We start from the raw sequence: 54,553 nt of genomic DNA on the forward strand, positions 1-54,553 counted from the left end.
CACCGGTGGCCGGCGAAGGCGATGTTGTAGTCGAACCCGATGAGGTTGACCGTAGGTGAGATCGCCGCGCCGGAGTCTCGTGACAGGCCGAGGTCGCGGTACAAGTCCTCCCCGCGGTAACGCTGGCGCTCAACCGCTTCGCGCATCCGGTCGTCGACCTGGGCCAGCAGGTCCTTCAGCGGCATGTCGGGCCGGATCGTCAGGCGTACGGGAACACTGTTGGCCAGCATCCCGGGCGTCGTGCGGGAGGCCGAGTCCACCCGGCCGGATACGGTCAGCCCGACCACCACGTCCCGCGCGCCCGTCAGGTGATGCGTGTACAGCGCCATGGCGGCGAACACGAAACGAAAACGGGAGACGCCGGCGCGCGAAGCCGCTGCCTTCAGCGCCTGCGGACGCAGGAGCGGGCGCAACTCCGTTCTCGGGATGGCCACAAGGGCCGGGCTTTCTGAGGACCGCCCCTGCCTCGTCGGGCCGGGAACGGCTGCCGTGCCCCTGGAGCCGGGCGAAGGCGCGGCGGTCCTCGTCCATCCGGACAGTTGCCGCATCCAGTACGCGCGGTCGGCTGCATGGTCCTCGGACGCGCGGTAGTCCTGGTCGGCCCGGACCAGCGCCGACAACGGGCCGAAGGGACTGGGGCCGGCCTGGCGCCCGTCCGCCAGGGCCGTATAGACGTCGGCGACCCGCCGTGCCACGAGGGCGTAGCCGAAAGCGTCCACGGCCGCATGGTGGTAGGTGTGGTACCACCAGAACCGGTCCGGCGCCAGTTGCAGCAGGGCGTAGCTGAACAACGGACCGGAGGCCAGGTCCATGGACCTGGCCATGTCGGCCGAGACCCACGCGCGTGCGGCGGCCTCCGGGTCGGCTTCGTCGCTGACGTCGACTAACGAAAGGGTCCAGGGCAGCTCACGCTCCAGGACCTGAACAGGACCGTCCTCACCGGACACCAGGCGCACCCGCAACGCATCGGTTTCGGCCACCACTTGGCGCAGCGCTGCTTCGAAAACGGCCGGATCGACCGGTCCGCAGATCTCCAGGTACTCGCCCAGACGCAGTGCCTGACGTGTGTCCGGGGAGCGCTGCTCGGCGAGCCAGATCTCGCGCTGTGCCGCGGTGGCCGGCAGGACCTCGACCGGCGAATCCGCCGCACCGTCGGGGTTCAGCGCATGGCCACCACCATGCTGAGCGGATGACTGACGATGAGACAACGAGGAACCTCCTGCAAGAGGGCCGGAAACCCCCTGATCGCGGCCGCTGAGTACCAACCTCTTGTTACTCACGGCGGAGAGAAAACATCCGCGGACCGCTTGGTGGCGGAGTAGTAGCGTGTGCAATCGGGCAGGGCGGCGTACCTGCATGATCAGATCCTTTGCCGTCACTCATCGTGCCAGCTACCAGGGCATACCCCGGCGCCCCCGAGGATTACGCCACCCGAAGGAATGACAGACCGTGCTTTGCAGGCAGGTCGTCCGCAACCGTGTAGTGCCCTCCTGTCCCGTCCACCAGGACTGAAGCAGTTGCCTTGGCCATCCGGTCTCCTGGGTCCTCTCACAGTCCCCGGCGTTCACCGCGACCGGCTGTCGTCCTCCGCCGGCGCGGGGGTGTTCCGAAAGCCCGGCCGTATGAGCTGGTGCGGCCGGTGCCCTCCCGGGCGCATGCCAGGGTGCTCCGACCAGGCGGCTGCGGCGCCCCGTCAGCGGGGGTGGGTGTCGGCAGTCCGGGAACCGACCGGCGGCTCGTCGGAGTCGAGCATGTCCTCGCCGTAGAGGGCCTGCAGCCAGTTGGTCTGGTAGATGGTGTCGAGGTATCGCTCCCCGAGGTCCGGGGCGATGGCCACCGCGGTGAGGTCACGGGTGTCGTGCTGGTCCAGCCATCCCATCGCGCCGCTGACCACCGTGCCGGTGGAGCCGCCGAACAGGAACCCGCGTCTGGCCAGACGGCGGCAGGCGCGGATGGTGTTCGCCTCTTCGACGTGGATGACCTCGTCCACGTAGGCCTCGTCGAGCAGCGGCGGACGCATACTCATGCCGAGTCCGGGGATCATCCGGCGGCCGGGGGGACCGCCGAAGGACACCGAGCCGGCACTGTCGAGTGCGACGATCCGCACCGGACGGTGCCACTCCCGGAAGTAACGAGCGCAGCCCATCAGGGTGCCCGTGGTGCCGGCCCCGACGAACAACACGTCCAGACGCGGGAACTCGCGAGCGATCTCCGGCGCCGTCCTGCGGTAGTGCGCCTTCCAGTTGCTCGGATTGGTGTACTGGCTGAGCCACACGTACCGGTGGTCGGAGTCGCACAGCGCGCGGACGTAGTCGATCCGCGCGCCGAGGAAGCCGCCGTGGGGGTTCTGAGTGCCGATGACGTGCACCTGGCTGCCCAGCGCTTCCATCATCAGCCTCGTCGTCAGGTTGCAGCGGGAGTCCGTCACGCACAGAAACCGGTAGCCCTTGCTCGCGGCGATCACGCTCAGCGCCACGCCCAGGTTCCCGGACGAAGATTCGACGATGATGGAATTGGGCGTCAGGACGCCGTCCCGTTCGGCGTTCTCGACCATCTCGATCGCGGTCTTCAGTTTGATCGAGCCGGCGAAGTTGAAGCCCTCACACTTCAGGAAGAGCGAGGACCCGAAGATCGGCTGGAGGTCGACGTAGAGGTCCTCTTCATTGAAGGCCTGGGGAACGGATATGACTGGCACGATTGTCTCCTGATCTGCGGCGGAGCAGTCTCGGACGTCTGTTGGTGGCAGTCCTGCGGGCGCTCGGCTGCTCATCCATAACGCCGCAGTTCGTGGAAGAAACCGTCGACGACGTGCAGCCCTCCGGAGCGGGCCACCTCGTCGTAGACGTACTTGCCCACGGCCAGATCGAGAATCCCGAGGCCGAAAGGCGAGAACACGACCGGCTGGTCCCTCGGGACCATCACCCGTCCGGCCATCACGTCGTCCAGCGTGCCGTGCAGGAAGTCCCGGTTGCCCGTGAGCTGCTCGGCCAGGTGGGGTGAGGTGTTGGCCTTGAGACAGTGCTCGACGTCGTCGACGATGTTGACCGAGTCGAGGATGATCTCCGGTGCCAGGTCGCGCAGCGACACGTGCAGCACCAGCGGGTTGTGCTCGAACCACGACAGGTCGTTGACGTGGGGCTGCCCGGCGACGGTGGCGAAGACCACCAGGTCGCTGTAGCGGATCAGCTCTTCGGCACTGTCGTGCACGGTGATCCGGCCGGTGGTCCGCGACTGCTCCAGGTAACAGCGGAGCCCGGCCGCGCTGTCGGCGGACACGTCGTGCACGCCGACCTCGTCGAACGACCAGCCGGTGGCTGCGAGGAAGTCGTAGATGTAGCGGGCGATCAGGCCCGCACCGACGAACCCGACGCGGGTCGGGCGCGGTCGGCCGCTGCTGAGCCACTGGGCCGCCAGGGCGGCCGAGGAGGCCGTTCTGGTGGCACTGATGATGGAGCCTTCCAGGCAGGCGAACGGGTAGCCGGTGCCGTGGTCGTTGAGGATCAGCACCGCCGAGGCCCTCGGGATGCCGGCCACCACGTTCTCCGGGAAGCTGGAGATCCACTTCAGGCCGTCCACCCGCATCGGCTCCCCGATCGAGGCGGGCAGCGCGATGATCCGGGAGGACGGGCGGTCGGGGAACCGCAGAAAGTAGGACGGCGGGTTCACGCAGCCACCGGCGCTGTGCAGCCGGTACGTGGCCTCCACCAGCTCCACGATCTGTTTCTCGCGCCCCTGCAGCACGCCCTCGACCTGGGAGCCGGAGATGACGGCGAACGTCGGCGCGCCGACCGGCTCGCGCGGGGTCAGTTCCATCGCGGGGGAACGCCTGGTAGTCATCGCGTGGTCACCTCCACGGTCGGCGAGCAGTCGGCCAGGCGCACCGGGTCGGCCATCCCGACGAGCACTTCGCGGGGTCCCTCGTAGGGCTCCCTGCTGTGCGCGGTGCGGACGTTGTCGACGATCATCAGGTCGCCGGCCTGCCACGGCTCGCGTACGGTGTTGTCCTCGTAGATCTTGTTGAGCAGTTGCACGACGTCCTCGCCGATGGGATCGCCGCCTCCGAACCGGGTGTTGAACGGCAGGCCGTCTGCGCCGTAGACGTCCACGAGGTACTCGCGCACCTCGGGGGCCATCGTCCATTCGTTGAGGAACGCGATCTGGTTGAACCAGCAGCGTGCGCCGGTGGCCGGGTGACGCACCACAGCGCTGCGGCGCTGCCTGGTGCGCAGTGTGCCGTCGGGCTGCCAGGCGTACTCGATGGCGTTGGCGCGGCAGTAGCTCTCGACGGCGCCGCGGTCCTCGGTGCCGAACGCCTCGGCCACGGATGCCCCGATCTCGTCGTTGTAGCTGCGGGTGAGCAGCCAGCCCTCCCGCTCGAACCGCTCGGCCTGCTCGGCGGGCAGCGCCTCCAGTACGGCCGACGAGTCGGCCACCGCGGTCGCCCCGCCCTCGGCGGGCGCGCCGAGGCACGCGAACAGCATCAGGCCGGGGAACTCGAGGGCGTAGCTCAGTTCGTGGTGCATGCACATCGGCTGGTTCGGCGGCCACTCGGCCGAGGAGTAGACGCCGGGCGCGTAGGCCCGCCGGGGCGCGAAGGCCTCCTTCTCGGGCATCAGGGCCTTGGCCAGCCGTCGGAAGACTGTGCCGGTCCCGTCCGCGTCTCGCAGCCCGAGGCCGCGTACCAGGACCGCACCGTGATCGGCGACGAGGGCGTGCAGGGCGTCGCGGTGTTCGGCCGCCCAGTGGGCCGGGTCGCCCGCGGTCCCGGTCCTCAGCACCGGGGGTCTGCCGGGTCCCAGGTCGAGGTCGAGCGGTGACGCCGTGAATGAGATCGGCATCTCGTTCTCCTTTCGACTCGCGTCGGTCGCGTCACTTCAGTTGCGTCGGTTGCGTCAGTTGCGTAAGGGAAGCCGGCCATTCGGCGGCGCGCAGCACGGCCTTCGCCGCTTCCGCCGGGCGGGTGCGCGGGAAGAGGTGACCGCCGTCGGCGAGTTCGTGCAATTCGACGTGGTCGGCCAGCAGTCGCCAGTCGCCGTACCGCTCCCGGAACCCCGCGGTGATCGGGTCGTCGGCGGCCACGACCACCGTGACCGGTGCGGACAGCTTCACCGTCGGCGGGCTGTCCAGGGCATCCGCGAAATAGCGGTGGGCGCAACCCACGTCGTGCCGGTAGGCGGCGGCGACGCGCTCGGCCTGCCCGGCATCGAGCCCACCGAGCCCACCGAGCCCACCGAGCCCGGGGTAGCCGCTGTCCGCGCCCAGTTCGGCGGCGATCCGGTCGTCGCTCCGCCCGGTCAGCTCGGTTACGGCCGCACGCCGGCCGGCGGCGTCACCGAGCAGCTGCGCCGCAACGAAGACCCGCTGGACGCCGGTCCCGCGCTCGGCGAGCCTCCTCGCCGTCTCCAACGCCGGCGCGGCACCCGAAGAGTGGCCCCACAGCAGGATCCCGGTCAGGCCGAGGCGAGTGATTTCGTCACTGACCTCCTCCACCAGTTGTGCCTGCGACGCGAAGGGGGTCCCGCCGTCGGCGGTCACGTCGTGGCCCGGCGGCTCGACGGCGTACACCGCCGGTCCACTGCCCTGCAGGGCCCTGGCCATTGGCTCGAAGCTCACCGCGCCGCCGCCAGCGTGGGGGAAGCAGACGAGGGCGCCGGTCCCGGCACCGTCCGGTGCCGACAAGGGCTGCAGGAGACCGGAGGGCCGCTCGCATCCGTCGTCGAGCAGCCGGGCCAGGTCGGCGAGCACCGGGCGACGTGCGACGTCCTTGAGGGACACCGCACGCTCCAGGGCGACTGCCAGCTTCACCGCCGACAGCGATGTGCCACCCAGGTCGAAGAAGTGGTCCAGCCGTCCGATCCGGTGCTGCGGGATGCCGAGCACCTTCGCCCAGGCGGCCGCCAGCCGCTTTTCGGCCGGCGTCATCGGATCGGCCGTGGTCATCGGCGCGCCACGGTCGTCACCGGCCGTGTCGAGTTCGGCGGCCAGCGCCGTCAGGGTCTTCCGGTCGGTCTTGCCGTTGGCGGTCACCGGCAGGCTTTCCCGCCGGTGGACGGCCGACGGGACCATGTACGCGGGCAGCGACTCGCCCAGCCGGTCCAGCAGAACGCCGGCATCGATCGGCCGCGGGCCGGTGCAGAAGGCCACCAGGTGCTTGCTGCGGTCGGGCCGCTCGGCGACGACCACCGCACCGTCGCGGACACCGGGCACCCGCAGCAGGGTGTTCTCGATCTCGCCGATCTCTATCCGGAAGCCACGGATCTTGACCTGGCTGTCACGGCGGCCGAGGAAGTCCAGTTTGCCGCCGGGCAGCCATCGGCCGTAGTCGCCACCTCGGTAGAGGCGCCGGCCGGCGTCGTGCGGATCGGTCGTGAAGGCCTGCCGGGTGCGCTCGGGGTCGTTGACGTACCCGCGGCCGACGCAGACGCCGGAGAAGACGATCGCGCCGGGGGCCCCGAGCGGCACCGGTGACAGGTACTCATCGACGATGTAGACACGCACGTTGTTTACGCACCGGCCGAGCGGCACCCGCTCGGTGTCCGGAACCCGGTCCATCACCTCGTGGTTGGTGTCGTCCGAGGTTTCGGTCAGCCCGTAGGCGTTGACCAGCCGGATCCCCGGCACGGCAGCGAACCAGCGCTGCGCGAGCTCCTTCTTGAGCGCCTCGCCGGTGGCCGATACGTACCGCAGGTCCGGCAGCTCTCGGGGGCGCTGCTCCAGGCAGGACAGTACGACGTCGAGGTAGGACGGCACGACCTGAAGGACCGTGACCCGGCCGTCGGCGATCTTGTCCACAAACCGCTGGACGTCCAGGATCACCTCCTGCTCCACCAGCAGTGTCCGCCCTCCCACCACAAGGGCGGAGAGAAGCTGCCACAGCGATATGTCGAAGCACTGGGGTGCGGTCTGGGCGACCACTTGGCCCTCGCTGATCTCCAGGTCGTCGATCTTGGCGTAGAGGTGGTTGAGCATGCCGGCGTGTTCGCACATCGCACCCTTGGGCTCGCCGGTGGAGCCGGAGGTGAAGTAGATGTACGCCGCCTGGTCGGCTGCCACGCGGACGCCGAGGTCGGCGCCGGCATGGTTCTCGGCGTAGGCCTCGTGGAGGTGGAGCTTGCGCACTGCGGACGGCGAGCCGGGGGACGGCGGGCCGGAGGACAGCGAGCCGAGGGCCTGGTCGAGCGTGGCGGTGCTGCCGCGTTCGGTCAGCACGAGCGCGCATCCGGCGCGGGACAGCGTTGCCGCGATGCGCTCGGCCGGGAAGTGCGGCTCGACGGGCAGATACACCCCGCCGGCCTTGAAGACGGCGAGGACGGCGGCCAGCCAGTCCAGGTTGCGCTCGGTCACCACGGCGACGACACCTTCGCGCCGCAACCCCCGGGCCAGCAGGGCCCGTCCGAGCCGGTTGGCTCGTTCGTTGAGCTCCCGGTACGTCCACTGGCGGTCACCGTGCACGGCCGCGACGGCTTCCGGGTGGGCCCGTACCCGCTCTTCGAACAGCTCGTGAACCCTGCGGTCCGGCAGGTTCCGGTGCGGCCCGGCCAGCCCTTCGATCTGGAACCGGAGCTCCTCGGCGGAGAGCAGGCTCCGCCGCCGGTGCCCTGCGTCCGGATCGGCGGCGATCAGCGCGAGCGCGCAGAGGTGGTAGTCGGCGATCCGGACGGCGGCGTCAGCGTCCAGCGCGTCAGTCCGGTACCGCAACCGCAGTGCGAGCCTCTCGCTGTCTCGCGACAAGCCCAGCCCCAGTACGACGTGTCCGGGGAGGTCGCCGTCGCCGTCGACCGGGTCGAACACCGCCTCGGTCGACGGTCCGGCCAGGCTCAGCTCGTGGCTGAGCTGGTCGACCGGGAAGTCCTTGTGCGCCAGCATTTCCAACTCGGCCCGGCGGGTCCGTACCAGCAGTTCCCGCCACGAGTCCGGTGCGGTCGTCAGCCGGCAGGGCAGCGGCGAGCCGCCCTCTACGGCGATGTAGCCCGTACTGACCTCGGGGTCGCCGGACAGCGCCGCGAGCACCTTGGTGTGCGCGGCGAGCACCACCGAGGTGACCGGCATCGCCAGGTCGTCGGCGAGCCGGTGCAACGCCGCCGTGACGTCGTCCGGGACCGTCGCCCCGTGCGTGGCGATCCCCGGCACCGGATCCGGCGCCCAACGCGGGAGCGCGGTGGATCCACCGGCGGTGAGCACGCCGCTCCAGAACTTCCGGCCGGCCTCGGTCCGCATGCCCGTTCTCCCTCCGCTCACCGTCGCCGCGTCGCGGGATCGTCGTCGCCAATGCGCGACTCCACGGCGGGATTTCCGCCCCACCGAGCGTGCTGCGGCATGTCCTCGCCCTTCATCAGGAAGGAGTCGGCGGCGAGCACCGCGCCGTCGCCCATCGTCACGCCGTAGTGGACGAGGGCACCGACACCGACGGTGCAGCCGGCGCCGACCGCGCTGTGGTCGGACTTGAAGGTGCCGTCCTCCTGCGAATGGCACTGGATTTTGCTCCCGGCATTGAGCGTGCAGTCGCTTCCGATGGTGGTGAGCGTCCGCTCCGTCACATAACAGCCGTCGTCGAACACCCTGTTGCCGATCCGTACTCCGAGCGACCGCCAGATCACGTTCTTGAAGGGGGTGCCGTTGAATACGTTCAGGTAGTGGTCGGGAACCTTCCACAGGCGTTCGTGCCACCAGAAGTACGGGTCGTAAATCGAGCACAACCGGGGCTGCAGCGGGCGGAATCTGGTGACGGCGCGCTCCAGCAGGATGAAGTAGGCCGCGGTGGACAGGAGGCCGAGGACCAGCGACACGGCTATCACCAGCTGCCCGAATACGCCGTGCAGGTCGACGGCAGCGAGACCGATCAACGTGAGGAAGAAGAAGTGAAGCCACCGTATGAAGAGGCCCAAGCCCATGGTGCGGATGTTGTAGCGGTTCTTCGCGGCGAGGTTCCGGCGCAGGTTTTCTCCGGTCCGCAGATGGTCGAACCGGGAATCGCGTTCCACCGAGCGGGGAATTTCGAAGGACGGTGAGCCGAGCAGCCCGACGCCTTCCCTGATTTCACCGTCGAGAGGAACCATCACCTTCGTCCCGAGAAGACAGTTGTCGCCGGTCCTCGCGCCCGAGGGATACGCGATGTGGTTTCCCAGGAAGTTGTGCGGCCCGATCGACGCCCGGGACACTCGGAACGACGTGCTGGAAAATTCCGCGTTCATGATGGAAAGCCCGTCGGCGACCATTGTTCCGCTGCCTACGGAGGCCAGATAGGGGGTCTCGTGCTGCACGTCCGAGCCGAAGTTCGACCCGGTCTGCTCCACCCGCGACAGGTCGTATCCGACACCGCGCAGATAGTCGACGACGTAGGAGCTGTCCCCGAAGAGCCAGAGGAAGAACCGCACGTTCGTCAGGCGCGTGATCGCCCTGTGAACCGAGTAGTGAAAGCCGTACAGCGGATAGATCCTGTCGGGCCTCATCACCAGGTTCAGCAGGCGCGGAACGGTGAGCAGCGTGGCGAGGCCGACGACGACGAATCCGAAGAACAGCACGAGGGAGACGATCAGCGCGTCGAGGTAGAGCGCCGGCGACGTGAAGCCCACGGCGCCGGGTGCGAGCACGTCGTCCAGCGCCGGGACCACGGTCAGCAGCATGTACATGCCCCCAACCGTCAGTGGCACGTACAGCAGGAACAACTGGCCCACGGTGAGCAGGCCGAACCAGGCACGGCGCAGCGTGCCGCAGTGCGTGGGAGCGACTCTCACGTAGTCGACTTCGGTGCGCTGGGCGGGCGATCCGTGCCACCGCTCGCCGTCCGGGACCCGCTGGCCGACGTACAGCGCCGACGTATGGCCAAGCTGCGCGCCGTCCCCCATCGACGTGTCGATGTCGAGGACGGTCTTCTCGCCGACGAACGCGTCCCGGCCCAGGGTGACCCGGCCGGTCTCGATACGTCCGGCGTGCGCGCGGTAGCAGAGGAAGTGCGAGTCCTTGCGGATCACCGTACCGGCGCCGATGCTGAGCAGGTCGGTACAGACCGGAACGGTGCGGGAGAAGATCGTGACGCTCTTGCCGATCCGGGCGCCGAGTGACCGCAGGTACAGCACGTACAGGGGATTGCCGACGAAGAAGATCATCGGGTTGGCGTGGAGCAGAACCTTGACGGTCCAAAAGCGCAGATACGTCAGCCCCCAGACCGGGAATTCACGGGCTCGCCACCGGCCGATCAGGATCCATTTGGCGACGACCGGAAAGGCGCACAGGCCCAGGAAGACTGCGCCACCGAAGAGAAGCGAACGCAGGTAGATGTCGACCGGCCCCGAGCCGTCGGAGACCCACTCGTAACCCCGGGCGGTGACGATTCCCGCCAGGAACGAATAGCCGAGGAACAGCAGCAACTGAACCGTTCCGCACAGGACGTACCGCAAAGTGCCAGCCGGTTCCACCACCTGGATCTGCGCCGGAATCTTCGATTCCGCAGCGGTGGGGGCGGTTTTTTCGAGCGCCACCGCGAGACTTCGGATTGTCGGGCTCCGGTAAATGTCCTTCATCGAGACCGACGGAAGGTCCGCGCGCTTCCTGACCTTTGCGCAGAAATGAGCCATGACGAGGGAATTCGCACCCAGGTCGTCGAAGAAGTGGCTGTCTACCGACACCCGTTCGACGCACACAACCTCGGCCAGCACTTCGGCAAAGTTCTTCTCGGTGTCGGTCACCGGGCCGGCGTATCCGCGCTCAGCGAATGCGGATTCATCCGGCGCGGGCGTCAGAACCTCGACAGATTCTTCTTCCATGCGAACCCCTGAAGAGAATTCCTCCGGTCGCGAATCATCATCTCCGAGTCTCCGTCATCCACTGCCGGGCTGCCACTCGAAGCCGATTGCCCGTCAAACTCCTTTGCATACGGAGAGTTGATGAGTGATCAGAGGAGAGTCACGCCGTCAGGGGCCGGTCTGCCGGGGAGACCGGGGCCGGGAGCACCGTGGAGCCGGTCAGGTAGTGGTCGGTGGCCGCCGCCGCGGCCCGTCCCTCCGCGATGGCCCACACCACCAGCGACTGGCCGCGTCCCGCGTCGCCCGCGATGAACACACCCTCCGCCTCGGTGCGCCCGGTCCGCTTGTGCTGCTCCGCCGACGCGGCGGCGAAGGCGGTGTCCCGGGCGAAGTTCCCCCGGCCGTCCAGCGCGAGCCCGAACTGCTCCATCAGGCCGCTGTTCCGCTCCGGGCCGCAGAAGCCGAGGGCGAGCAGCACCAGCTCGGCCGGTATCGCCCGCTCGGTGCCCGGCAGCGGTCTTCTGGACGCCGGCTCCACCTCCGTCAGGTGCACCGCGCGCACGTGGCCCGCCGATTCCCCTTCGAAGCTCAAGGTGGCACAGGAGAAGACCCTCGGATCCGTGCCGTGGCGCTCCCGGGCCTCGTGATGGGCGTGGGAGATCCGGTAGACCTTCGGGTACACGGGCCACGGCTCGGTCTCGGGCCGTGTGTCGCCCGGCACGGGGTTGATGTCCAGCTGCGTCACGGAGGCCGCACCCTGGCGCAGCGCGGTGCCCAGGCAATCCGATCCGGTGTCCCCGCCGCCGACGATCACCACGTGCCTCCCCTCGGCGGTGAGGGGAGGCGAGGTGCAGTCGCTCTGCCTGGTCCGGTTGGACAGGGTGAGGTAGTCCATCGCCTGATGAATGCCGCGCAGTTCGCGGCCGGGAACAGGCAGTTCTCGCCGCTCCGTTGCGCCGACGGCGACGATCACCGCGTCATGGCGCGTCCACAGCTCGGTGGCGTCCAGGTCGCTGCCGACCCGAACGCCGGTGTGGAACTTCGTACCCTCGGCCCTCATCTGCTCGATACGGCGGTCCAGCTGCCACTTCTCCATCTTGAAATCGGGAATGCCGTAGCGCAACAGCCCGCCGATGCGGTCGGCGCGCTCGTACACGGCAATGGTGTGGCCGGCCCGGGTGAGCTGCTGAGCTGCCGCCAGTCCGGCCGGTCCCGACCCGATGACGGCCACGGCTTTCCCGCTCAGCCGCTGCGGCGGCCGTGGTGGTACGTACCCCCGCTCCCAGGCGTGGTCGGCGATGGCTTGTTCGACGTTCTTGATCGTGACTGGATCGGCGTTGACGGCCAGTACACAGGCGTCCTCGCACGGTGCCGGGCACAGCCGCCCGGTGAACTCGGGGAAGTTGTTGGTCGCGTGCAGCCGCTCGGCCGCGGCGCGCCAGTCGCCCCGCGCCGCGTACGCGTTCCACTCCGGGATGAGATTCCCCAGCGGGCAGCCGCTGTGGCAGAAGGGTATGCCGCAGTCCATACAGCGCCCTGCCTGCTGGGACACGAGAGGAAGCAGCGGCTGCCCTGCGTGGACCTCGTTCCAGTCGTTCAGTCGTTCCTCGACGGGACGCGCCCCGCTGGGCCTGCGCGGGGTCCTGAGGAAGCCGTAAGGATCAGTCATGTGCGCCGCCTCCAGCGCCGGTCCGCGATGCATTACGGCACTTTCGCCACTTTACGCGCCCTTCATGGCGTTTTCACTCGGAGAGGGCTGTGAGTTGCATGCAGGGGGCACGTTCCTATGGCCATACGAGGACGGCTACGACCGAAGCGGAAATGTGGGGCGTGGACGGCACACGGCAGGAGGAGCCCGAGGCTTGCGGCTCGTCGACACCGACGGGGCGGGCGGCACTCCACCGCACCGAGGACCGGCGCTGCTACATCGTGACCCAGCCGACTGTCGGCCGAAGCCCGCCTGCTACCCCACGTGTGAGCTGTCCCCGCCGACGCGGGTCCGATGCCGCTTCATCGCCGACGGAACCCACTCCCTGTCGGTGGGGCCACGGACGCGCACGAAGGCGTCTGGCTGGGCTGGTTCCGGTCAGGCGTCCTCCACCGCGAACACGCGACCGTCCACGTCGGGTCTGCGGAGTTCGGAAACGTCCTCATCAATTCTGACCAGCCCGGTAACGCTTGAGCCGTGGCGTCGTTGCCCCGGGCGTGGTGAAGACCGCCCCTCAGAAGGGGCAAACGACAATCCGGCAGCTCCCTGAACAGAAGGTCCCGGCACAGCGTGCGAGTCGCCGTGCCGCTCGGGTGCTCGTCCTCGCCTGCCTGGCCGCCTGCTGCGCGGTCTGGGTCCTCCTCGGAGTCGACAGCCGTCCCTCCCCCGAGAGCTGGACGCCGCCCACCGCCGAGTCCCTGCGTGCCGACGAGTTCCTGGCCTCCCGGTTCAAGACCGGCGAACCGCATCTGGCGCTGGTGGCCACCTCTTCCGGGCCGGTCGACGGCCCGCGTGCCACGCGGGCCGGCCAGAAACTGCTCGACAGTCTCGCCGCCGATCCCCGCACCGAATGGGTCCGAGGGTACTGGCCGCTCCGGCTCCCCGAGTTCCGTACGGACGATGGCCGTCGCGCGCTGGTACTGGTGCGCTTCCGCGGAGACGAGCAAGCCGTGCGTGCCGCCGCGAATGACGCGATGGCCCGCTACACCGGGAAGACCGGGCCCGATGAGGCACTGCGAGTCTCCGCGGGGGGCGAGGACGCGGTCCTCTCGGAAAGCGAACATCTCAGCGAACGCGGTCTGCTCCTGGCCGAGCTCGTCGCGGCCCCCGTGATCCTGCTGATCCTGCTGTGGGTGTTCTCCAGTGCCGTGGCCGCGCTGCTTCCGGTCGTGGTGGGCGCGTTCGCCGTGGTGATCGCCGGGGCATGCCTGCGGTTGCTGGACGGTGTGGTGCCGGTGTCGGCCTTCAGCGTCAGTGTTACCACCGCCTTGGGTTTCGGGCTGGCCGTGGACTACAGCCTGCTGCTCGTCTCCCGCTACCGGGAGGAGGTCGCGGCAGGCAACGCCCCGGACGCGGCGGTGCAGGTCACGCTGCGAACTGCCGGACGCGCCGTGGCGTTCTCCGCCGCCACCGTGGTGGCGGCTCTGTGCACTCTGCTCGTCGTCCCGCTGCCGCTGCTGCGATCTCTCGCCTTCGGCGGCACCGCGATCGTCATCACCTCCGCCGTAGGGGCGTTGGCCGTCGTGCCTGCGCTGCTCGTGGTGCTCGGACCACGTATCGACAGCGGAGACGTCTTCGCCCGACTGCGCCGACCGCGCGGCGGGCGCCGGGAGGGCGACTCCTGGGCCCGGCTGGCGCACTGGGTGGTGAGAAGGCCGACGGCCGTCGCCCTCGCAGGCTTCACCTTCCTGATCCTCCTTGCCGTACCGGCGCTTCAGGTGCGGTTCGGTGTGTACGCCGACGCGACGCTCCCGGATTCCTCGCCGGTCGCCTCGACAGCACGGACCCTGCGCACAGAATTCGGCGCCGCCTCGTCGGGCGCCCCCTCCGTCGTACTGCCCGGCCTCAACGCCACGGCGGACCCACGCGCCCGGGCGGCGCTCGACGGATACGCCCGCAGACTGTCCCACGTCCCGGGAGTGGCCCGGGTGGACACCGTCACCGGGACCTACCGTGCCGGGAAAGTGTCACCACTCCCGGCAGTCCGGGCGGCGTCATTCACCGCCACATCGGCCAGTCGACTGGCCGTGACCCCTCAGACGTACGCCCGCGCGCCGCTCACTCCTGAGGGGAGCCGGCTGGTGGAACGGCTCCGCCTGATTCCCGCACCGGTTCCGGCTCTCGTCGGTGGTCCGGGAGCCCGGCTGGCGGACACCGAGAAGGTGATGACGGACCGGCTGCCGCTCGTGGCGGTACTCGCCTGCGGTGGGACCTTCCTCCTGCTGCTGGTCTACACGCGCAGTCTGCTCGTGCCGGTGAAGGCCGTGCTCCTGAACATGCTGAGTCTGGCCGCCACCTTCGGAATCCTGGTCGCCGTATTCCAGGAGGGCTGGTTTCCCGGTGTGTCTCCTGCGGGCATCACCGATGTGCTCATCCCCCTGATGTTCGCGGTCGCTTTCGGCCTTTCCATGGACTACGAGGTCTTCCTGCTCTCGCGGATCCTTGAGGAACACCGGCGCGGCAGCCCCACCCCGCTCGCCGTGGCGACCGGTCTCCAGCAGACAGGCCGGCTCTTCACCTCCGCCGCGCTGGTCTTCGCCGTGTCGATGTCCTCTTTGGCACTGTCCGGGCTGTTGCATCTGCGCGTGGTGGGCATCGGCCTCGCGTTGGCCGTTCTGGTGGACTGCACGGTTGTACGCGCACTGCTCGTACCCGCCGTGATGCAACTCGCGGGCCGGGTGAACTGGTGGCTGCCCGCCTGGCGGGGAGGCCGTCAACGCGAGGCAGTACCGAAGACGTGGTCCCAGTAGGGGCAGCTCACGCCGAAACCACGCCGTTCGTCCTGGAAGTGATGGCGCAGATGGCGGTTGCGCAGGCGCCGCCCCAGGGCCGTGGAAGGGCGATGGTGGTGCATGTGGAAGTGCAGGACGTCGTACACGACGTAGCCCGCGATGAATCCGCCGGTCAGGGCGGCGCCCGGCCCCGCTCCCGCCAGCAGGTGAAACAGCTCGTAGGCACCGTATGCGCCGGGGACGCTGACCGAGGGGGGCATGACCAGCCGCCGGGGATCGTTGGGGTGATCGTGGTGGACCCCGTGCACCATCCAGTGCGCCCGGCGCCCCCATGCGCTGCGCGGGGTGAAGTGGAACAGAGCGCGGTGCACCCAGTACTCGGTCAGCGTCCATACTCCGTAGCCGAGCAGACAGTACGCCAGGAGCAGGAGCACCCCGGTGTGCCGGACCGCCCAGGCGAGCAGCAGAAGTACGACCGGACCGTGCAGCAACGGGGGTACGGCGGGATGCACACGAGTGAAGCGGTCGAGGAACCGTGACCGGAACATCGGCGGAGACGCTCGCAGCCGGTCTGCCCGCCCGGCGCTCTCGTCACACCGCAGTGACTCATTCGCTGTCATCGCGTCTCGCCTCCGTCACCACTGCGCGCTCATTGCGCATCCTTGCCCGTCCTCCTCACCCTTCTGATCACAGGGGCCGCTGATAGATCCGATAGGTCTTGGACCGCTGTGCTCCCATCCGCGCGATGGCCTGGTTCATGGCGTAGTTGTCCTCGAGAACCCAGGACAACTCGCCGCCTTTGTAGCCGAGTTGGCGCCCGGCCTGTGCGAGGCGCGTGTACAGCAGTGCGTCGAGGCCCCGGTGCCGGTATTCCGCCTTCACTCCCAGGGCGATCAGTCGGCACCGGTCGATCCTCCGGGCGGCTCTGGTGGCCCGGATCAGGCCGATGGGCAGCCCGTATCGGGTCAGTCGACCACCGGCCACCTTCAGCGCCTGGTTGGCGTCGGGGACGGCGAGACAGAATGCCGCCGGGTCTCCGTCCACCTCCGCGACCAGAACCAGTTCGGGCCGGACGATACGCCGAAGCTGCGCCGTGAGGTGGCGGAACTCCCCCTCCGTGGGGGGTACGAAGCCCCAGTTCCGTTCCCAGGCGTTGGTGTAGATGTCCCGCAGCCGCCGCTCCTCGGCGTCGAAGTCGCTCAGATCGAGCTGCCGTACGCGAACGCCACCGCGCCCTTCCGCCCATCGCGCCAGCTGGGTGAGGGCGCCATCCACCGGCGTTTGCGTGGTCCACTCCCAGGCCCACAGATCCTTGGCCTTGGTGAACCCGCAGGACAGCAGCAACTTTTCGTGATGGGGCGGGTTGTACGGCATCAGGATGGTCGGTGATGAGGAGAAACCCTCCACGAGCGTGCCGCATTCGCCGTTGGTCGAGAAGCTCACCGGCCCCACCGACGAAGTGAGCCCGCGGACGCGCAGCCAGTCCCCGACGGCCTCGAACAGCGCCTGGGCCGCCCCGGTATCGTCCGCGCACTCGAAGAACCCGAAGAATCCGTCACTGCCACCATGGTGGGTGTTGTGCCGGGGGTTGTGGATGGCGGCGACACGTCCGACGGGCCGGTCTCCCCGATGAGCGAGGAACAGCTCGGCGTCACCGAACTCGAAGAACGGGTTCTTCCGGGGATTGAGGAACGCCTTGCGCTCGCTCTCGAGAGGCGGCACCCAGCAGGGGTCGCCCCGGTACAGCCGGTACGGCAGTCGGATGAACTCCCGGCGCCGCGCGGCGCCGCGCACCGCCGTGACCCGGGGCGGATCGGCCAGGGCACGCGACACGGCCGTCACGCCGTCCCCTTCACCGGCTCCGCCTCGCGGGCCTCCTCGTCCTCGGCCAGGGCGGCGGCGATCAGGCCGACTGCGTAGTCGATGTCCTCCTCGGTGTGCTCCGAGCACACGCCGAGCCGTAGCCGGGCTCCGCCGATCGGCACGGCCGGAGGGAACAACGGGCAGACCAGCAGGCCGCGTTCGGCCAGCCTCCGGGTGACGCGCGCGGTGCGGTCCATGGTGCCCACCGGCACCACTACCACGTGGGCGGCGGAGTCGGCCGTGCCGACGCCGACGGCGTGCAGCCGGGCGCGCAGCGTACGCGCGTTGTCCCCGAGCCTGCGCCGCCGCTCGGCGCCTTCTTCCGCCAGCACCGAGAACGCCGCCAGTGCTGCCCCGACGGTGCCGGGCGGCAGGCCCAGGGACAGCAGATAGGCGTCCGCCGAGTGCCTGAGCAGCGTCACCACGTCGGTGTCGGCGCAGACGAATCCCCCAGTGGAGGCGAACGCCTTGCTGAACGTACCCGTCACGACGTCGACCCGGTCCAGCACACCGCACAACTCGGCCACGCCCCGCCCCTGAGGACCGAGCGTGCCCGCACTGTGCGCCTCGTCCACCATGAGCAGGGCGTCGTACCGTTCGGCCAGATCGGCGATCTCCGCCAGAGGGGCGAGGTCACCGTCGGCGCTGAACAGGCCGTCCACGACGATCAGCCGCCGCCCCGACCGTTCCGGCCGACTCGCCGCACGGAGCAACTCCGCCAGATGCTCGGGGTCGTTGTGCCGGAAGACGTGTGTGGTGGCTCCGGACAGCCGGGTCCCCATGGTGATCGACTGATGGTTGAAGCGGTCGGCGAAGACGTGGTCGCGCGGTCCGGCCAGGGTGCCGAGTACGCCCAGGTTGGCCTGCATCCCGGTCGGGAAGAGGAGCGCGGCGGGGTGCCCCGACCAGGCGGCCACGGCGGCTTCCAACTCCTGGTGCAGCTGGGTGTATCCGCCGACCGCCTGGGTACCGTACGTGCCCGTGCCGAACCGGCGGGTGGCGGCGAGCGCGCCTTCCAGCACCTCCGGATGCCGGGCAAGCCCGAGATAGTCGGCTGATCCGAAGACGGTGACCGACTGGCCGGAGGTGTTCCCCGAGCCGGGGCGGGCGTGGGGCACCCCGATCCGGGCCCGGGTCGTCGCGGCCTCCGTGATCAGTGGAAACAGCGGATAGGTGCCCTCCTGCTGCCAGCGGTCCACCAGGTCGAGCGTGCTGCTGTGCGCGGGCCCGAATTCCATCGGTGGTCTCACCTCTCTTTCTCGCTCCTGTGCGTGGTGCGGGCCTTACGTGGTGGTGCGTGCGCCGCGAAGAATCTCTCCGGCGGCCGTGTCCCGGACGGTCTCGCAGCTGCCGCCGTACACGCTGAAGACACGGACATCGCGCAGCGCGGTCAGCATGCCGGGGACGGACTCGTCGTCCCGGAAGGCGCCGGGCCCGGACAGCCGGGCGCATTCCTGTACGACCCGCTGGGCCAGCCGGGCACTGGCCGTCTTGGCCAACGCGGCGTCCAGCTGATCGTCGGCGCCGCCGATCCGTTCGGCAGTGGCGTCGACGTACATCTCGGCCGCCTCTAGTTCGGCGTCCCACCAGGTGAGTTCGGGCATCGCCGGGTCCGTCGGACCCACCAGATGTAGCGTTCGCTCCAGTGCCCAGCGAGCACAGGCCAGGGCTCCCGCCGCGATCGCCAGACGCTCCTCCGGGAGGATTCTCGCCAGGAGGGCCATGGCCAGTCCGGGGCGTCCGAGCACGGCTTCGCGGGGCAGTCGGCAGTCCTCAAAACTCACCCGTCCGGTCGGGGAGGCGTGCAGCCCTGCCGTCGTGAGCGGCGTGACAACGACCCCGGGCAGATCCGCGGGGACGAGGAACAGGGTCAGGCCCAGGGCCGAGGTGCCGGGGGTGGTGCGAGCGAGTACGACCAGGACATCGGCCAGGGGCGCGTTGGTGATGAATGTCTTCTCGCCCCGCAGGACCCACCCGTCCGGTTCGGACCGTGCCGTGGCGGCAACGGAGCGGACCAGATCGGATCCGCCGGCGGGCTCGGTCAACGCGACCGAGGCGACGGTCTCGCCGGCAAGGACCGGGCGCAGCCACCTGTCCCGTTGTCCGGGGGTGCCGTGGCGGGCCAGCAGAGGGGCGACCAAGTGCGTCAGCACCGACAGACTGGTGCACACTCCGGCGGCCGGCTCACGCATCACGGCGCGGCCGAACGCGATGCCGTGAGTGAGGTTCAGCCCCAGTCCCCCCTGGTCCACGGGTACGCCGATGCCGAACACCCCGGCTCGGCCCATGGTTTCGAACAGGGAACGCGTCACGCTCCCCTGCCGCTCCCAGCGCTCCAGATGGGGTGTGATCTCGGCGTCGACCAGGACGCGCGCCGACTCGCGAAACGCTGCGGGAGAGCTTGGATCGAGCATCGTCGCAGCGCGGAGCGGCGTGGCCCGCTTCACCGCAGGCTCGCCAACGCCGGTTGCCTGGCCCGCCCGACCGTCTGCGGGGAGGACGCCTCGCCCACCAGCCGTTCGCGCATGCTGTCCACCAGCCGCTGCTGTCCGCCGAGCAGTACGGGGGCGAAGACCGCTTCGCGATAGGCCGCGGCGATCGGATGCCCGTCCATGAACCCCTGGCCTCCGAAGAGCCGACAGGCGGTGCCTACCGACTTGGGTACCGCCCGGGAGACGAACACCCCAGCCCGCACGGCACGGTCCCACCGGGCGGGTCCGCCCGCGGTGGCTGCCCGCCGCGTCACCGCGTGGCACATCCGGACCTCCGCGATGGCTTCGGTCAAGGCGTGCAGAAACGCCTGGCGGTCCGCCAGGGCGCCGTCCTGAAACGGCCTGCGGGTCGCATACCCGAGAACATCCGCGACGGACTGCTGGGCCAGGTCGGTCAGCAGCCGGGCGAGGCTCAGCCGGGTGGCCGCCACGGCGTCGCCAAGGAGCGGAGCATGCTGCTTCACGGTGCCCAGCAGCGCGTGGTCGGGCACGGGAAGCGCGGTCACCTCCAGCCTGGCGAACCGGGCACCGGCCAAAGCGCCGAATCGCTGTTCCCGTACGTGCGTGTGCGCCGTGCCGAGGGGCAGCAGAAGCAGTACCGGACGACCGTCATGTCGGCGAACGCCTTCGGCGAGCACCGCCCGGGCGTCGGACAGACCGAGAACATGATCTGCGTGTCCCCGTGCCTCCAGGCGACCCGGTGGCCCGTGCAGTGCGATGTCGCAGTGAGTGCCCAACAGACCGTGGGTGCTCGCGTGGCTCAGTGCGGTACTCACCCGGTCCGGCCGTGCCGAGGAACCCGGTGCCAAACGGTCGAGCAGCGGCAGGGTCAGCTGCTCGGCAACTGTCCCGAGCACGGCCCCGCCCAGCCCCGCGTCGTCACCCCGGTCAGGCGTCGGCATGAGAGGAACCCCGGCTCGTCCCCTCGCCCAGCAGGTCGAGGAACGCGCCGAGAGGGAGGGTGGGGACGAGGCTCTCGGCGAACACCGCCATGTCGAACTCCACGTGGTAGCGGGTCTCGACATCGGCCACCATCTCCGCCAGCAGCAGTGAATCGAGCCCGAGTTGATCAAGCGTGGCTCTATCGGAAAGCGCCTCCGTGCCGACACGCAGCCGGGCGGCCAGACGTCGTTTGAGGTCCTCCCGGTCCGGCACCTGACGGGCTGCCTCGGTCGACGTCGGCGCTGTTTCCACGGGTGTCCTCTTCCTCTGCCTTGTTTCGGTCTTCGCGTTGCCACTCGGGAATCCGTGCGTGTCAGGCGGCGTGGCCAGGACGCCGAGTGTTCAGGACTCCGCCGACGCGGCCGGTCTCACTCCGGGAGGGAGCTCTCCCGCCATGGCGGCAGCACCCAGGCTGAGCCGGCGCACCTTGCCGCTGGCCGTCCGCGGCAGCGCGCCTCGCCGTGCGATGTAGACATCGCTCACCGGCACCCGGAACTCACGAAGTACGGTGAGCCGGGCGGTGTTCACCAGCGCGGCCTCGTCCACTGCCCCGGTGGCTGCCCTCCGGGCGTCCGCCAGTTCCAGGAACAGCACGAGGTCCTCGGTCGCCGCTGTTTCCCGGGCCACGGCGACCGCGGCAACCGCTCCGAGGGTCTCCGGCGAGGCATCGAGAACCGTCTGCTCGATGTCTGTGGGGGCCAGCAGCCGTCCCGCGTACTTCACGGCTTCCTTCGAGCGCCCGATCACATAGAGCTCGCCGTCGGCCAGCGCACCGAGGTCCCCGGTCGGCACGAGGCCGTCGTCCCCGGCCGCCGGACGTCGTACACCGTCGGGGCCGATCGTCCAACGGGCCGCCGACGCTCCACCGATCCGGATCTCGCCGACTCGCCCTTCGGGCAGTTCTCGCCCGTCCGGGGCGACGATCCGCACCTCGGTGCCCGGCAGCGGGGCGCCGTGTCCGATGAGTTCCCGCACGCCGCCGCTGTCGTCGGCCGACTCCGGCGAGGATCGGGGCCGAGGCAGCGGAACCAGTCGTCCGCGCTCCAGCGCGGCCGTGTCGAAGCGGCGCACCACCGAGCCGACCAACGGGCCCCGGCAGGCGACCGCGACACAGCTCTCCGCCAGCCCGTAAGCCGGCAGAAGCACATGGCGGCGCATCCCCTGCCCGGCGAACGTCTCCTCGAACCGCTCGCAAAGCCGCGGCGCGACACGCTCCGCGCCGATGACGGCGACGCTCAGCGCGGACAGGTCGACGCCGGCCAGCCGGGCGGGCGCACGCCCGGCGGCGCGGGCGGCCATCTCGTAGGCGAAGGGAGGTCCGGTGGTGTGCGTGGCGCGAAAGTCGCCCAACTGCTCGATCCAGCGCAGCGGATCACGTACGAACGAACCCGGCGGCAGCGCCCGGAAGGCGAATCCCGCGTACAGACTGGCCCAGAAGCTGCCGATCAGGCCCATGTCGTGGGAGAGCGGGAGCCACGACACCGAGCGCCCGGCTGCCATGAGCCCGATGCGTTCGGTGATGGCGCGCAGATTCACGGCCAGGTTGCGGTGGGTGAGAACGATTCCTCTGGGGGCGGCGAGACTGCCCGAACTGAACTGGACCATGGCGACGTCGTCCGGATCGGGCGTGGCTGCGGGCGCTTGTGCCCCATGGGCGGCGACCCGCTCCGGCACCTCTGCCAGCGACAGATGCGCCACCGTCAGTCCGGCGGCGCGAGTCTCTTCCGGGCCGATCATCGGTGCGCCGTCCGACACATACCAGCGCGCTCCTCCGACCCGCAGCGCGGCCAGGGCCCGGAACCGTTCCTGGGTATTGGCTCCGAGTCCTCTCGGCACACCGGTCGGCACCAGGACAGCCCCGCAGAGCGGGATCGCCAAGGACGCCACCATCGCCACCGTGGTGCTGTCCATCTCAAGTGCGACGGCGTCGCCCCGCTTCACCCCGTGCCCGGTGAACCATGCGGCGCGTTCCACGACGCGCGCCCAGAACTCGGGATAGGTCAATTCCGCGTCGCCGGCCGCCCCCACCGTGGCCGGCACCCCCGAGCGAGCGTGCGTGCGAAGAACCTCGGTCAACGTCGCGCACGGCCGCGCAAGGTCCCCGTCGTGCGCCACCAACTGTTCCTCCTCAACCCGCTGTCAGGACTGCTTCTCCTCAACGAGCAACGACACTAAGGGTAACTGGCTGAATACGGACCGTATTCAACGTGGTACGGTGCCGTTCCCGGCGACGCCTCACAATGTGCCCTTGGGCGCCCTCGAGCCGGTCGCCACCGGCACGAGCAAGGAGTCGTACGGTGACCCGCTACAGCTTCGACGATCTCGCCGGGCAGAGGTTTCTGGTCACCGGTGCCACGGGCTTCGTCGGACGACGCCTGTGTGCCCGACTCACCGCACGGGGCGCCCGGGTCACAGCCCTGGTGCGAGAAACCTCCGTCCGGTCCGGCCTCCCCTCCGACGCACGGCTGATCGTGGGCGATCTCACCAGCACGGAGGGTGCTGAGGCGGCGCGCAAGGCGGCCGACGTTGCGGACTGCGTCTTCCATCTCGCCGCAGTGGTCAAGTCCCGGTCCGCCGAGGGCTATTGGCGCTGTAACGCGGCGGGCTCCGGACGACTCGCCGAGGTGCTGGCCTCGCTGCCGTCCCCGCCGCGCCTGGTCGTATGCTCCTCGCTGGCCGCCGCCGGTCCTGCCCGACCGCGGCAGCCGCGAACCGAGGACGAGCCACCCGCCCCTGTCTCCCACTACGGGCGCAGCAAGCTCGCCGGAGAGCTTGCCGTCCGGGAACTGGCCGACCTCCTGAGAGTCGTCGCGATCCGCCCGCCCATCGTGTACGGGCCGGGCGACCCGGCGTTCCTGCCGTCCCTGCTGCCGATGATCCGCAGCGGGCTCGTCCTCAAAAGCGGTTTCGGGCCGAGGCATTACTCCGTCATCCACGTCGACGACTTGTGCACGGCGTTGCTCGCGGCTGCAACACGGGGCAGGACGATGTGTCCCGACGTCCCGGACTCGGGTGTCTACACGGTCTCGGACGGCACGGAACACACCTGGCAAGGGATCTGCCGGACAGTGGCCGACGCGCTGGGCCGCCGGCCCCCGCTGGTGCTCCCCGTTCCGCACACCGTGACGCGGGGGGTCGCCGAGTGCGCCGAAGCGCTGGGGCGGCTGCGTGGGTTCGTACCACCCCTCAACCGGGACAAGACCCGGGAACTGCGCTGCGCGGCATGGACGTGCTCAACCGAACGGGCCCGCACGGACCTCGGGTTCGTTCCGTCGATCTCACTGGCCGAGGGAATTGCCGCCACGCTCAAGGGCTGAGCGGCCGACGGCGCGGGGGCGTCCGGAGGGCCCTACGCGTCACAATGCCGCGCGAGCGGAAACGGCCGAAAGGTCCTTCATACAGGTCAGTAGCCACGACCGCCCGTCGCCCCAGGTCACAGAGTTCGCCGGCCCCTTCCGGGACTGGCGCCCTGCGCTCCGTCACTCTCCTCGGCCGCACACCGGCATCGCGGTACTCACTACCCACCTGACACCCCATCAAAGCGAGCGTCACGCCCACACCGCACATAATGCGCACCGGAAAACCGCAGGTCAGGGTCGATCCGGCGTCTACGGCCAGGAGCGGCGCTCATCCCACGTGCGGGCGGCTCGGCGGGGCGCAACGTCCTCACCGACGGGCAGGGCATGCCGCTCGCCGTGTTGCTGACGGGCGGAAACCGCGACGATGTCACCCAGTTGCTGCCCTCTGCTCGACAAGGTACCCGCTGGCCCGCGTCGTCGGGCGGTCGTTTTGCTCGCCGACGTGGCTACGACCACGACACGTACCGGCGCCTGCGTAGTCGTGCCGAAAGGGTGCCCCGCATGTGTGCGTTCGCACGAGCACGGGGCACCCCTGTCGATCCGGGTGGAGAGTTAGTTCCCCTCGGTTTCGAAGGTGCGCAGCAAATCGGCAGCGACGCTCACGGCGATGGTCGCGGGTTCCTTGCCAGTGATGTCGGCCAGCCCGATCGGGGTCTTGATCCGATCGATGGTGGCCTCATCGTGACCGCCCTCGGTAGCGAGGCGTTTGCGGAACCGCACCCACTTGGCCGCCGACCCGATCAGCCCGATGGAGCCGAGATGGGTTGTGCGCAAGGCGGCGTCGCACAGAGCGGCGTCCTCGGCGTGATCGTGGGTCATGATCAGGATGTGGGTGCCGCGCGGCAACACCTCCAGCACCTCCTCGGGCAGCAGCGGCGTGTGATGCACGTGCACCTGCGCCACCGCATCTGCCAGTACGTCGAGCCGCTGCTTCGTGAGGAGGTCGGAGCGGCTGTCGATCAGATGGAGGTCGATATCCTGACGGGCCAGGATGCGCGCCAGTTCCAGCCCGACGTGCCCGACTCCGAAGATCGCCACCGCCCGTACCACCCGCAGCGGTTCGAGCAGCACCGAGACCGTACCGCCGCAGCACTGCACACCATGCTGGTTGGTCACTTTGTCGTTCAGGGCGAAATCGATCAGCTCCGGCTCCGGCTTGGAGGCGGCGATCATCTCCCGGGCCCGATCTATCGAGACGGCCTCGACATTGCCGCCACCGATCGAGCCCCATGTCTCGGTCTGCCCCACAACGAGTTTCGCACCGGCGTCGCGCGGGGCATGGCCGCGCACGGTCGCGACGGTCACCAGCACGCCGGACTCCCGGCGTGCTCGCAACCGTGCGACCGCGGCGATCCACGTCATGTCAGGCACCGCTCAACGCATTGGCGTTGGCGGCGTGTCCGTTTACGGCGTAACCGTTCGGGGAGGCATCGCCCTGGCGAACCGCCTGGATCGCCCAGTACACCGCCTCCGGCGTCGCCGGCGAGGCCAACTCGACGCTGACCCCGCTCGGCCCGAACGCGGCGGCGGCCTGCCGCAACGCTTCTCGCACCGAGAACGCCAGCATCAGCGGAGGCTCACCCACCGCCTTGGACCCGTATACCGCGCCCTCTTCGGTGGCGTTCTCCAGAAGCGTGACGTTGAACTCCTCGGGCATCTCCGAAAAGCTCGGCAGCTTGTAGGTGCTCGCGGCCTGGGTCAGCAGCCGGCCGCGGTTCGGCCCGTCACTGGCGTCCCAGCGCATGTCCTCGAGCGTCAGCCAGCCCGCCCCCTGCACGAAACCACCCTCGACCTGACCGATGTCGATCATCGGGGACAGGCTGTCGCCGACATCGTGCACGATGTCCACCCGCCGGATGCGGTACGCGCCGGTGAAGCCGTCCACCTCCACCTCGGCTGCGGCGGCGCCATGGGAGAAGTACTTGAACGGCGAGCCCCTGAACGTCTTCGCGTCCCAGTGCAGACCCTCGGTCCGATAGAAACCGGCCGCCGACAATTGAACTCGCTGGAAGTACGCGGTGCGCACCAGGTCGTCCCAGCCCAGCTCCTTGTCGCCGCCCAGCGTGCGCGCGACGCCCTCGACGATGCGCACATCCGAGGCGTTCGAACCCAGCTGGCCGGCGGCCACCTGCAGCAGCCGCTCGCGCAACTGCTCGCAGGCGTTCTTCACCGCCCCACCGTTGAGGTCTGTCCCGGCACTGGCGGCGGTGGCAGAGGTGTTGGGCACCTTGTCGGTTCGCGTCGGGGCCAGCCGCACCTTGTGCAGCGGGATGCCCAGCGTGGTCGCGGCCACCTGCAGCATCTTGGTGTGCAGGCCCTGGCCCATCTCGGTGCCGCCGTGGTTGATCAGGACCGAGCCGTCCTTGTAGATCAGCACCAGCGCGCCGCCCTGGTTGAAGGCGGTGAGGTTGAACGAGATCCCGAACTTGAGGCCGGTGACCGCGAGTGCCCGCTTGGTGTGCGGGTGCGCGGCGTTGAAGGCGGCGATCTCGCGCTTGCGATCGGCGATGCCGGCGTTGTCCTTGACCTGCTCCCAGACGGCGGAGATCCGTTCGGGACGGACGACCGGCTGTCCGTACGGCGTCGACTGGCCCCGCCCGTAGAAGTTGCGCTCCCGCAGCTCCATCGGATCCAGGCCGAGCAGCGGCGCGCACCGGCCCATGATGTCCTCGATCACCAGCATGCCTTGCGGACCGCCGAAGCCGCGGAAGGCGGTGTTGGAGACCTTGTTGGTCTTGGCGATGCGTCCGGCGATGCGCGCGTTGGGGATCCAGTAGGTGTTGTCGATGTGGCACAGCGCTCGGGCCACCACCGGCTCGGAGAGGTCCAGGCTCCAGCCTCCGTCCGCGGTCAAGGTGGCGTCCAGGGCCCGGATGCGGCCGTCGGCGTCGAAGCCGATCTTCCACTGGGCGTGGAACCCGTGCCGCTTACCGGACATGGTCAGGTCCTGCGTCCGGTTGAGCCGCAGCCGAACCGGCCGGCCGGTCAGCTTGGCACCGAGCGCGGCAATGGCCGCGAACCCGTGCGGCTGCATCTCCTTGCCGCCGAAGCCGCCGCCCATCCGCAGACACTGCACAGTCACCTCGTGACTGTGCAGACCGAGCACATGCGCGACGATCTCCTGGGTCTCCGAAGGATGCTGGGTGCTGCTCTGGACGAACACCTGCTCGGCCTCGTCGATGTGGGCCAGCGCCGCGTGCGTCTCGAGGTAGAAGTGCTCCTGGTCGGAGAACTGGAACTCGCCGGTGAACACGTGCGCGGAGTCGGCGAAGCCGGCGTCCGCGTCGCCGGTCAGCATCACGGGCCGGGCGCCGTGAAAACTGTCGGCTGCGATGGCGTCCTGCAGCGTGACCACGGAGGGCAGTTCGTCGAGTTCCACCTCGACGGCCGCCGCACCGAGCCGGGCCGCTTCCAGGGTCTCGCCGAGCACCCAGGCGACCGCGTGGCCGTAGAACATGACCTCGTCGGGGAACAGCGGCTCGTCGTGCTTCATCCCGGCATCGTTGACGCCGGGCACGTCGGCACCGGTCAGCACGCGGACCACACCGGGCACGGCGAGCGCGGGCTCGGTGCGCAGCGCGGTGATCCTGCCGTGGGCCTTCATGACCTGGACCGGGTAGGCGTGCAGCACGTCCTTGGTGCGATGGACCAGGTCGTCGGTGTAGAGCGCGGCACCGGTGACGTGCAGGGTCGCACTCTCGTGCGGCATCGATACGCCGACGACAGGCTTTTCGGGGCGCTCGGACAAATGACTCATGACGACACCGCCTCGGTGTTTGTCGCGGGTTGCGCGTACAGCTTCAGCAGGCTCTGGCCGAGCATCGCGGAACGGTAGAGGGCGCTGGCGCGATGATCGTTCATCGGTGTGCCCTCGCCCCGCAGCACCCGGGCCGCGGCCTCGACGGTCTCCGCCGCCCACGGCTTGCCCTCCAGGGCCGCCTCGGTGGCGAGGGAGCGGATCGGGGTGGCGGCCACGCCGCCCAGACCGATGCGTGCCTTGCGGACGATCCCGTCCTCGATGTCGAGCGCGAAAGCGACCGCCACGCTGGAGATGTCGTCGAAGCGCCGCTTGGCGATCTTGTGAAAGGCCACGACCGGCGACAACGGCAGCGGGATGCGCACCGAGCGGATCAGCTCGCCGGGACGGCGCACGCTCTGCCGGTAGCCGGTGAAGTAGTCCGCGAGCGGGACCTCGCGCTCACCGTCGGCGTCGGCGAGCACCACCGTTGCCTCCAGCGCGAGCAGCACCGGCGGGCTGTCACCGATGGGGGAACCGGTACCCAGGTTGCCACCGAGGGTCGCACCGTTGCGGATGAGCCGGGATGCGAACTGCGGGAACAGCTCTGCCAGCAGCGGGACATCGCCGTCGAGGCGACGTTCGATCTCGGTGAGCGTCAGCGCCGCCCCGATCTCGATGCAGTCGGATTCGACTCGCAGCTCACGCAGTTCGGAAAGCCGGTCGATGGCGACCACGCAATCCGCCCGGCGGGAACGGATGTTCACCTCCACGCCCCAGTCGGTGGAGCCGGCGACCACCACCGCGTCGGGCCGCTCGCGCAGCAACTGCAGCGTTTCGGCCAGGGTGCTCTTGCGCAGGAACGCGGTGTCGTCCTGGGTGTAGTCGGTGGCAACCGGTTCCGGCGGGGACTGCTCGCGACGCTGCGCCAGCGGGTCCTCATCGGTGGGCGTACCGACGGCGAACGCGGCATCGCGGATCGGGCGATAACCGGTGCAGCGGCACAGGTTTCCGCTCAGCGCGTGCAGATCGAAACCGTTCGGACCGTGCTCGGCGTCGGTGCTGTCGGTCGAATCCGCGCTGTCGGCCGAGTCCGCGTGCGCGCAGCGGTCGGGTCGGTAGTACTCGGCGGCCATGCTGCAGACGAATCCCGGTGTGCAGTAACCGCATTGGGAGCCGCCGCGGACCGCCATCTCCTCCTGCACCGGGTGCAGGGTGGGCGGCCTGCCGGGTTCGCCGGCGGTGGCGAGACCTTCGGAGGTGATGATCTCCTGGCCGTCGAGCGCCGCGACCGGGACCAGGCAGGCGTTGACCGCCACCCAGTCGGTGGGCTTGTTCACTCCAGTACGGGCCACCAGGACCGAACAGGCGCCGCATTCACCCTCGGCACAGCCCTCCTTGGTGCCGGTGAGGCCACGATCGCGCAGAAATTCCAGCACTGTGGTGTGGGGCGCAGCCGGTGAAATCGGTGCTTCTTTTCCGTTGACCGTGATCCGCGCCGCTACCATGACAGGCCTTCGTTTCGGAGCGCGATCGGTCGATTCATCATGTTCGCCAATTTCAGGCAGCTTTCTGTGTTCAGACGCGCCAAGTGAGAGGAGCGGGCGCAAGACGGCACGCAGCAGCGACGTGCTGGGAAGTGGTGACGGGAAACCCGGAATGTGCCAAGGACCGGCACATCAGAACGGCGTGCTCAGCAGCCGTGCGCGATCCGACCCGGAACCCAGACCGTGCACTGGGCGAGGCGACCGAGATCAGAGCTGGTGTTCATCCGCTGGTCGCCTCCTTTCGGGAGTTATGGGTCGGCGTCTAGCGCAAAGTAGTGGCTGGGGTCACCGAGGTCAAGAGGTTGACCTCGGTGTCTCGAGGACCGATCGGCTGCCGACGGCGCTGCGACCGTCGGGGGTCCGTACGGTGCCGGAGAAGGTGGCCGGGCGGGTCGGACTCTTCGGCGCCGTAGCTCCCGGCAGCGCCACATCCCGAAGCGGTGCGGGCCGCCCCCCCTGCCCAGCCGCGCAAGCCAGGTCGCCCTCAGGGAGCCGAGCATGGGGGAACGGTCGGGTCGCGACCGCCTACAGCCCGTACGTCTTGCCGATGATGTCGCGCTGGATCTCGCTCGTACCGCCGTACACCGTGGAGACGACGGTCGAGCGCAGCAGGGCCTCCATGCCGTACTCCGTGGCGTACCCGTAGCCGCCCATCATCTGCATCCCCTCCAGCGCCACGTGCTTGGCGAGCTCGGTGCACTTGAGCTTGGCCATGGACGCCTCGCGGGCGAAGACGCGCCCGGGCTCGGCGTCGGTCGAGGCCGCGACATCGTCCACCAGGAGCCGGGCGCACTCGAGTTCGGTGGCCATGTCCGCGATCCGGTGCTTGAGCGCCTGGAACGAGCCGATCGGCCGGCCGAACTGCTCGCGTTGCCGCACGTACGCGACGGTGTCGTCGAAGGCGCGCCGTGCGGTGCCCAGCATCAGCGCGGCGAGGATCATCCGCTCCAGGTTCAGCCCGGCCATCAGCTGTGGCCAGGCCCGGCCCGGCGTGCCGACGACCGCCGAGTCCGGGACGAAGCAGTCGGTGAAGTACAGGTCGTTGACCTCCCGCCCGCCCATCGTGTCGATGCCCCGGATCTGCAGGCCCCCGGCGGCGGCGGGCACCATGAACTGGGTGAGCCCCTGGTGCTTCGACTCCTCCTTCGACGTACGGGCGATGAGCAGGATGTGGTCGGCGAAGTGCGCGTTGGAGCACCAGGTCTTCTGACCGTTGATCAGGTATCCGCCGTCGGTGCGCTCCGCGCGGCAGGTCAGCGCGCCCACATCGGATCCCGCGCCCGGCTCGGACATCGAGATGGCCTCGACACGCCCCTTGGTGACGCCTTCGAGTACGACGCGCTTCTGGCTTTCGGTGCCGAACTTCTCGTAGGCCGCCGCGGCGATGACCGTCGTACCGAAGCCGCTGATCGGTGCGAGCCCGTGGGCGGTCTCCTCCAGGAAGAGGCACAGGTCCGTCATGCCCCGGCCCGCGCCGCCGTACTGCTCGGGGACGACGATGCCGAGCCAGCCCAGCTCCGCCATCTTCTCGTAGAGCTTCTGGTTGTGCGGTTCCTGGCCGCCCGCGGTCAGCTTGTCCCGCTGTTCCTTGGTGCCGCACTCGCGGCGGCAGAAGGCGCCGATCGCCTTGACCAGGTCGCGGCGCTCGTCGTTAAGAACTCGGGGCATGGTGTGCGTTCCTCCGTGAAGCGGTGGGAAGCAGTGTGAGTCGCGCTGTGCTAGTCGTCCCGTACGGCGGGGAAAACGGTGTGGAGCAGGTGGAGCACGGTGCGGGTGAGGATCACGTGCAGGTCGCTGCGGCTGAGCGTGCCGCGTACCAGCCATTCCCGGGAGGCGGCCTTGAGCATGGCGCTGTGGGCGCGGATCATCGCCCGGAGCTTGGTCCGCCCCTCGGTGACGTCGGTCATCATCGCGGCCTCGAGGATGCGGTCGGTCGCGATCTCGTCCGCCTCGAGCATGATCCGGTCGATGTCCGGGTCGTTGCCGAGGGCTTCCAGGCCGATCGCGGACAGCCACATCTCCCGGTTCCGCTCGACGACTTCGAGCCATCGGTCGACGCAGATGGACAGGCGCTCCTCGGCGGTCGTCGGGGGCAGCCGCTGGGATACGGAGGCCGGTACGACCATCATCTGCCGCACCACCTCCAGGTAGAGCTCGCGCTTGCCGCCGAAGTAGTGGTTGATCAGCGCGCGGGCCACGCCGGCCTCGGCGGCGATGTCCGAGACGGACACCGTGGTGTAGCCGTTCGCCCCGAAGAGCCTGCGTGCGACGGTGAGGATCTCGGCGCGTCTCGCGTCCGGCTCCATCCTGCGTCGCTGTGTCTGGCGCTGACCGGTCATACCGTCGGTCCTTCTCGTTGTCCTGTGGTTCACGACGGACCTATGTGTACATCGACTCGATCGTCGCGGCGTACCGGGCGTGGATGACCTTCCGCCGCAGACTCAGCTTCGGGGTCAGCTCCCCGGACTGCGGGGTCCAGGGCCCGCCGAGCACCTCGTACTTCTTCACCTGCTCCGCGCGGGAGAGGACGGCGTTCGCCTCGGCGACCGCCTGGTCGAGGGCCGCGAGCACGTCGGGGTGGCGCGAAAGTTCTCCCAGGTCGGCGGTGGCGATTCCGTTCGCCCCTGCCCACAGGGGGGACGCCTCCTCGTCGAGTACGAGCAACGCGGTGACGTACGGACGCCGGTCGCCGATCGCGACGGCCTGGCCGACGAGGGGGTGCGCACGCAGCAGGGACTCGATCCTCGTCGGGGCGATGTTCTTGCCCCCACTGGTGATGATGATCTCCTTCTTGCGGTCCGTGATGTGCACGAGGCCCCGCTCGTCGACCGTGCCGACGTCGCCGGTGGGCAGCCAGCCGCTCCCGTCGGTGGCCGTTTCGATGCCGCCGTCGGCCGTGAGGTAGCCGGGGAAGACCACGGGGCCGCGTACGAACAGCTCCCCGTCGTCGGCGGCCTTGACCTCGATGCCCGGTCCGGGGCGTCCTACCGCTCCGAGGGCGAATGCCTCGGGTGTGCTGACCGTTGCCGCTCCGGTGGTCTCGCTCAGGCCCCACACCTCGTACACGGGGAGCCCCGTGCCCGCCATGAACTCCAGGACGGCGGTGGCGATCGGGGCCGCTCCGCTGAAGGCCCGGTGGCAGTCGTCCAAACCGAGGGCGGCCCGCATCGGCCGCAGCACCTGCGCGTCGAGCCGCTCCGCCTGTGCCGTCAATCCGGGCGGGACCTCCTTGCCGGCGGACCGCAACCGGAACACGTCGACATTGACCCGCTGCGCCTCCGTGATCCGCGCGGACTGCTCTTCGGGGAGCGCGGCGAGCTTCCCCCGCAGTCCGGCGGCGAGCTTCTCCCACACGCGCGGGACACCGAAGAAGCCGTGCGGCCGCACCGCGCGCAGTGTCGGCAGGAGTTGGGCCAGGTCCGGACAGATCGTGACGTGGCCGGCGTTGCAGATCGGCATGTAGATCCCGAGCACCCGCTCGGCGATGTGCGCCATCGGCAGGTACGCCACCGTCCTCGGATGCGGTGGGACAGGGGCGAGCTGATCCTGCATCAGCGACTCGTGGATCGCGTTGCGGTGGGAGAGCACCACACCTTTGGGCTCGCCGGTGGTGCCCGAGGTGTAGACCACGGTCAGCGGTTGGTCGGCGGTGGCCGCGTCCGTGAGGATCTCGAACGTGGCGTCGTCAGCCGACGTTCGGCCGCGCAGGTCCGCGTAGGGGGTGAGCGCCAGGTCGCCGGGCGGGGCGACGTACGGGTCGGGGACGGCGTACGGGTCGATGATGACGACGGCCCTCAGGTCCGGCAGGTCCTTGAGGACCGGCTGCCAGCGCTGCAGCTGTTCCGCGTTTTCCAGGACGAGGACGGTGGCCGCGCTGTGCCGGGCCACGAAGCGGATCTGCTCGGTGCTCAACGTGTCGTACACGCTGCAGGGCAGAGCCCCGAGGTGAACGGCGGCCAGGTCGGTGATCCAGTGTTCCGGTCGCTTGGACATCGCGATGAGCATCCGGTCACCACGGCTCAGGCCGAGCGCGGCCAGGCCCCGGGTGACGGCGGCGACCTCGCCGCGCAGCCGTGACCAGGACAGCGTCGTCGTGTCGGGACCGATCCCCGAGGTGAGCGCGGGCAGGTCGGCGTAGTGCCGAGCGTTACGACGGAGCAAACGGGTGATCGTCAGCTCATCGACGGACTGGCGCAGCGGCTCTGCTGTGGCCACGGCGGGCTCCCTCCCTCACACACCTTGGGCGGACTCGTTGAGCGGCCTTCACGATGGACGCGCTGTTGGCTCAGTGTCAATGGACCGCGCAGAAGGAGAGCTAAGACACCCCGCGATACAACAACATGCTTACCACGGACCATAGTTGGGCGCGATATAGCCTTCGCGCACTATTGACATCATGCCAATAGGCGCCCTTCACCCGGGTGGAGAAGGGGAAGCGCTACGAGTGAGCGGGGCGCGGTGGCTCGAGCATCGGGACGAGGAATCGCCGGGCCACCGCGCGCAACTGCTCCTCGTCGTCGATGTCGATGATCTGACTGGGGATGACCAGGAAGGACGCGGAAACCCGGACCATCATCTCGGCCACGACGTCCACCTCCACGTCGCGGGCGACGTTCCCCGCCTGCTGCTCCAGGCGCAGTCGGCCCGCGACGAAGTGCCGTACGACCTCCAGGGTGCGGCCCTCGTCGCCGGCCATGGACGGCGCGACCGCATCCGGTTCGGCAGCCAGCAGGCCACCGATGAGGGGGTTGCGGCGGATGGTCCGCAGGGAGCTCACGAACCCGAGGACCACACGGTCGGCGACGGTCTCGGCCTCCTGGACGTCGACGCTGAACTGGTCGAAGTACCGCCGGAACTCGCGCCGGACGACCTGCTCGATCAGCGCGTCCTTGGACGCGAACCGGCGGTAGACCGTGATCCGGGAGACCCCTGCCCGGCGGGCGACGTCCTCCATGGTGGAGCGCCGCATGCCCATGCGGCGGAACTGCTCGAAAGCGGCGTCGAGCACGCGCGTGGTGATCTCGTCGTTGGCGTCGACGCGCTCGGCGGCCTCGGCGAACGCACGCTCCAGCACGGAATCCGAGTCGTGGGGCGTGGCAGCGAAGGAAAACACAGGTTCCACGGTCGCCTTTCTTGGCACACACTACCGGCGGTTACAAAGAAGTTGACCCTCAAGTCTTGCGCTCGGATTCGGATTACGTTTCGCTGGAGATACGCAGATACAACATCTGTATCAGAGTATCAGGCAGGGCAGACTTCGGCGACTCAAGGAGGCGTTCAAGCATGGACGAACTGAGCAGGCGCAAGATGCTGCTCGCGGGCGGGACTCTGGGAGCACTCGGGTTACTCGGTGTAGCCTCGCCGGCCCGCGCCCAGACGGCCTGGACATGGGCGTCCGGCGGCTCGGTGGCCGGCGCGGGGACGGGCAGCGACCCCAACGGGGTGTGGGACGACGAGGCCGACCGGGTCCTCTCCGCCGTGATCGAGCGGGGCGACGTACCCAAAGTCAACGAGCTGCTGCGGACCTGGACCCGCAACGACCAGCCACTCCCCGGCGGACTGCCCCAGGACCTCCGGCAGTTCATGGAAAAGGCGCGCCAACTGCCCTCCTGGGCCGACCAGAACAAGCTCGACAGAGCCGCCCAGTTCAACGAAACCAGGGGCTTCTACCTCAACGTGCTCAACGGAATCGGTGGCGGCATGCTGAGCACCGCCATCCCCCGGGAGGCCCGAGCCGTCTACTACTCCAAGGGCGGCGCCGACATGGAGGACCGCGTCGCCAAGACCAGCAAGCTCGGCTTCGCGGTCGGGGACCTCAACGCGTATCAGCCGGACGGCAGCGTCGTCGTGGAAGCCGTGAAGACCCGACTCGTCCACGCGGCCGTACGGCACCTGCTGCCGAAGTCGCCGGGCTGGTCCGGGACCAGCGGCGGCCAGAAGATCCCGATCAGCCAGGCGGACATGCTGGTCACCTGGCACACCCTCCCCACCTTCGCCATGCGCAAGATGCTCGAATGGGACGTCCCGATCAGCTCCGCCGACTCAGCGGCGTATCTGCATCTCTGGCAGGTGACCGCGCACCTGCTCGGCATCCGCGACGAGTACATCCCAGCGACCTGGGATGCGGCCAACGCCCAGTCCAAGCAACTCCTCGACCCGGTCCTGGGCCCCACGCCCGAAGGCGTCAAGCTGACCGACATCCTGCTGCGCCAGCTAGCAGAGCAGACCAGTCCCGGCGGCCTCGACCGCCCTTTGGTCAACGCGTTCGCCCGCTACCTGGTGGGCGACCAGGTGGCCGACTGGGACGGCATTCCCCGAGCGCCGTTCTGGGAGACGGCGGTCAGGACCGTCTGGCCGAAGCTCGTGGCGTACCGCGAGGGCCTGATCAAGCTGCCGCTGGTCCCGCAGATCGCCTGGACGATCGACGAAGCGGCCCGCCAGTACATCTTGTTCTACCTCTCCAAGGGGCGCGAGGTTCACATAGAGATTCCCGACACCAACCGTCCGGCCTGACCCCGGCCGCGCGGAATACGTCGGTAATTCTTTCGCACTCTGCAATTCGTTTTCCATCGGCAGAACTCAAGGAGGGTTCAGGGCATGGACGAACTCAGCAGGCGCAAGATGCTGCTCGCGAGCGGGAGTCTGGGAGCACTCGGGTTACTCGGTGTAGCCTCGCCGGCCCGCGCCCAGACGGCCTGGACATGGGCGTCCGGCGGCTCGGTGGCCGGCGCGGGGACGGGCAGCGACCCCAACTGGGTGTGGGACGACGAGGCCGACCGGGTCCTCTCCGCCGTGATCGAGCGGGGCGACGTACCCAAAGTCAACGAGCTGCTGCGGACCTGGACCCGCAACGACCAGCCACTCCCCGGCGGACTGCCCCAGGACCTCCGGCAGTTCATGGAAAAGGCGCGCCAACTGCCCTCCTGGGCCGACCAGACCAAGCTCGACAGAGCCGCCCAGTTCAACAAGACCAAGGGGATCTACGTCGGCGCCCTGTACGGCCTCGGCAGCGGTCTGATGAGCACCGCCATCCCCCGGGAGGCGCGCGCCGTCTACTACTCAAAGGGCGGTGCGGACATGAAGGACCGTATCGCCAAGACCGCGAAGCTCGGGTACGACGTGGGGGATCTGGACGCGTATCAGCCCCAGGGCTCGATGGTCGTGACCGCGGTGAAGACCCGCCTCGTCCACGCGGCCGTACGGCATCTGCTGCCGAAGTCCCCCGGCTGGTCCCAGACCAGCGGCGGCCAGAAGATCCCGATCAGCCAGGCGGACATCCTGGTCACCTGGCACAGCCTGCCCACCTTCGTCATGCGCAAGATGCTCGAATGGAAGGTACGGATCTCGTCCGCCGAGTCGGCGGCGTATCTGCATGTGTGGCAAGTGACCGCGCACATGCTCGGCGTCCGCGACGAGTACGTCCCCGCGACCTGGGATGCGGCCAACGCCCAGTCCAAGCAACTCCTCGACCCGGCCCTGGGCCGCACCACCGAAGGCGTCAAGCTGACCGAAATGCTCCTCGACATCGTCGCCGAGATCGACGGCGGTCTGAGCCGCCCCCTGGTCAGTGCGTTCTCCCGGTACACACTCGGTGACCGGGTCGGCGACCTGATCGGACTGTCCGAGGAGCCCTTCTGGGAGCCGGTGATCAGGAACGCCTGGCCACTCCTTGTAGCCTTCCGCGAGGGCCTGATTCCACTGCCGCTGGTCCCGGAAGCCGCCTGGACCATGGAGGAAGCCATCCGCAGGTTCGTCCTGCTCTTCCTGTCCGAGGGCAAACCCATCAACATTGAGATCCCCGACGCGAACCGTCCCGCCTGACCTCCGGCCGCGCCGGGGAAGAGCCCGGGTCACGCGCACGTACGACAGCGAGCCGCAGGAGAACGGATGAAGACGAGATGGTGCCGTGTGGAGCGATGGGTGAAGGGCGTCGTCGATGACCAGAGATGACCGTCCGGCTCGGCCCCCTGCTCGTACGACTCGGTCCGAGTCCCCTGCACCCGGCATCGGCCGGCGCCGGTTCCTCGGCTACGTGCTGGCCGCTCCAACGCTGGTGACCGCCGCCGAAATCGGCCGGGCGCCGAAGGCCACAGCCGGGACCGCGGCGGCCGGGATCCCGTCGGCGGACATCACCGAGCTGGTCGACCTCAACGACGTGATGACCGCGGCGGCTCTGCCGACCTCGAACCTGATCAAGGTCGTGGTCCACACGGACGGCACCGTTTCGTTCGCGATGCCTAGAGCCGAGGTCGGGCAAGGCATCACCACGTCGACAGCCATGCTGATCGCCGAGGAGATGGACGTACCGCTCGACAAGGTGCGGGTCACGCCGGCCGACGCGCGGCCCGAGCTGGTGTTCAATCAGCTCACCGGTGCTTCGAACACGACGATCTCGACCTTCACCCCGGTCCGGGTCGCCGCCGCCGTCGCCCGGGGCCGCCTCCTCGACGCAGCGGCGATCGAGCTCGGCGCGGCGGTCACCGACCTCACCTTGAAGGCCGGCGTCGTCACCGACCTCGTGGGCGGGAGCATCGGCATCGGTGCTCTCGCCGAGAAGGCCGCGAGTGTCGAGTCGCGGCACGTGTCCGTGGACCTCAAGGAGCGCCGGGACTTCACCGTCATCGGCACGCCACGCAGCCGTATCGACGCGCTCGACGCCGTCACCGGTCGCAAGAAGTTCGCGATGGACCTCAATGTCCCCGACGCCAGGCCGACCATGGTCTGCCGTCCGCCGACCATCAACGGCAAGGTCGGCTCCGTCACCAACCTCGCCCAGGTCCGCGCCATGCCCGGCATCACCGATGTCGCGGTGATCTCCACCGGCGTTGCCGTGCGCGCTCAGACATTCGGCCAGTGCATCGACGCCGTGCGCGCCCTAAAGGTGTCCTGGAAACCCGGCAGCGCGGAGGGGAAGTCCGACGAGTCCGTACGGAAGCAGTTGCGCGCAGCCGAACTGTCGCTCGGGCTTCCCCCGGTGACTCCGTCGGTGGAGGCCTCCTTCACCTTCCACTTCCGCAGCAACAGCGCCCTGGAGACCAACTGCGCCATCGCCGACGTGCGGTCCGACCGCGCGGAGATCTGGTCGGGCCTCAAGGCACCGATCGTCGCCCAACAGGCCATCGCCGCCAAGCTCGGGCTGCCGCTCCACGCAGTCACCGTGCATGTCACCGAAGGCGGCGGCTCCTTCGGGCGCAAGCTGTTCCACGACGCCGCACTGGAAGCCGCCGAGATATCACGGGAAATCGGCAAACCCGTCAAACTCATGTGGCACCGGGCCGACGACTCCCGCCAGGGGCGCACCCACCCCATGGCCATCTCCCGGGTGCGCGCCGCCTACCTCGGCGATTCAGTGCTCAGCTACAAGCAACGGCACACCAGCGTGGCCACCGACCTCGGCCATGGGCTCGGCGAAGTCTTCACCGCCCTGGCCGCGAAACTTCCGGTGGGCGACATCGGCTTCTCCGAGACGTTCTTCCAGCTCTCCCAGTCGATGCCCTACCACTTCGGCGCCCACAGCCGACTGCTCGCCGAAACCGACAAGAGCTTCAACACCGGCAGTATGCGGGGCGTCTACTCCCCCGACGTCACCTGCGCACGGGAGCTGATCGTCGACCGGCTCGCGTCGAAGATGGGCAAGGACCCCTACCGGTTCCGGCACGACTTCCTCCGCGACGACCGCTCCCGGGCGGCGCTTGACAAGGTCGCCGAGGCCGGAAACTGGGGCCGCGCCATGCCGGACGGCACCGCGCAGGGCATCGCCTTCCACTCCGAGTACCACGCGGTCAGCGCGGTGCTCGTGGAGATCGACTGCCGGCCCGAGACAGTCAACCGCCCCATCCGCGACGGCGTGGCCGGGCCACGTGTCACCAAGGCCGTCATCGCCGTGGACGTCGGCCTGGCCGTCAACCCCCGCGGCTTGGAGGCCCAGATGATGGGCTGCCTCATGGACGGGATCGCCCAGACGCTGACCGCCGGCCTGCACCTGCGCGACGGGTACTTCCTCGAGGCCAGCTGGGACAACTACTTCTACACCCGGCAGTGGAACACACCACCTGAGCTGGAGATCATCGTCATGCCGACGACCACCGGGGAACCCGGAGGTGCGGGAGAACTCGGCGTCGCCGCGTCGATGGCCGCGGTCGCCTGCGCCTACGGCCGGGCCACTGGCACCATGCCGACAAGCTTCCCCATCAACCACAGCACCCTCTCCTTCAGCCCCAAACCCACCGTTCCTCCGATCCCCGCGTCCCCCACCGACGGCCTGGAACACGTCCGTTGAAGACAGGAGCCGGCCCCCGTGCCTGAACACACCTTCCGCGTCAACGGCGAACAGGTCACCGTCGATGCCGCCGATGACGAGCGACTGCTGTGGGTGCTGCGCGACATCCTCGGCATCACCGGACCGAAGTACGGCTGCGGCATCAACGTGTGCAAAGCCTGCACCAGCCACCTCAACGGCAAGGCCGCCAACCCCTGCGCGATCCCCGTCAAGGACCTGCGGCCGACCGACGAAGTCACCACGATCGAAGGGCTTGCGGCCACCGTCGGCGCCGGACTGCACCCGATGCAGCAGGCTTGGCTCGACCAAGACGTGGCCCAGTGCGGCTACTGCCAGCCCGGCCAGATCATGGCCGCCGTCGCCCTGGTCCGCCGCGTCAAGGAGGAAGGCCGCCGGATCACCGACGACGACCTGGACGGGATACGCAACATCTGCCGCTGCGGCACGTACGTCCGCATCCGCGCAGCGATCAAGGCGGGCGCGGAGCACATGTGAGGCGCATGAAGGGCGTCTGACCTGGGCATATGCCCGTCAGACGCCCTTCATGACGCGCTCAGCGGACCGGCGTCACCCCGCAGGGCCGACCGTTCAGCCTGAAGACCCGGGGGTCGTTCACCTGGCCGGTCGACTTTCCGTTGAAGCCGAAGCGCGCGGTTCCGCCGGGCGGCAGGCTCGCGTTCCAGCTCAGCGACTTGGCCACGACGGCAGGGCCGGTCTGGGAAATGGTGGCTCCCCAGGTGTCGGTCACCCGCTGAGTGTCGGCGAACGACCACGTGAGCTGCCAGGGGCTGAGCGCCCGGGTGCCGGTGTTCTTCAGTACGACCTGGGTGGTGAAGCCGCCGTCCCACCGCTGTGAGGTGTACGCGACCTCGCAGGTAGCCGTCCGGGTCTCGCCGCCGCCCAGGTCGTCGGCGTAACCGGCGATCCAGGCCATGGGGGCGTTCCAGTTGATGGTGACCTCGTTCGTCGCCCACGATTCGATGTGGTCGATGTAGCACATCGCCGGGGCGCACCCCTTCAGCTTGCTCTGTGCCAGCGGGTCCTGGATGGCGTCGTTCGGTCCGCCGGCGAGGGAGCCGGGCGCGGGGTTCGGCAGGGACGGATCGAGCTGGTGGGCCCAGAACCGGTGGTGCTGGTTGCGCGCGTCCCGCTCACCGTAGCCGGTGACGTACGACGTGTTGAGCGGGTTGCGGCCCAGGAGGTAGTCCAGCCCGCGCAGCACGGCGTCCCGGTAGGCGGCCTTGCCGGTCAGGTCGTGCGCTGTGCCCAGGACCACCATGTTGTTGGCGACCTGGCCGTTCGAGCCCCACACGTAGTGGCCGTCGGAGGGGGCGTACGGAATGCCGTACGCGGCCTTGTCGGAGTCGGCCGCGTAACCGTCCGCCGCTCGCGTCACCGCGGCGCGCACCGCCTTGAGCTGGTCGGCGGAGAGCCGGTTGGGCACGGTCGCCAGGTCCAGCGCGCCCAGGCCCGCCGTTGATTGCCACGACATGCCGCCGCGCGGGAAGAGGGCGTCGGTGTCGCCGTGCAGCGGTGAGCCGAGAAGTGCCTGACGGTAGGCGTCCTGCCCGGTGGTGATGAACAGTTCCGCCGCCGCCCAGTAGAACTCGTCCCGTACGTCGGTGTCGGAGTACGCGCCGCCGCCCGTGCCGTCGTTGGGATCGGCCAGGATGTCCGGGTGTGCCTTCGCCGCGTTCCAGGCGGTACGGGCCGCCTTGTCGCAGCGGGACGCGAAGGCGGCGTCGTACGGCGCGAAGAGGCGGGCGCACTGGGCGGCGGTGGCCGCCAGGTTGAGGGTGGCCGCGGTGGACGGCGGATGCAGTTCGCGGGGCTGGGGGTCACGGTCGGGCCGGGTCGGCAGGCCGGTCCATGCCTTGTCGTGCAGCTTGTGGTGCGCCATACCGGCCAGCGGCTCGCCCGCCGGGACCTGCATGCGCATGAGGAAGTCCATCTCCCAGCGGGCCTCGTCGAGGATGTCGGGGGTGGCGTTGCCGTGCTCCGGCAGCGGAAGTTCGCCGTCGGCGAGGGGTGCGGCGTCGGCGTTCTCCTCGGTCAGGGTCCGTTCGAAGGCGGACATCAACTGGGCCACGGATATGCCACCGTTGACGACGTACTTGCCGTGGTCACCGGCGTCGTACCAGCCGCCGGCCGCGTCGAGGCGGTAGTCGCACACACCCGGCTGGCACGGCACGTCGTTGTCGCCTTGGTTGGGGCTCACGTTGACGTGGCCGGCCGGGCGGGCGTACTCCTCCCCGACGAGGTCCGCGTCGATCTCGATGCCGCTGCGGTTGTGGTAGAAGTACGCGAGCGCGTCGGTGCGCAGCGACGCGTAGAGGTCGTCGCCGATGGCGAACGGCTCACTCTTGTCCCCCGCGACCGTGACGGTGTAGCCCTGTCCGGCGGTGGTGACTGTGCCGAAGTCGAAGGTGTGGACGTTCTGCCGTGAGGTGGTGTCGACGCCTGCCGGGGTGGTCGTGCCACTGGCCCGCCGGGTCCCGTCGGCGGCGTTGAGCGTCCAGGGAAGTGGCTCGGTCGCCTCAGTGACGTACGTGCCGCTCTTCGGGCCGTGGGTGAGGTAGCCGACCTGGTTGACGCGGACGGGAGAGCCGGTGTCCGGTTCGTACGGGGGCGGTGCGGTGCCGCCACGCAGCGAAACGTCGTCGAGGCAGAAGGTGAACGCCTTTTCACTGCCCCCGAGTTGGAAGACGAGCTGCGCGGCGTCGTGGTCAGCCGCCGCCGTGAAGGTGTGGCTGACGCGCTCGGCGCTCTCCCCGACCTGCTGCGCCGCGGAGAGTTCCGTGGTCCAGGGATCGGCCCCCAGCTGCACGTTGGTACGGATGGTGAGGGGCACCGTCGAGGTCGCCGTATAGCTGAGCGTGTATCCCTCGCCGGCGGCGAGAGCGAGCGCGTTCTGCCCGATGATGGCGTCCCACGGGTTGGCTGTGCCTGCCGGGACATCGGCGCACAGGCGGCCGTCCACGACCGCGGCGGGACTGTTGTCGGTCCACCACCAGGAGGCGGTGCCTTGGGAGAAGTCGCCGTTGGTGATGAGTTCGGGCGCTTCGTCGGCCGGTTCGGCGGCGGCTGCGGGTGCGACTGCGGGTAGAGCTGTGGCGGGTGAGGCGGCCACGGCGCCGACCAGCAGGCCGCCGAGAGCGGCCAGGGCGGCGACACCCGGCGCCGAGCGTCTGCGACGCCGAGTCGTACGGGAAAGGGGAGGCGGATGATGCGACACGCCGGGTCCTCCAGCGGGGAGTAGGGAGGTGCGCGGTGCCTGAGACATGGGGAGTCACGCGTGCGGTGGGAGTGGTTTTGGGAGCGCTCCCAATGTCCGAGGTCGCAGATGCCGCGTCAAGACGTCGGACGTGAATCTTTCGGTCCAGACCATTCCCGACTCGTCAGTAACCGGCTACGTTGCGTGCCCAGTTGTCACTTCTGGCCGCAGCCGTCGCGCTGATTTGCCCTGGGCGGAACCACATGTCTGGCTCAATCTCCCTGCACAGCGTTTCCAAGACGTACGACCGGGCTGTTCGCGCCGTCGACCGCGTCTCCCTCGACATCGCCCCCGGCGAGTTCCTAGTGCTGCTCGGCCCTTCCGGATGCGGAAAATCAACTGTCCTTCGCATGATCGCCGGACTTGAGGACATCACCGCGGGCGATCTGTACCTCGACGGTGAGTACGCCAATCACCTGCCGCCGGGGCAGCGCGGCATGGCCATGGTCTTCCAGAACTTCGCCCTCTATCCGAACATGACCAGCCGCGACAACATCGGCTTCCCCTTGCGTTTCGAGGCCCCCGGAGAGGACCCCGGCCCACGCGTCGAGGCCACCGCCCGGAAGCTCGGCATCGAGGACATCCTCGACCGCTACCCCGCGCAGCTCTCCGGCGGTGAGCGCCAGCGCGTCGCCATGGGACGGGCCATCTCCCGGCGGCCCTCCGTCTTCCTGATGGACGAGCCGCTGTCCAATCTCGACGCGAAACTGCGTAGCCATCTGCGCTCCGAGATCGCGCACCTCACCCGCGAACTGGGGGTGACAACCGTGTACGTCACGCACGATCAGTCCGAGGCGATGTCGCTCGGCGACCGGGTCGCGGTCATGCGCGGCGGCGTGCTCCAGCAGCTCAGCCGCCCCCGGGACGCCTACGGGCTCCCGGAGAACATCTTCGTCGCCGCGTTCATCGGCACCCCGCGCATCAACCTCCTCCAGGCCGTCGTGCACGCGCCGCTGGAGGGCGCGATGTCGATCGCTCTCGGCGCGCAGCGGCTGCGCCTTCCCGAGCCCCTCAGCCCCGACCACCAGTTGCTCCGCATCCAGCAGGGCAAACGGCTCGTCGTCGGGCTGCGCTCGGAGGCCGTACGGATCGCCACGCCCAGTGAGGCCCGCCCCGGTGAGGTCGCGATCAGCGGGCTGGTCGAGCACATGGAGTACCAGGGGCACGAGGCACTCGTACACCTCAACACCGGCTCCCATCCCGCCGTCGTACCGGATCTGGAGTCGCCTCGGCCGCAACCGGCCGTACGTCGCCGCTGGGGCACTCCGGCGCCGGGCATGCTGTCCCGGCTGAGGGAGCGGGCGGCTCAGCACATCGCGGGGCCGGTCGTGGTCCTCGACGAGCCGGACCTCGCGGCGCCGCCCGGGGGCACCGCGTACGACTCGCAGCGCCCCACGCTCGGGGCGAGCGACCTTGTCGTCCGTACGGGCCCGGACATGCGGCTGCGGACCGGCACGCAGGTTCCGCTCCTCGTCGACCTGGCGCATCTGTACGTCTTCGACCACTACGGCCGCAGGATCTGCCCGGCACCGGCCGACCTGCCCGGCCTCGACGTCTCACCTCTCTGAGGCCGTCGCGACGCCGCTGCCCCCTGCGTGGGGCAGCGGCGGAGCGTCCTCGGTCAGGCGCAGTCCTTCCCGTTCAGTGTGAAGCCCGTGGGCGCGCCGGCAGGCGCACCGGAGCCCTGGAATCCGAAGGACACAGCGGCGCCCGCCGCAATGGCGGCGTTGTGGCCGACGTTGGTGGCGGTCACTTCGGCGCCGCTCTGGGAGACGGTCGCGTTCCAGGCGCTGGTGACCTTCTCGGTGCCCTTGAAGGCGAAGCCGAGCTTCCAGCCGTCGATCGCGGTGGTGCCGGTGTTCTTCACCGCGAGGTCGGTGGTGAATCCACCGCCCCACGAGGCTGTGACCTTGTAGGTGACCGCGCACGAACCCGGGGGCGGTGGGGTAGGTGTGGGCGTAGGTGTCGGGGTCGGGGTGGGAGTCGGGGTCGGCGCCGTACCGTCAGGCGTGGCACCCCACTGCTTCGCCGAGCCCTCCATCAGCACGATGTTCGGCGCGTCCACCGGGGTGGTGCCGGGTGTCGTCGCCGACGAGGGGTACGACCAGTCGTTCGCCGGGTTCCAGGCCCCCGCCGAACTGATCCGGAACTGCACCTCCTTGCGATACGCCGACTGCCCCGCCGGGGCGATCGTCGCGTCCGAGCAGTCCACAGTCACGTAGTAGACGTCGTTCTTGTACTGCGTGGGCCCTCTGACCTTGCCGCACTGGTTGTAGTTGGTGGTGTAGCTGATCTGGTCCGGGGTGACGCCCGGCTCCAGGGTGAAGTAGTAGCGCAGCGAGGCGTCGGTCAGCGCCCTCGCCGGCCAGGCCGACTTGTTGACCAGATACGCCTTGATCTCCGTGAAGCCCGGCCCGGTGGCGTTCACCGACGCCTGTACGGAGATCTCGGGTCCGTCCGGCTGCTCCGGCCTCGGGAAGTCGGCGAGCGGGCTGCCGCCGTACTCCCCGTACAACCGGGCCAGCGCCCCGGTGAAGGCCGCGTTGTAGTCCGTAGCCACCTCGTTGTTCACATAGTTCGACCGGTCGTCGGTGTACGTGTCGTCCGGCGCGCTCGGCCCCCCGACCAGCGCGCCGTACAACGTGTGCCTGCTCTCGACCGGGCTGTTGATCTGGTCCGTCCACGAGCCGTGGGCGGTCCGGTGGTGCGGCTTGGTCGGCGGATTGACGCCGAAGCCGACGACGTAGCTGGCCTTGCGCGGGTTGTCGCCGAGCGCGTAGTTGATCTGCCGTACCGCGAAGTCGTGGTAGCGGCTCTTGCGCTCGCTGTCGCCGGTCAGCCAGTCGGAATACTGGAGTGCCGCGAAGGCGGTGTTGGCGGCGTACCGCAGTGAGCCCCAACTGTCGAGAACGGCCTGCCCCCCGGGCGAGTACCGCACCCGCTGACCGTTGACGCCGACCGTCCACCAGTCGAGCCAGCGGTTGGCGTCGTCGACGTACTTCTGCTTGCCGGTGAGCTGCGCCAGCATGACGTACGCCCCGTAGGAGCTGTCGTCCCAGGACAGCGTCCAGCGGTAGGAGCGGGTGGTGGTCTGCGGCTCGGTGGAGAGGTTGTCGTAGTACGACTCGGCCTTGGCCAGGTAGGCCGCGTCGCCGGTGGCCTTGTGGAGCCAGATGGCGCCCCACACCAGCTCGTCGTGGTAGCCGCTCCAGGAGTTGTAGTACGACTTCGCGTCGGTGATGCAGTCGCTGTACTTGCCGCGGTAGGTGTCGGCGAAGGCGTACAACTGCTTGGCGTGCGTCACGAGCTTCGCGGCGTACGCCGGGTCACTGTCGGCGAACACCATCGACGAGGACGCCATGGCGGCGGCGGTCTGGCCGGCGAGGTCGGAGCCGGGACAGGACGCGTCGATCTTGTAGGCGGGCCGTGCCATCGGCATCACCTCGGCCGGGCCCCACCACTTGTGGTCGTCGGCGCCGTTCCCCACCTGCCCGTACAGCACATTCGGGGAGGGGTGTGCCTTGAGGAAGTAGTCGTTGACGAAACGGAGATTGCTCTTCAGGTGCGGCAACTGCCCGGAGGAGGTGTACGCCGCCTTCTCCTCCACTCCGCCCCAGGCCAGCATGGTCGCGGAGAACGCCATCGGCAGACCGAACTTGACGTGGTCACCGGCGTCGTACCACCCGCCGGTGAGGTCGAGGCCGGCGTCCTTGCCGTCGTTCAGGCCGGAGTCGCCGCGCCAGTCGACGCGGTTGGTGTCGGGAAGCTTGCCGGACTGCTGCGCCTCGTAGAACGAGACGGACTTCTGGAGCGCCTCGCCGTAGTTGAAGGCGGGCGCGGCGGAGGCCGGGGCCGACAGCGACAGGGGGACGAGGAGACCGGCGGCGACCGTGGCCGCGACCGCTGAAGCTGTGGTACGGCGCCGGGTTCTTCGGGGGTTCAGCCAGGTAGGCACGCGCAACGGAATGGTCCTTCCGTACGTCGATGAGAGGGGGCGGCGTGACCGGTCAGGCGGGCGGTGCGCCCCAGGCCAGGGTGGTGCCGGTGTACGCGGGGACGGCGGGGGCATCGGCGTACGCGGTCGCCGTCGAACGGCTGTAGTCGTTGGCCTCGTTGAAGTTCGACCAGTCCGACTTGCTCATCCGGAGCTGGATGTCACCGGTGTCCTTGCCCGCCGCGAGGGAGCCGCCGGCGAACGTCACCTCCAGGTAGGCGTCCGCGCCCGTGAGCGGTGTGGTCAGTGGGACGACCTTCAGTTTCACCTGCGCGCACCCGACCGCCGCGTAGTCGCACCACGCGCTGACGGAGGGCGACCCGCCGTCCCGTGTGAAGTAGTAGCGAACCGACACCGTGCTCAGGTCGAGGGAGGTGGATCCGGTGTTGGCGACCTGGAGCCCCGGGCGGATGGCGTTGTCCGTGGCGGAGCTGTCATTGTTCTTGTACCGGACCTTCACCGCGCCCGATGGACCGCCGCCACCACCGTCTTGGGCCCGGGTCGTCACGCTCAACGCCGCCGACGGCGCCGACACGTTGCCCGCCGCGTCCCGTGCCCGCACGGTGTAGCTGTACGCGGTCGAGGGGGTCAGGCCCGTGTCGGTGAACGACGTGCCGGTCACGGGGGCGGCGTTCACCTTGGCCGTGCCCCGGTAGACGTCGTAACCGCTCACGCGCACGTTGTCCGTCGAAGCCGACCACGACAGGGACACGCTGTTCGCCGTCGTGGCGGTGGAGTTGAGCCCGGCCGGCACGGTGGGTGCGGTGGTGTCGGTCGGGTCGGGCTCCCCGCCTCCGTACACGTCGGTCAGGCTGATGCCCGTGGTGCTCCCGGTGCCGCCGAGCGGGACCTCGTGGTCGAGGCTGACGAACTTGCCGCCGTGCTGCCACAGGGCGGGCTTCAGCAGGGCGTACTTCTGCTCGTCCCACGACTTCCAGTCGCCGAGCAGCAGGCCGCCCGTGTCACCGGAGTTGGGGTTCATGCACCAGAAGGTCTGGTGCATGCGGTTCTCCACGATGAGATCGCGCAGCGCCTTCATCCACTTCTCGTTCGGTCCGCCGTCGAGGAAGCCGCCCCATTCACCGATGAGGAGCGGCGACTTGTTCTCCTTGTGCAGGTAGAGCCAGTTGGGATCCCAGACGTCGCGTTCGAGGGTCGTGCGGTCCCAGGTGCCGGTGAACCAGGGCTGGGCGTACACGAGCGGGCCGTAGTCGTGCGGGGAGTACACGAGCTGGTCGCTGTTGGCGCCGAGGTCGACCGGGTGGTCGCGTACGCCACGCAGGTTGCCGCCCCACCAGGTGGAGTAGTAGTCGGCCGGGGTGGTGGAGGTCCAGCTCACACCGGCCTTGGGGTACACCTCGATGCCTTCGCACAGCACCAGGACGTTCGGGTTGATGGCGAGGATCCGCTTGCCCGCTGTCTCGCAGGCGTACTTGAAGTTGTCCTGGTCGGTGGAGCCGTCCCATTTGGCGCGGGTGGCTTCGTTCGCCTTGCCGTGGGGCTCGTTCTTGATGTCCATGGCGACGAGGGTGTCGTCGGCCTTGTAGCGGGCTGTCACCCATTCCCACGCGGCGTAGAACTGCTCGGACGTGATGGCGCCCTTCCACCACACCGGGTAGTTGTGACCGGAGTTGTCGGCCTCCGCGCTGTGCACATCGAGCATCACCTTGATGCCGTACTGCTCGCACAGGCGCAGCCAGAAGTCGAAGACCTCCAGTGAGGTCTTGCCGGCGATCTCGGGGTTGGCATGGTTGTTGACGCCGGACGGGACGGTCGCCTGGCCGTTCTTCCACTCCAGGAGGAGTTGCGTCGAGATCGGCACCCGGACCATGTTGATGCCGCGGTCGGCCATCGATTTGGTGATGCCGGTGATGTTGCCGGACCACAGTCCGTGGAAGACCCGCTCGGAGGCGTTGAAGCCGAACCAGTTGGCGCCGGTGAGCCAGACCTCGTCACCGTTCGCGTCGACGATCTTGTTGCCCTTGGTGTGAAGCCAGTCGTCACCGGCCGCGGCGGCGCCGCTCGCGGCGTCTTCCACCACTGGGGCGGCCTGGGCCGTCGTTCCGCCGGCGAGGCCGCCCACCGATATGAGTCCTGCGGTGACTACCGCGGCAACCAGCGTTCGCAGACGCCGTCTTCCTCTTCGTAACGGTCTCATTGGACGCTGCCCTTCAGCCGGTGGCGGGTTCAACCCGGGAGCCCTCTTGGGAGCGCTCCCATCTCCATTCGGCTGGGACTGTAGGGGCGTCTTGGTGCCTTGGCAAGGGCATGTTGCACGGGTTATTTGGGAGCGCTCCCGTGCCATTGCGGCAGCCTGCGCGCTGCGAAGGTCCTCCCGGGGGTGTCCGGGCCGGCCGGTGAGCGGCCGACCCGGACATCGGGCTCAGGCGAGGTCGAACCGGTCGAGGTTCATGACCTTGTTCCACGCTGCCACGAAGTCACGCACGAACTTCTCTCCCGCGTCCTGGGACGCGTAGACCTCCGAGACGGCTCGGAGCTGGGAGTTCGAACCGAAGACGAGGTCGACCGCGGTGGCCGTCCACTTGGCCTTGCCCGTGGCGCGATCCCGACCTTCGAATACGTTCTCGGCCGAGGCCGACGCCTTCCACTCCGTGCCCATGTCGAGCAGGTTGACGAAGAAGTCGTTGGTCAGTGTCTCGGGCCGGTGCGTGAAGACGCCGTGCGGGGACCCCGCGAAGCCGGTGTTCAGGGCCCGCATGCCGCCGATCAGAACCGTCATCTCAGGGGCGGTCAGCATCAACAGGTTGGCGCGGTCCAGCAGGAGAGTCTCCGGTGACAGCTTCTCTCCCTCCCGGAGGTAGTTGCGGAACCCGTCCGCCCTGGGTTCGAGCACGGCGAACGCCTCCACGTCGGTCTGCTCCTGCGAGGCGTCCGTTCGCCCCGGTGCGAACGGGACCGTGACGTCGTGCCCAGCGTTCTTCGCGGCTTGCTCGACGGCCGCGCACCCGCCCAGGACGATCAGGTCGGCGAGCGAAACCTTCTTTCCGCCGGCCTGTGAGCGGTTGAAGTCCTGCCTGATCCGGTCGAGGGTCTGCACGGTCTCGGTCACCGCCGGCAGGTCATTGACCTCCCAGTCCTTTTGCGGCGCGAGTCGGATGCGAGCCCCATTGGCCCCGCCGCGCTTGTCGGTGCCACGGAAACTTGCCGCCGACGCCCAAGCGGTGGTGACCAGCTGGGGGATGGACAAGCCAGAGGTGAGAATCCTGCCCTTGAGGGCAGCGATGTCCTCGTCCGCGACCAGCTCGTGATCGACCTCGGGAACGGGGTCCTGCCACAGCTGCGGCTCGGCGATCCACGGCCCCAGGTAACGCGACAGGGGTCCCATGTCGCGGTGCAACAGCTTGTACCAGGCCTTGGCGAACGCCACCGCGAGCTCGTCCGGGTTCTCGTGGAACCTCTTCGTGATCGGCCCGTAGATCGGGTCCACCTTCAGCGCGAGGTCCGTCGTCAGCATCATGGGAGCGTGCCGCTTCGACGGATCATGAGCGTCGGGCACAGTTCCCTTGGCCGAGGGATCCGTGGGCGTCCACTGCTTCGCACCGGCGGGGCTCGTCGTCAGCTCCCAGTCGTACCTGTACAGGTTGTCCAGGTACCCGTTGTCCCACTTCGTCGGCTCGGAGGTCCATGCGCCCTCGAGCCCACTGGTGAGCGCGTCGGCGCCCTTGCCGGTGCCGTACGTGTTCCTCCAGCCGAGGCCTTGCTGCTCGATGGGGCAGGCCTCGGGTTCCGGACCGATGTACGAGGGATCGACCGCACCATGACACTTGCCGAACGTGTGGCCGCCGACGATGAGCGCGACCGTCTCCTCGTCATTCATCGCCATACGCCGGAACGTCTCGCGAATGTCCCTGGCGGCAGCCGTCGGATCCGGGTTGCCGTTGGGCCCCTCCGGATTGACGTAGATCAGTCCCATCTGCACGGCGCCGAAAGGACCGGCGAGTTCCCTGTCGCCGCTGTAGCGCTCATCTCCGAGCCATGTGTCCTCGGGCCCCCAGAAGATCTCCTCGGGTTCCCAGATGTCCTCTCGCCCGAAGCCGAACCCGAATGTCTTGAAGCCCATCGATTCCATGGCACAGTTTCCGGCGAAGACCAGAAGATCGGCCCAGGAGATTTTCCGGCCGTACTTCTGCTTGACCGGCCAGAGCAAACGGCGCGCCTTGTCGAGGCTCGCGTTGTCCGGCCAGCTGTTGAGGGGGGCGAAGCGCTGAGCGCCGCTGCCGCCACCACCCCGGCCGTCGGCAATGCGGTACGTACCCGCGGCATGCCAGCTCATCCGGATGAAAAGCGGCCCGTAGTGGCCGTAGTCGGCAGGCCACCAGTCCTGCGACGTCGTCATCACCTCGAAGACGTCCCGCTTCAGCGCGTCGAGGTCGAGGGTCTCGAACTCCTCTGCGTAGTCGAAGTCCTCGCCCATCGGATTGGACCGGGGAGAGTGCTGGTGGAGAACCTGAAGGTCCAGCTGATTCGGCCACCAGTCCCTGTTCGTCCTGGGCCGAGTCGGCGTAGGGGTCGGGGAAGGGATTGCTGGGTTCTCGCTTTCGCTGCCGGACACGTCCGTCCTTCTTCCTGTGTCGGTGTTCCTTCTGCTTGCTGCTTACTCTTGACGTTCGTCGGTTTGCAAGTGTTGAGTACCGCGCCCCGCGCTTCGTAACGCGCACTACCTATCCTCACGCACGGCACCGGCAATCAAGCCTGTGTCGGAGTCCGATTCCAAGGTCGTGTCGACAGCGAGCGCCAAGACACCCTCAGCTCAGTGTCTGCTCCGTCCACACCGTCTTACCGTCCCGCGTATAGCGGGTGCCCCAGCGCTCGGTGAACTGGGCCACCAGGAAAAGGCCGCGCCCACCCTCGTCGGTGCTGCGAGCCCGGCGCAGGTGGGGGGAAGTGCTGCTCGTGTCGGAGACCTCACACATCAGGTTCTCGTCATGGATGAGCCGCAGCACCACCGGTCCGCCGGCGTACCGGTAGGCGTTGGTGACCAGCTCGCTCGCGACCAACTCGGTGGTGAACGTCAGTTCCCCCAGCCCCCACTCGGCCAGCTTGGCCCTCGTCAGCGCCCTCGCCCGGGCAGCCGTGGTGGCTTCCGCGGGCAGCTCCCAGGTCGCGACCTTCTCGGGTGGCAGTACACGGGTACGGGCGATGAGCAGCGCGACGTCATCGGTGGGGTGGCCGGTCAGCACTGAATCCAACACCGCCTGGCACGTCTGCTCCAACGTGCGCGGGCCGGGTCAGCGTTGCGCGCAGGCGAGCCAGTGGTACGTCGATGTCACCGTGCCGCGTCTCGATGAGCCCGTTGGTGTAGAGGGCGAGCAGGCTGCCCTCGGCGAGCTCCAACTCGCTCATCTCGAACGGCAGTCCGCCGAGACCGAGCGGCGGCCCGACAGGCATGTCGAGCAGGCTCACCCGTCCCTCCGGGGTCGCCACCGCCGGCGGAAGATGCCCGGCACACGCGACGGCGCAGCGCCGGGAGATCGGGTCGTACACCGCGTACAGGCAGGTCGCGCCGACGACCTGCTCGGTCTGCGGCAGGTCGCCGCTGACGGCCTCCTCCTCTGCGGCCAGGAGGCTGACCAGGTCGTCCAGTCGGGAGAGGACCTCGTCCGGTTCGAGGTCGAGGCTGGCCAGAGTGTGCACGGCGGTGCGCAGCCGGCCCATCGTGGCCGCAGCGTGGATCCCGTGGCCTACGACGTCGCCCACGACGAGGGCGACTCGGGTCCCGGAGAGGGGGATGACGTCGAACCAGTCCCCTCCGAGGCCTGAGGCGGCACTGGCCGGCAGGTAGCGGTGGGCGACCTCGATGGCGGGGTGTTCGGGTACGTCACGCGGAAGCAGGCTGCGTTGCAGCGTGAGCGCGGCCTGTTGCTGCTGGGTGTAGCGGCGGGCGTTGTCGATGGTGACGGCGGCGCGGGAGGCGAACTCCTGGGCCAGCGTGAGGTCGTCCTCCTCGAACGGTTCCGGGCGCCGCGACCGCCACAGACTGACCACGCCCAGCACCTGGCCGCGTGCCGCGAGCGGTACCACCATGAGCGAGTGGACGTCCAGGTCGACGGCGCCCGCGGCGCGTGGAGGTTCCAGCGAGTACCACGCGGAGGAGACGCCGGCAGCCGGTTCGAGCACCGGTCGCCGCTCGGCCAGGCACCTGGCTTGCGGTGCCTCCGGACGGAGGTGAATCAATTCGCCGACCGGATGCATCAACTGCGCTTCTTGAACCGACACGCTCCGTACAGCCATCCGGGAAACCGGCCCCGTCGTCTCCTGCGGCGGGTCCTCGCCGCGGGGCACCGGCTCCAGCAGGTCCACCGACACGTGATCGGCGAGGTCGGGCACGGCCACATCGGCCAGTTCGCGGGCGGTCTGCCCCACGTCGAGCGTCGTCCCGATGCGGGCACTGGCTTCGTTGAGCAGGGCAAGCCTGCGCCGGGCGCGGTGGCGGTCGGTGACGTCCTCGATCAGCTCGGTGACCCCGATCACCCGGCCGGTGGAGTCCTCCATCCGGAACGACGAGGCGGACACCACCAGCTCGCGGTGTGGATCCCGCCGCAGACGGGAGGACTGTTCGGTGAAGATCTCGGGCCGTCCTGTCTCCAGGACCCGGCGCAGCCGGCTCTCCACCACCTGGGCGTCCTCGCTGACCAGCATGTCGGCGCTGCGAAGGCCCACATGCCGCTCGGTCGGCAGCCCGCTCACCCGTGCGATGGCCCGATTGACCCGCACGACCCTCAGGTCCGGGCTGTGGACGACAAGACCGATCGGGGACCGGCGGAACATCCCGTCCAGGACCGCACGGTCCAGCTCCCACCGGGTGACCTCATCCGCCGGCGCACCGACCAGGAACCATTCCTGCTCCGAGTCGGCCCTCGTGACCACGCGCGCCCTGAGCCCCAGTTCCACCCGGTGCCCGCCGCGATGCCGGAGGGGCACCACCCCGAACCAGCCCCGTGCCCTCACGCACTGCGCCGCGACGTCGCTGACGACCGGCCGGTCGCCGGGGTCGACCAGGAACTCAAGCGCGGGCCGGCCGATCACCTCCCCGACCGGATAACCGAGCAACTCCTCGGCCCGCTCACTCCAGCCGACCACCCGGCCGCGATTGTTCAGCACCACCGACGCCACCCGGCGCAGAGCGAACGGGTCTTCCGGACTCTCGCTGAACATCGTCACGGGCGCGCCCACCGTCATAGCCCTTGTGGTCGGACTGCCGTCTCAGACCCCCGCAGGGCCGTCTCCACCGTTGCGCGGGGTCTTGTCAACTTTTCTCCTCGGCGTTATATAAGGAATTGAGGTCATATGGAACGCATCCTGAGGGAGGGAGTGAGGACGATGCTGATGCGAACCGACCCGTTCCGGGAGCTGGACCGGCTGACCCAGCAGCTCCTCGGCACCGCAGCGCACCCTGCGGCCATGCCCATGGACGCCTTCCGTGAAGGCGACACCTTCACGGTCGAGCTCGACCTTCCCGGCATCGATCCTGAGAGCATCGACCTCGACGTCGAACGCAACGTGCTGACGGTCAAGGCCGAACGCGGGCCCAGCGCACCCGAGAACACCGAGGTCATCGTCGCCGAGCGGCCGACCGGCTCCTTCAGCCGCCAGCTGTTCCTCGGCGAAACCCTGGACACCGAGCACATCGACGCCTCATACGACGCCGGCGTGCTGCGCCTGACGATCCCGGTCGCCGAGCAGGCCAAGCCCCGCAAGATCTCCGTCAGCGCCGGGGACGCCCACAAGCAGATCAGCGGCTGACCCGACGCGACAGCCCGGAGCGGTCTCAGGCGACCGCCGCGGCCCTGGGCGAGCACCGCCCAGGGATGGTTCCACCGGCCCGGTTCCGCTTACGCACTCACCTGCCCCTGGTCCCGATGAC

Annotated in this window: 33 protein-coding genes and 1 pseudogene (1 of these 34 running past the window's edge); 8 read left to right on the forward strand and 26 right to left on the reverse strand. The window is 69.0% G+C overall.

The window, feature by feature from the left end; genetic code table 11:
- The 7 genes from ABZX79_RS25015 to ABZX79_RS25045 form a co-directional block, all read right to left on the reverse strand.
- Positions 1-1,208, reverse strand: the 5' portion of a protein-coding gene (locus ABZX79_RS25015) for an amino acid adenylation domain-containing protein (RefSeq protein WP_355261782.1). It extends 6,337 nt beyond the left edge of the window; 1,208 of the gene's 7,545 nt are visible here — the first part of the coding sequence; its start codon is at positions 1,206-1,208; its stop codon lies off the left edge, out of view.
- 485 nt (positions 1,209-1,693) lie between these two features.
- Entirely contained in the window at positions 1,694-2,695 is a 1,002-nt protein-coding gene (gene sbnA / locus ABZX79_RS25020; protein WP_355261785.1) for a 2,3-diaminopropionate biosynthesis protein SbnA, read from the reverse strand.
- Positions 2,696-2,766: 71 nt separating this feature from the next.
- Positions 2,767-3,837, reverse strand: a complete 1,071-nt coding sequence (sbnB, locus tag ABZX79_RS25025) for a 2,3-diaminopropionate biosynthesis protein SbnB (protein WP_355261788.1) — start codon at positions 3,835-3,837, stop codon at positions 2,767-2,769.
- Positions 3,834-4,838 carry a TauD/TfdA family dioxygenase gene (locus tag ABZX79_RS25030; protein ID WP_355261791.1) on the reverse strand — a complete coding sequence of 335 codons (1,005 nt, stop codon included), beginning with the start codon at positions 4,836-4,838 and terminating at the stop codon, positions 3,834-3,836. The genes sbnB and ABZX79_RS25030 overlap by 4 nt, the downstream gene beginning before the upstream one ends.
- Before the next feature lie 31 nt (positions 4,839-4,869).
- On the reverse strand, positions 4,870-8,217 hold the full coding sequence (locus tag ABZX79_RS25035) for an amino acid adenylation domain-containing protein (RefSeq protein ID WP_355261794.1): 3,348 nt from the start codon (positions 8,215-8,217) through the stop codon (positions 4,870-4,872).
- A 17-nt stretch (positions 8,218-8,234) separates the two neighbouring features.
- Positions 8,235-10,763: a Pls/PosA family non-ribosomal peptide synthetase gene (locus ABZX79_RS25040; protein WP_355261797.1), complete on the reverse strand. Its 2,529-nt coding sequence runs from the start codon at positions 10,761-10,763 to the stop codon at positions 8,235-8,237.
- Positions 10,764-10,902: 139 nt separating this feature from the next.
- Complete coding sequence (locus ABZX79_RS25045) at positions 10,903-12,411, reverse strand: glutamate synthase subunit beta (RefSeq protein ID WP_355261800.1); 1,509 nt, start codon at positions 12,409-12,411, stop codon at positions 10,903-10,905.
- Between the two features lie 632 nt (positions 12,412-13,043).
- Between ABZX79_RS25045 and ABZX79_RS25050 the strand changes: the two genes are divergently transcribed.
- Entirely contained in the window at positions 13,044-15,200 is a 2,157-nt protein-coding gene (locus tag ABZX79_RS25050) for an MMPL family transporter (protein ID WP_355261803.1), read from the forward strand.
- Here ABZX79_RS25050 and ABZX79_RS25055 read toward each other — a convergent pair.
- The 7 genes from ABZX79_RS25055 to ABZX79_RS25085 all read right to left on the reverse strand — a co-directional run bounded on the left by ABZX79_RS25055 (position 15,164) and on the right by ABZX79_RS25085 (position 22,519).
- Positions 15,164-15,802, reverse strand: a complete 639-nt coding sequence (locus ABZX79_RS25055; protein WP_355261807.1) for a sterol desaturase family protein — start codon at positions 15,800-15,802, stop codon at positions 15,164-15,166. The genes ABZX79_RS25050 and ABZX79_RS25055 overlap by 37 nt on opposite strands.
- A gap of 67 nt (positions 15,803-15,869) precedes the next feature.
- Positions 15,870-17,024: a GNAT family N-acetyltransferase gene (locus ABZX79_RS25060; protein ID WP_355261810.1), complete on the reverse strand. Its 1,155-nt coding sequence runs from the start codon at positions 17,022-17,024 to the stop codon at positions 15,870-15,872.
- Positions 17,021-18,283, reverse strand: a complete 1,263-nt coding sequence (locus ABZX79_RS25065) for an aminotransferase class I/II-fold pyridoxal phosphate-dependent enzyme (protein WP_355261813.1) — start codon at positions 18,281-18,283, stop codon at positions 17,021-17,023. The genes ABZX79_RS25060 and ABZX79_RS25065 overlap by 4 nt, the downstream gene beginning before the upstream one ends.
- Positions 18,284-18,328: 45 nt before the next feature.
- Positions 18,329-19,459 carry an acyl-CoA dehydrogenase family protein gene (locus ABZX79_RS25070; protein WP_355261816.1) on the reverse strand — a complete coding sequence of 377 codons (1,131 nt, stop codon included), beginning with the start codon at positions 19,457-19,459 and terminating at the stop codon, positions 18,329-18,331.
- A 29-nt stretch (positions 19,460-19,488) separates the two neighbouring features.
- On the reverse strand, positions 19,489-20,439 hold the full coding sequence (locus ABZX79_RS25075) for an acyl-CoA dehydrogenase family protein (RefSeq protein ID WP_355261819.1): 951 nt from the start codon (positions 20,437-20,439) through the stop codon (positions 19,489-19,491).
- Positions 20,426-20,731, reverse strand: coding sequence for an acyl carrier protein (locus ABZX79_RS25080; RefSeq protein WP_355261822.1), 306 nt, complete (start codon positions 20,729-20,731; stop codon positions 20,426-20,428). The genes ABZX79_RS25075 and ABZX79_RS25080 overlap by 14 nt, the downstream gene beginning before the upstream one ends.
- A gap of 90 nt (positions 20,732-20,821) precedes the next feature.
- Complete coding sequence (locus ABZX79_RS25085) at positions 20,822-22,519, reverse strand: AMP-binding protein (protein WP_355261825.1); 1,698 nt, start codon at positions 22,517-22,519, stop codon at positions 20,822-20,824.
- 257 nt (positions 22,520-22,776) lie between these two features.
- Between ABZX79_RS25085 and ABZX79_RS25090 the strand changes: the two genes are divergently transcribed.
- Entirely contained in the window at positions 22,777-23,796 is a 1,020-nt protein-coding gene (locus ABZX79_RS25090; RefSeq protein ID WP_355261828.1) for an NAD(P)-dependent oxidoreductase, read from the forward strand.
- A 594-nt stretch (positions 23,797-24,390) separates the two neighbouring features.
- On the opposite strand, the gene xdhC is transcribed toward ABZX79_RS25090, so the two are convergent.
- From xdhC to ABZX79_RS25125, 7 genes are all read right to left on the reverse strand, one after another.
- Positions 24,391-25,200 (reverse strand): xanthine dehydrogenase accessory protein XdhC, encoded by an 810-nt coding sequence (gene xdhC, locus ABZX79_RS25095; RefSeq protein WP_355261831.1) that lies wholly within the window; start codon positions 25,198-25,200, stop codon positions 24,391-24,393.
- A 1-nt stretch (position 25,201) separates the two neighbouring features.
- Positions 25,202-27,595 carry a xanthine dehydrogenase molybdopterin binding subunit gene (gene xdhB, locus ABZX79_RS25100; RefSeq protein WP_355261834.1) on the reverse strand — a complete coding sequence of 798 codons (2,394 nt, stop codon included), beginning with the start codon at positions 27,593-27,595 and terminating at the stop codon, positions 25,202-25,204.
- Positions 27,592-29,082: an FAD binding domain-containing protein gene (locus tag ABZX79_RS25105; RefSeq protein WP_355261887.1), complete on the reverse strand. Its 1,491-nt coding sequence runs from the start codon at positions 29,080-29,082 to the stop codon at positions 27,592-27,594. Before ABZX79_RS25105 ends, xdhB begins: the two co-directional genes overlap by 4 nt.
- A gap of 564 nt (positions 29,083-29,646) precedes the next feature.
- Positions 29,647-30,789 (reverse strand): acyl-CoA dehydrogenase family protein, encoded by a 1,143-nt coding sequence (locus ABZX79_RS25110; protein ID WP_355261837.1) that lies wholly within the window; start codon positions 30,787-30,789, stop codon positions 29,647-29,649.
- A 50-nt stretch (positions 30,790-30,839) separates the two neighbouring features.
- Positions 30,840-31,460: a helix-turn-helix domain-containing protein gene (locus tag ABZX79_RS25115; protein ID WP_355261841.1), complete on the reverse strand. Its 621-nt coding sequence runs from the start codon at positions 31,458-31,460 to the stop codon at positions 30,840-30,842.
- A gap of 40 nt (positions 31,461-31,500) precedes the next feature.
- Positions 31,501-33,336 carry an AMP-dependent synthetase/ligase gene (locus ABZX79_RS25120; RefSeq protein WP_355261844.1) on the reverse strand — a complete coding sequence of 612 codons (1,836 nt, stop codon included), beginning with the start codon at positions 33,334-33,336 and terminating at the stop codon, positions 31,501-31,503.
- Between the two features lie 223 nt (positions 33,337-33,559).
- Complete coding sequence (locus ABZX79_RS25125; RefSeq protein WP_355261847.1) at positions 33,560-34,243, reverse strand: helix-turn-helix domain-containing protein; 684 nt, start codon at positions 34,241-34,243, stop codon at positions 33,560-33,562.
- Positions 34,244-34,404: 161 nt separating this feature from the next.
- On the opposite strand from ABZX79_RS25125, the gene ABZX79_RS25130 reads away from it, so the two are divergent.
- The 4 genes from ABZX79_RS25130 to ABZX79_RS25145 all read left to right on the forward strand — a co-directional run bounded on the left by ABZX79_RS25130 (position 34,405) and on the right by ABZX79_RS25145 (position 39,895).
- On the forward strand, positions 34,405-35,634 hold the full coding sequence (locus ABZX79_RS25130; RefSeq protein WP_355261849.1) for an oxygenase MpaB family protein: 1,230 nt from the start codon (positions 34,405-34,407) through the stop codon (positions 35,632-35,634).
- An 84-nt stretch (positions 35,635-35,718) separates the two neighbouring features.
- Complete coding sequence (locus tag ABZX79_RS25135) at positions 35,719-36,942, forward strand: oxygenase MpaB family protein (RefSeq protein ID WP_355261852.1); 1,224 nt, start codon at positions 35,719-35,721, stop codon at positions 36,940-36,942.
- A 115-nt stretch (positions 36,943-37,057) separates the two neighbouring features.
- A complete protein-coding gene (locus ABZX79_RS25140; protein WP_355261854.1) occupies positions 37,058-39,400 on the forward strand; it encodes a molybdopterin cofactor-binding domain-containing protein in 2,343 nt (780 codons plus the stop codon).
- An 18-nt stretch (positions 39,401-39,418) separates the two neighbouring features.
- Complete coding sequence (locus ABZX79_RS25145; RefSeq protein WP_355261856.1) at positions 39,419-39,895, forward strand: (2Fe-2S)-binding protein; 477 nt, start codon at positions 39,419-39,421, stop codon at positions 39,893-39,895.
- Between the two features lie 58 nt (positions 39,896-39,953).
- On the opposite strand, the gene ABZX79_RS25150 is transcribed toward ABZX79_RS25145, so the two are convergent.
- Positions 39,954-42,545 carry a glycoside hydrolase family 9 protein gene (locus tag ABZX79_RS25150; protein ID WP_355261890.1) on the reverse strand — a complete coding sequence of 864 codons (2,592 nt, stop codon included), beginning with the start codon at positions 42,543-42,545 and terminating at the stop codon, positions 39,954-39,956.
- A gap of 332 nt (positions 42,546-42,877) precedes the next feature.
- Here ABZX79_RS25150 and ABZX79_RS25155 point away from each other — a divergent pair, with 332 nt between their 5' ends.
- A complete protein-coding gene (locus tag ABZX79_RS25155; RefSeq protein ID WP_355261859.1) occupies positions 42,878-44,242 on the forward strand; it encodes an ABC transporter ATP-binding protein in 1,365 nt (454 codons plus the stop codon).
- A gap of 53 nt (positions 44,243-44,295) precedes the next feature.
- On the opposite strand, the gene ABZX79_RS25160 is transcribed toward ABZX79_RS25155, so the two are convergent.
- The 4 genes and pseudogenes from ABZX79_RS25160 to ABZX79_RS25175 form a co-directional block, all read right to left on the reverse strand.
- Entirely contained in the window at positions 44,296-46,629 is a 2,334-nt protein-coding gene (locus ABZX79_RS25160) for a glycoside hydrolase family 9 protein (protein ID WP_355261861.1), read from the reverse strand.
- Between the two features lie 52 nt (positions 46,630-46,681).
- The gene (locus ABZX79_RS25165) at positions 46,682-48,751 is read right to left on the reverse strand and encodes a cellulase family glycosylhydrolase (RefSeq protein ID WP_355261864.1); all 2,070 of its coding nucleotides are present in this window, start codon (positions 48,749-48,751) and stop codon (positions 46,682-46,684) included.
- Between the two features lie 300 nt (positions 48,752-49,051).
- Positions 49,052-51,241, reverse strand: coding sequence for a catalase/peroxidase HPI (gene katG, locus ABZX79_RS25170; protein ID WP_355261867.1), 2,190 nt, complete (start codon positions 51,239-51,241; stop codon positions 49,052-49,054).
- A 193-nt stretch (positions 51,242-51,434) separates the two neighbouring features.
- A pseudogene (locus tag ABZX79_RS25175) lies at positions 51,435-53,868 on the reverse strand (SpoIIE family protein phosphatase).
- Between the two features lie 141 nt (positions 53,869-54,009).
- Between ABZX79_RS25175 and ABZX79_RS25180 the strand changes: the two are divergent.
- On the forward strand, positions 54,010-54,432 hold the full coding sequence (locus ABZX79_RS25180) for an Hsp20/alpha crystallin family protein (RefSeq protein WP_355261870.1): 423 nt from the start codon (positions 54,010-54,012) through the stop codon (positions 54,430-54,432).
- The last annotated feature ends 121 nt before the right edge of the window (positions 54,433-54,553 follow it).

This window comes from Streptomyces sp. NPDC002994, from assembly GCF_040611155.1.
In the GTDB taxonomy this organism is placed as follows: Bacteria; Actinomycetota; Actinomycetes; order Streptomycetales; family Streptomycetaceae; genus Streptomyces.

Coding starts and splice junctions, on each gene's coding strand:
- sbnB (WP_355261788.1), bottom strand. CDS start 3,837: ATGACTACCAGGCGTTCCCCCGCGATGGAACTGACCCCGCGCGAGCCG.
- ABZX79_RS25030 (WP_355261791.1), bottom strand. CDS start 4,838: ATGCCGATCTCATTCACGGCGTCACCGCTCGACCTCGACCTGGGACCC.
- ABZX79_RS25035 (WP_355261794.1), bottom strand. CDS start 8,217: ATGCGGACCGAGGCCGGCCGGAAGTTCTGGAGCGGCGTGCTCACCGCC.
- ABZX79_RS25040 (WP_355261797.1), bottom strand. CDS start 10,763: ATGGAAGAAGAATCTGTCGAGGTTCTGACGCCCGCGCCGGATGAATCC.
- ABZX79_RS25045 (WP_355261800.1), bottom strand. CDS start 12,411: ATGACTGATCCTTACGGCTTCCTCAGGACCCCGCGCAGGCCCAGCGGG.
- ABZX79_RS25055 (WP_355261807.1), bottom strand. CDS start 15,802: ATGACAGCGAATGAGTCACTGCGGTGTGACGAGAGCGCCGGGCGGGCA.
- ABZX79_RS25065 (WP_355261813.1), bottom strand. CDS start 18,283: ATGGAATTCGGGCCCGCGCACAGCAGCACGCTCGACCTGGTGGACCGC.
- ABZX79_RS25070 (WP_355261816.1), bottom strand. CDS start 19,459: ATGCTCGATCCAAGCTCTCCCGCAGCGTTTCGCGAGTCGGCGCGCGTC.
- ABZX79_RS25075 (WP_355261819.1), bottom strand. CDS start 20,439: ATGCCGACGCCTGACCGGGGTGACGACGCGGGGCTGGGCGGGGCCGTG.
- xdhC (WP_355261831.1), bottom strand. CDS start 25,200: ATGACGTGGATCGCCGCGGTCGCACGGTTGCGAGCACGCCGGGAGTCC.
- xdhB (WP_355261834.1), bottom strand. CDS start 27,595: ATGAGTCATTTGTCCGAGCGCCCCGAAAAGCCTGTCGTCGGCGTATCG.
- ABZX79_RS25105 (WP_355261887.1), bottom strand. CDS start 29,082: ATGGTAGCGGCGCGGATCACGGTCAACGGAAAAGAAGCACCGATTTCA.
- ABZX79_RS25110 (WP_355261837.1), bottom strand. CDS start 30,789: ATGCCCCGAGTTCTTAACGACGAGCGCCGCGACCTGGTCAAGGCGATC.
- ABZX79_RS25115 (WP_355261841.1), bottom strand. CDS start 31,460: ATGACCGGTCAGCGCCAGACACAGCGACGCAGGATGGAGCCGGACGCG.
- ABZX79_RS25130 (WP_355261849.1), top strand. CDS start 34,405: ATGGACGAACTGAGCAGGCGCAAGATGCTGCTCGCGGGCGGGACTCTG.
- ABZX79_RS25135 (WP_355261852.1), top strand. CDS start 35,719: ATGGACGAACTCAGCAGGCGCAAGATGCTGCTCGCGAGCGGGAGTCTG.
- ABZX79_RS25140 (WP_355261854.1), top strand. CDS start 37,058: ATGACCAGAGATGACCGTCCGGCTCGGCCCCCTGCTCGTACGACTCGG.
- ABZX79_RS25155 (WP_355261859.1), top strand. CDS start 42,878: ATGTCTGGCTCAATCTCCCTGCACAGCGTTTCCAAGACGTACGACCGG.
- ABZX79_RS25180 (WP_355261870.1), top strand. CDS start 54,010: ATGCTGATGCGAACCGACCCGTTCCGGGAGCTGGACCGGCTGACCCAG.